The sequence below is a fragment of the Psychrobacillus antarcticus genome (assembly GCF_029533155.1).
In the GTDB taxonomy this organism is placed as follows: domain Bacteria; phylum Bacillota; class Bacilli; order Bacillales_A; family Planococcaceae; genus Psychrobacillus; species Psychrobacillus antarcticus.
In genome coordinates this window covers 1-57671 of sequence record NZ_JAIZDB010000037.1, presented here as the reverse complement: position 1 = coordinate 57671, position 57671 = coordinate 1, and the positions used below count along the sequence as shown (strand labels likewise).

At 36.0% G+C, this 57671-nt stretch carries 56 protein-coding genes and 1 pseudogene (1 of these 57 running past the window's edge); 44 read left to right on the top strand and 13 right to left on the bottom strand.

What is annotated here, in order from left to right:
* On the bottom strand, positions 1 to 115 hold the beginning of the coding sequence (locus LDK52_RS16995; RefSeq protein ID WP_277587129.1) for a hemolysin family protein. It extends 1232 nt beyond the left edge of the window; 115 of the gene's 1347 nt are visible here — the first part of the coding sequence; it begins with the start codon at positions 113 to 115; its stop codon lies beyond the left edge, outside the window.
* A 221-nt stretch (positions 116 to 336) separates the two neighbouring features.
* On the opposite strand from LDK52_RS16995, the gene chrA reads away from it, so the two are divergent.
* The 5 genes from chrA (at position 337) to LDK52_RS16970 (ending at position 8490) form a co-directional block, all read left to right on the top strand.
* Positions 337 to 1494, top strand: coding sequence for a chromate efflux transporter (chrA, locus tag LDK52_RS16990; RefSeq protein WP_277587128.1), 1158 nt, complete (start codon positions 337 to 339; stop codon positions 1492 to 1494).
* Between the two features lie 377 nt (positions 1495 to 1871).
* Complete coding sequence (locus tag LDK52_RS16985) at positions 1872 to 3614, top strand: ABC transporter ATP-binding protein (RefSeq protein WP_277587127.1); 1743 nt, start codon at positions 1872 to 1874, stop codon at positions 3612 to 3614.
* Positions 3611 to 5350, top strand: a complete 1740-nt coding sequence (locus LDK52_RS16980; RefSeq protein ID WP_277587126.1) for an ABC transporter ATP-binding protein — start codon at positions 3611 to 3613, stop codon at positions 5348 to 5350. Before LDK52_RS16985 ends, LDK52_RS16980 begins: the two co-directional genes overlap by 4 nt.
* A 930-nt stretch (positions 5351 to 6280) precedes the next feature.
* Positions 6281 to 7087: a DUF2935 domain-containing protein gene (locus LDK52_RS16975; RefSeq protein ID WP_277587125.1), complete on the top strand. Its 807-nt coding sequence runs from the start codon at positions 6281 to 6283 to the stop codon at positions 7085 to 7087.
* A 146-nt stretch (positions 7088 to 7233) separates the two neighbouring features.
* Entirely contained in the window at positions 7234 to 8490 is a 1257-nt protein-coding gene (locus LDK52_RS16970; protein WP_277587124.1) for an MFS transporter, read from the top strand.
* A 66-nt stretch (positions 8491 to 8556) separates the two neighbouring features.
* Here LDK52_RS16970 and LDK52_RS16965 read toward each other — a convergent pair whose 3' ends face one another.
* Positions 8557 to 8760 carry a YheE family protein gene (locus tag LDK52_RS16965; RefSeq protein ID WP_277587123.1) on the bottom strand — a complete coding sequence of 68 codons (204 nt, stop codon included), beginning with the start codon at positions 8758 to 8760 and terminating at the stop codon, positions 8557 to 8559.
* A 72-nt stretch (positions 8761 to 8832) separates the two neighbouring features.
* Between LDK52_RS16965 and LDK52_RS16960 the strand changes: the two genes are divergently transcribed.
* The 10 genes from LDK52_RS16960 to LDK52_RS16915 all read left to right on the top strand — a co-directional run bounded on the left by LDK52_RS16960 (position 8833) and on the right by LDK52_RS16915 (position 19907).
* Positions 8833 to 9222, top strand: a complete 390-nt coding sequence (locus LDK52_RS16960; RefSeq protein ID WP_277587122.1) for a ferritin-like domain-containing protein — start codon at positions 8833 to 8835, stop codon at positions 9220 to 9222.
* A 66-nt stretch (positions 9223 to 9288) separates the two neighbouring features.
* On the top strand, positions 9289 to 10431 hold the full coding sequence (locus LDK52_RS16955; RefSeq protein WP_320415372.1) for a DUF445 domain-containing protein: 1143 nt from the start codon (positions 9289 to 9291) through the stop codon (positions 10429 to 10431).
* A 19-nt stretch (positions 10432 to 10450) separates the two neighbouring features.
* On the top strand, positions 10451 to 10795 hold the full coding sequence (locus LDK52_RS16950) for a YlbF family regulator (RefSeq protein WP_277587121.1): 345 nt from the start codon (positions 10451 to 10453) through the stop codon (positions 10793 to 10795).
* A 989-nt stretch (positions 10796 to 11784) separates the two neighbouring features.
* Complete coding sequence (locus tag LDK52_RS16945; RefSeq protein WP_407081832.1) at positions 11785 to 12564, top strand: enoyl-CoA hydratase; 780 nt, start codon at positions 11785 to 11787, stop codon at positions 12562 to 12564.
* A 235-nt stretch (positions 12565 to 12799) separates the two neighbouring features.
* Complete coding sequence (locus LDK52_RS16940) at positions 12800 to 13501, top strand: polyphosphate polymerase domain-containing protein (RefSeq protein WP_277587119.1); 702 nt, start codon at positions 12800 to 12802, stop codon at positions 13499 to 13501.
* Positions 13502 to 13517: 16 nt separating this feature from the next.
* Positions 13518 to 14204, top strand: a complete 687-nt coding sequence (locus LDK52_RS16935; protein ID WP_277587118.1) for a DUF4956 domain-containing protein — start codon at positions 13518 to 13520, stop codon at positions 14202 to 14204.
* 51 nt (positions 14205 to 14255) lie between these two features.
* Positions 14256 to 16553 carry a carbohydrate-binding domain-containing protein gene (locus LDK52_RS16930; protein WP_277587117.1) on the top strand — a complete coding sequence of 766 codons (2298 nt, stop codon included), beginning with the start codon at positions 14256 to 14258 and terminating at the stop codon, positions 16551 to 16553.
* A 212-nt stretch (positions 16554 to 16765) separates the two neighbouring features.
* Complete coding sequence (locus LDK52_RS16925; protein WP_277587116.1) at positions 16766 to 17446, top strand: response regulator transcription factor; 681 nt, start codon at positions 16766 to 16768, stop codon at positions 17444 to 17446.
* Positions 17447 to 17582: 136 nt separating this feature from the next.
* Positions 17583 to 18842 (top strand): HAMP domain-containing sensor histidine kinase, encoded by a 1260-nt coding sequence (locus LDK52_RS16920; RefSeq protein WP_277587115.1) that lies wholly within the window; start codon positions 17583 to 17585, stop codon positions 18840 to 18842.
* A 174-nt stretch (positions 18843 to 19016) separates the two neighbouring features.
* The gene (locus LDK52_RS16915; RefSeq protein WP_277587114.1) at positions 19017 to 19907 is read left to right on the top strand and encodes a peptidylprolyl isomerase; all 891 of its coding nucleotides are present in this window, start codon (positions 19017 to 19019) and stop codon (positions 19905 to 19907) included.
* Between the two features lie 1743 nt (positions 19908 to 21650).
* Here LDK52_RS16915 and LDK52_RS16910 read toward each other — a convergent pair.
* Entirely contained in the window at positions 21651 to 21836 is a 186-nt protein-coding gene (locus tag LDK52_RS16910; protein WP_277587113.1) for a YhzD family protein, read from the bottom strand.
* A 139-nt stretch (positions 21837 to 21975) separates the two neighbouring features.
* Between LDK52_RS16910 and LDK52_RS16905 the strand changes: the two genes are divergently transcribed.
* The 5 genes from LDK52_RS16905 (at position 21976) to yhaM (ending at position 27444) form a co-directional block, all read left to right on the top strand.
* Positions 21976 to 22185 (top strand): helix-turn-helix transcriptional regulator, encoded by a 210-nt coding sequence (locus LDK52_RS16905; RefSeq protein ID WP_277587112.1) that lies wholly within the window; start codon positions 21976 to 21978, stop codon positions 22183 to 22185.
* Positions 22178 to 22489 carry a DUF2178 domain-containing protein gene (locus LDK52_RS16900; RefSeq protein WP_277587111.1) on the top strand — a complete coding sequence of 104 codons (312 nt, stop codon included), beginning with the start codon at positions 22178 to 22180 and terminating at the stop codon, positions 22487 to 22489. The genes LDK52_RS16905 and LDK52_RS16900 overlap by 8 nt, the downstream gene beginning before the upstream one ends.
* Before the next feature lie 97 nt (positions 22490 to 22586).
* On the top strand, positions 22587 to 23798 hold the full coding sequence (locus tag LDK52_RS16895) for a metallophosphoesterase family protein (RefSeq protein ID WP_277587110.1): 1212 nt from the start codon (positions 22587 to 22589) through the stop codon (positions 23796 to 23798).
* Complete coding sequence (locus LDK52_RS16890; protein ID WP_277587109.1) at positions 23795 to 26509, top strand: ATP-binding protein; 2715 nt, start codon at positions 23795 to 23797, stop codon at positions 26507 to 26509. Before LDK52_RS16895 ends, LDK52_RS16890 begins: the two co-directional genes overlap by 4 nt.
* Positions 26506 to 27444 carry a 3'-5' exoribonuclease YhaM gene (gene yhaM / locus LDK52_RS16885; protein WP_277587108.1) on the top strand — a complete coding sequence of 313 codons (939 nt, stop codon included), beginning with the start codon at positions 26506 to 26508 and terminating at the stop codon, positions 27442 to 27444. Before LDK52_RS16890 ends, yhaM begins: the two co-directional genes overlap by 4 nt.
* A gap of 115 nt (positions 27445 to 27559) precedes the next feature.
* Here the strand turns inward: yhaM and LDK52_RS16880 are convergent, their stop codons facing one another.
* Entirely contained in the window at positions 27560 to 28507 is a 948-nt protein-coding gene (locus tag LDK52_RS16880) for a peptidylprolyl isomerase (protein WP_277587107.1), read from the bottom strand.
* A gap of 139 nt (positions 28508 to 28646) precedes the next feature.
* On the opposite strand from LDK52_RS16880, the gene LDK52_RS16875 reads away from it, so the two are divergent.
* Positions 28647 to 28757: a YjcZ family sporulation protein gene (locus tag LDK52_RS16875; protein WP_277587106.1), complete on the top strand. Its 111-nt coding sequence runs from the start codon at positions 28647 to 28649 to the stop codon at positions 28755 to 28757.
* Positions 28758 to 28871: 114 nt separating this feature from the next.
* Here LDK52_RS16875 and LDK52_RS16870 read toward each other — a convergent pair whose 3' ends face one another.
* From LDK52_RS16870 to LDK52_RS16845, 6 genes are all read right to left on the bottom strand, one after another.
* The gene (locus LDK52_RS16870) at positions 28872 to 29057 is read right to left on the bottom strand and encodes a hypothetical protein (RefSeq protein WP_277587105.1); all 186 of its coding nucleotides are present in this window, start codon (positions 29055 to 29057) and stop codon (positions 28872 to 28874) included.
* Positions 29058 to 29127: 70 nt separating this feature from the next.
* Entirely contained in the window at positions 29128 to 29673 is a 546-nt protein-coding gene (locus LDK52_RS16865) for a DUF3267 domain-containing protein (RefSeq protein ID WP_277587104.1), read from the bottom strand.
* Positions 29674 to 29779: 106 nt separating this feature from the next.
* Complete coding sequence (locus tag LDK52_RS16860; protein ID WP_277587103.1) at positions 29780 to 30322, bottom strand: HTH-type transcriptional regulator Hpr; 543 nt, start codon at positions 30320 to 30322, stop codon at positions 29780 to 29782.
* 180 nt (positions 30323 to 30502) lie between these two features.
* The gene (locus tag LDK52_RS16855) at positions 30503 to 30874 is read right to left on the bottom strand and encodes a YtxH domain-containing protein (RefSeq protein ID WP_277587102.1); all 372 of its coding nucleotides are present in this window, start codon (positions 30872 to 30874) and stop codon (positions 30503 to 30505) included.
* Between the two features lie 112 nt (positions 30875 to 30986).
* Positions 30987 to 31511 carry a tryptophan transporter gene (locus LDK52_RS16850; RefSeq protein WP_277587101.1) on the bottom strand — a complete coding sequence of 175 codons (525 nt, stop codon included), beginning with the start codon at positions 31509 to 31511 and terminating at the stop codon, positions 30987 to 30989.
* Positions 31512 to 31631: 120 nt separating this feature from the next.
* The gene (locus tag LDK52_RS16845) at positions 31632 to 32057 is read right to left on the bottom strand and encodes an HIT family protein (protein WP_277587100.1); all 426 of its coding nucleotides are present in this window, start codon (positions 32055 to 32057) and stop codon (positions 31632 to 31634) included.
* A 121-nt stretch (positions 32058 to 32178) separates the two neighbouring features.
* On the opposite strand from LDK52_RS16845, the gene LDK52_RS16840 reads away from it, so the two are divergent.
* The 4 genes from LDK52_RS16840 to LDK52_RS16825 all read left to right on the top strand — a co-directional run bounded on the left by LDK52_RS16840 (position 32179) and on the right by LDK52_RS16825 (position 35805).
* Positions 32179 to 32928: an ABC transporter ATP-binding protein gene (locus LDK52_RS16840; protein WP_277587099.1), complete on the top strand. Its 750-nt coding sequence runs from the start codon at positions 32179 to 32181 to the stop codon at positions 32926 to 32928.
* Positions 32912 to 34108 (top strand): ABC transporter permease, encoded by a 1197-nt coding sequence (locus LDK52_RS16835; protein WP_277587098.1) that lies wholly within the window; start codon positions 32912 to 32914, stop codon positions 34106 to 34108. The genes LDK52_RS16840 and LDK52_RS16835 overlap by 17 nt, the downstream gene beginning before the upstream one ends.
* 656 nt (positions 34109 to 34764) lie before the next feature.
* Positions 34765 to 35304: a GNAT family N-acetyltransferase gene (locus LDK52_RS16830; RefSeq protein WP_277587097.1), complete on the top strand. Its 540-nt coding sequence runs from the start codon at positions 34765 to 34767 to the stop codon at positions 35302 to 35304.
* 105 nt (positions 35305 to 35409) lie between these two features.
* Complete coding sequence (locus tag LDK52_RS16825; protein WP_277587096.1) at positions 35410 to 35805, top strand: VOC family protein; 396 nt, start codon at positions 35410 to 35412, stop codon at positions 35803 to 35805.
* Positions 35806 to 36769: 964 nt separating this feature from the next.
* On the opposite strand, the gene LDK52_RS16820 is transcribed toward LDK52_RS16825, so the two are convergent.
* The gene (locus tag LDK52_RS16820) at positions 36770 to 37132 is read right to left on the bottom strand and encodes a VOC family protein (RefSeq protein WP_277587095.1); all 363 of its coding nucleotides are present in this window, start codon (positions 37130 to 37132) and stop codon (positions 36770 to 36772) included.
* Positions 37133 to 38266: 1134 nt separating this feature from the next.
* On the opposite strand from LDK52_RS16820, the gene LDK52_RS16815 reads away from it, so the two are divergent.
* The 4 genes from LDK52_RS16815 (at position 38267) to LDK52_RS16800 (ending at position 40940) form a co-directional block, all read left to right on the top strand.
* On the top strand, positions 38267 to 38869 hold the full coding sequence (locus tag LDK52_RS16815) for a hypothetical protein (protein ID WP_277587094.1): 603 nt from the start codon (positions 38267 to 38269) through the stop codon (positions 38867 to 38869).
* Between the two features lie 205 nt (positions 38870 to 39074).
* The gene (locus tag LDK52_RS16810; protein ID WP_277587093.1) at positions 39075 to 39311 is read left to right on the top strand and encodes a DUF3953 domain-containing protein; all 237 of its coding nucleotides are present in this window, start codon (positions 39075 to 39077) and stop codon (positions 39309 to 39311) included.
* 161 nt (positions 39312 to 39472) lie between these two features.
* Positions 39473 to 39997 (top strand): RNA polymerase sigma factor, encoded by a 525-nt coding sequence (locus LDK52_RS16805; RefSeq protein ID WP_277587092.1) that lies wholly within the window; start codon positions 39473 to 39475, stop codon positions 39995 to 39997.
* Positions 39990 to 40940 (top strand): hypothetical protein, encoded by a 951-nt coding sequence (locus LDK52_RS16800; RefSeq protein ID WP_277587091.1) that lies wholly within the window; start codon positions 39990 to 39992, stop codon positions 40938 to 40940. The genes LDK52_RS16805 and LDK52_RS16800 overlap by 8 nt, the downstream gene beginning before the upstream one ends.
* Positions 40941 to 41797: 857 nt before the next feature.
* Here the strand turns inward: LDK52_RS16800 and LDK52_RS16795 are convergent.
* Positions 41798 to 42292 (bottom strand): antibiotic biosynthesis monooxygenase family protein, encoded by a 495-nt coding sequence (locus LDK52_RS16795; RefSeq protein ID WP_277587090.1) that lies wholly within the window; start codon positions 42290 to 42292, stop codon positions 41798 to 41800.
* A 202-nt stretch (positions 42293 to 42494) separates the two neighbouring features.
* On the opposite strand from LDK52_RS16795, the gene hemE reads away from it, so the two are divergent.
* The 12 genes and pseudogenes from hemE (at position 42495) to LDK52_RS16735 (ending at position 53389) form a co-directional block, all read left to right on the top strand.
* Positions 42495 to 43547 carry a uroporphyrinogen decarboxylase gene (hemE, locus tag LDK52_RS16790; protein WP_277587089.1) on the top strand — a complete coding sequence of 351 codons (1053 nt, stop codon included), beginning with the start codon at positions 42495 to 42497 and terminating at the stop codon, positions 43545 to 43547.
* Between the two features lie 15 nt (positions 43548 to 43562).
* On the top strand, positions 43563 to 44492 hold the full coding sequence (gene hemH / locus LDK52_RS16785; protein ID WP_277587088.1) for a ferrochelatase: 930 nt from the start codon (positions 43563 to 43565) through the stop codon (positions 44490 to 44492).
* A gap of 345 nt (positions 44493 to 44837) precedes the next feature.
* Positions 44838 to 45773 (top strand): YncE family protein, encoded by a 936-nt coding sequence (locus LDK52_RS16780; RefSeq protein ID WP_277587087.1) that lies wholly within the window; start codon positions 44838 to 44840, stop codon positions 45771 to 45773.
* Positions 45773 to 46447: a response regulator transcription factor gene (locus LDK52_RS16775; RefSeq protein WP_277587086.1), complete on the top strand. Its 675-nt coding sequence runs from the start codon at positions 45773 to 45775 to the stop codon at positions 46445 to 46447. The genes LDK52_RS16780 and LDK52_RS16775 overlap by 1 nt, the downstream gene beginning before the upstream one ends.
* The gene (locus tag LDK52_RS16770; protein ID WP_277587085.1) at positions 46444 to 47829 is read left to right on the top strand and encodes a sensor histidine kinase; all 1386 of its coding nucleotides are present in this window, start codon (positions 46444 to 46446) and stop codon (positions 47827 to 47829) included. The genes LDK52_RS16775 and LDK52_RS16770 overlap by 4 nt, the downstream gene beginning before the upstream one ends.
* Before the next feature lie 5 nt (positions 47830 to 47834).
* Positions 47835 to 48296 (top strand): FixH family protein, encoded by a 462-nt coding sequence (locus tag LDK52_RS16765; RefSeq protein WP_277587084.1) that lies wholly within the window; start codon positions 47835 to 47837, stop codon positions 48294 to 48296.
* A 90-nt stretch (positions 48297 to 48386) separates the two neighbouring features.
* The gene (locus LDK52_RS16760; protein ID WP_277587083.1) at positions 48387 to 48956 is read left to right on the top strand and encodes a TetR/AcrR family transcriptional regulator; all 570 of its coding nucleotides are present in this window, start codon (positions 48387 to 48389) and stop codon (positions 48954 to 48956) included.
* Positions 48957 to 49023: 67 nt separating this feature from the next.
* Positions 49024 to 51213: a YhgE/Pip family protein gene (locus LDK52_RS16755; RefSeq protein ID WP_277587082.1), complete on the top strand. Its 2190-nt coding sequence runs from the start codon at positions 49024 to 49026 to the stop codon at positions 51211 to 51213.
* A 38-nt stretch (positions 51214 to 51251) separates the two neighbouring features.
* A pseudogene (locus LDK52_RS16750) lies at positions 51252 to 51437 on the top strand (VWA domain-containing protein); the annotation flags it as partial.
* 327 nt (positions 51438 to 51764) lie between these two features.
* Positions 51765 to 52403, top strand: a complete 639-nt coding sequence (locus tag LDK52_RS16745) for a nitroreductase family protein (protein WP_277587081.1) — start codon at positions 51765 to 51767, stop codon at positions 52401 to 52403.
* A 180-nt stretch (positions 52404 to 52583) separates the two neighbouring features.
* Complete coding sequence (locus tag LDK52_RS16740) at positions 52584 to 53012, top strand: MarR family winged helix-turn-helix transcriptional regulator (protein WP_277587080.1); 429 nt, start codon at positions 52584 to 52586, stop codon at positions 53010 to 53012.
* A gap of 80 nt (positions 53013 to 53092) precedes the next feature.
* On the top strand, positions 53093 to 53389 hold the full coding sequence (locus LDK52_RS16735; protein ID WP_277587079.1) for a putative quinol monooxygenase: 297 nt from the start codon (positions 53093 to 53095) through the stop codon (positions 53387 to 53389).
* A 125-nt stretch (positions 53390 to 53514) separates the two neighbouring features.
* On the opposite strand, the gene yhfH is transcribed toward LDK52_RS16735, so the two are convergent.
* Positions 53515 to 53640, bottom strand: coding sequence for a protein YhfH (gene yhfH / locus LDK52_RS16730; protein ID WP_277587166.1), 126 nt, complete (start codon positions 53638 to 53640; stop codon positions 53515 to 53517).
* Between the two features lie 123 nt (positions 53641 to 53763).
* Here yhfH and LDK52_RS16725 point away from each other — a divergent pair, with 123 nt between their 5' ends.
* The 3 genes from LDK52_RS16725 to LDK52_RS16715 all read left to right on the top strand — a co-directional run bounded on the left by LDK52_RS16725 (position 53764) and on the right by LDK52_RS16715 (position 57514).
* A complete protein-coding gene (locus LDK52_RS16725) occupies positions 53764 to 54756 on the top strand; it encodes a lipoate--protein ligase (protein WP_277587078.1) in 993 nt (330 codons plus the stop codon).
* A 177-nt stretch (positions 54757 to 54933) separates the two neighbouring features.
* The gene (locus LDK52_RS16720; RefSeq protein ID WP_277587077.1) at positions 54934 to 55881 is read left to right on the top strand and encodes a tyrosine-type recombinase/integrase; all 948 of its coding nucleotides are present in this window, start codon (positions 54934 to 54936) and stop codon (positions 55879 to 55881) included.
* A 547-nt stretch (positions 55882 to 56428) separates the two neighbouring features.
* Positions 56429 to 57514 (top strand): hypothetical protein, encoded by a 1086-nt coding sequence (locus LDK52_RS16715; RefSeq protein ID WP_277587076.1) that lies wholly within the window; start codon positions 56429 to 56431, stop codon positions 57512 to 57514.
* The last annotated feature ends 157 nt before the right edge of the window (positions 57515 to 57671 follow it).

Here is a 57671-nt window from a genome sequence, read left to right as displayed (position 1 = left end):
TAAGCTGATCAATTCTTGTAGTTCTTACCTTTACTATTGCAAACTCACTCGCAACGAAAAATGCAGTGAATGCGATTAAGACAGCAAACGCTGTCAATCGTATGGCTATGTCCAAATAATTACTTTGTCCCAAACCCAAATGAGGGGGAAGACAAAGTGTACACCTCCTGTTTTCTTAAAAATAGTTTATACGTTTAATAATAAAAGATAAAAATAGAAATTACAAATCTTTCTACTTTAAATAAAGATATTCTATTATCAATATTTACAAAAGCTTAATATCTTTACACTTAGGAATATTAGATAATAGAGATTAATAAAGTTGGGAGGTACTCGATGAAAAACAAATACATAGAAATACTTAAGACATCCACTAAGCTCGGTTTAACCTCATTTGGAGGTCCAGCTGCTCATATAGGTTATTTTAGAGACGAGTATGTGGAAAAAAGAAAATGGCTTGATGACAAATTGTATGCAGATATCGTTGCGTTATGTCAGTTTTTACCTGGACCTGCTTCCTCTCAAGTAGGAATCTCTATTGGAATATTAAGAGGCGGATTATTAGGAGGTATTATTTCATGGCTAGGTTTTACGATGCCATCAGTAATCCTTTTAATGTTATTTGCTGCATTTATCTCGAGTTCAGGTTCTTTTGATAGTGGATGGATCCAAGGGTTAAAAATAGTGGCGGTCGCGGTTGTAGCACATGCCTTAATTGGAATGCAAAAATCATTAGCTCCAGATCGTATTAGAATCTCTATTGCAATAGCATGCGCAATACTCACGTTGCTTATTCCTACTGCAGTTGGACAAATAGTGATTATTCTTATTGCAGGCATTTTTGGTTATTTTTATTATAAAAATGAATCAATAGAATCTGCTCCTGAGATGAAGCTAAGCTTTGGGAAAAAAACTGGAATCATTAGCTGGATATTATTTTTCACATTGCTTGTTTTACTACCTTTACTAAAGCCCTTTGTACAATCTGTCTATTATGCTATTTTTGATACTTATTATCGTGTTGGATCGATTGTATTTGGTGGTGGTCATGTTGTATTACCGATGCTACAAAGGGAGGTAGATGTATCTGCCGACGTGTTCCTTACTGGATATGGTGCTGCACAAGCAGTACCTGGTCCATTATTTACAATCGCTGGCTTTTTAGGACAAATAACAGCTGGTACAGGCGGAGCATTGATCGCGGTTTTTGCAATGTTTCTACCTTCATTTTTGTTGGTCGTTGGAACATTGCCATTTTGGTCAATTATTCGTTCTAAAAAAGGGATTCAAGCTGCATTAAAGGGAGTCAATGCTGCTGTTGTAGGAATTCTGCTTGCAGCACTTTATGATCCAGTATTCATGAGTGCGGTGAATGGTCCGATTGATTTTGTTATTGTATTAATCACTTTTACAATGCTAGTAGTGTATAAATTAGCACCATACAAGGTCGTACTCGTTAGTGTTGTGCTAGGTGTAATTGTGCATGGATTATAAAAATTCAAAAAGTATTGACAATTAAAATTACAGTATGCTACTGTTAATCTACATAAAAAATGGAAATGGAGGTATGACAAAATGAAATGTTTAAAGGATAAAGTTGTAGACTTGACTAATTGTTCATACCTACCATTAGACCGGAAATGATTTAATAACAGGCATTTTACGTATTCGTATTGTCTACTATTAAAGCGCATTACCTGTATAAGGGTAATGCGCTTTTCTATGTCTATTTATTTCCGATTTTTGGTGAATAAAACGTAAAGGAGTGTTGGATATGACTATTCAACGGACAAAGCAAATTTTATTAAAGGAATCTCTTGAAGGTGGATAGCTATTAAGTTTTGTGTAGAAAGAAGAAAAGAGGGTTATAAATGTTTTCTGTATTATTTAAATTGAAATGGTTTTTTAAAGATCATTGGAAGCGTTATACAATAGCGGTTAGTTTGCTAATAATTGCTAGTGCATTTGAGGTTTTACCACCATGGTTAGTTGGTGGAGCGATTGATACCATAACTATGGGGGAAATGACAAAAGAGTCATTAATGCAATATGTCCTCTACTTTGTTGGAATAATTATTATAGGCTATGTACTTAACTTCGTTTGGCAATATCAATTATTTGGTGGTTCGATTACGATTGAGCGTATTTTACGATCGAAGTTAAACTTAAAGTTTTTGAATATGACACCAACATTTTACGAAAAAAATCGTACGGGTGATTTAATGGCTCGTGCAACAAATGATTTGAATGCAGTAGCCACAACAGCGGGGTTTGGGATCATGACATTAATTGATTCTACCATGTATATGGCTGCACTTATACTTGCAATGGGCTTTTTAATTTCGTGGAAACTTACATTTTTTGCGATTTTACCAATACCTATTTTAGCATTTATCATGCAATATCTTGGGAAAAAAATTCATGAAAAGTATATGGTTGCCCAGGATGCATTTGGTGATTTAAATGACCGTGTATTAGAATCGGTTGCTGGGGTTCGAGTTATTCGCGCTTATGTCCAGGAAAGAGCTGATGAACAGAACTTTGCTGATATGAGTGAAGAAGTCTATGAGAAAAATATGGTTGTAGAACGAATTGATGCACTTTTCGGACCTATTACAAAGGTTGGAACTGGTATCAGTTATGTAGTTGCCCTAGGGTATGGTGCTTATTTAGTATCAAAAGGTGAAATGACAGTTGGTAATCTAATCACCTTTAACGTTTACTTAGGGATGGCCATATGGCCGATGTTTGCAATTGGTGAACTAATCAATGTGATGCAGCGTGGGAATGCCTCGCTTGATCGAGTGCAAGAAACATTAGAATATGACCAAGATGTAAAAGATCCTACTACACCGGTTCAGTTAAATGGTGTGGATTCAATTGGATTTCAAGATGTTGGTTTCCAATACCCATTGTCACAAGTAAAAAATCTACAAAATATTCAAGTTAACATTCAGAAAGGTCAAACACTTGGAATTGTAGGAAAAACTGGTTCCGGAAAAACTACCTTTATGAAGCAATTATTAAAGGAATATCCGATTGGAGCAGGTCAGTTAACAATAGGAGAAACTGCAATTTCAGCACAAACGAAAGATCAAGTTCTGGAATGGATTGGATATGTACCACAAGATCATGTTTTGTTTTCTAGAACAATTCGTCAAAACATTCTTTTTGGTAAAGAAGATGCGACGGAAGATGAACTTGAAGAAGCAATTCGTTTAGCACACTTTCAACAGGATCTAATGAGCTTACCAATGGGCTTAGAAACGTTAGTTGGAGAAAAAGGGGTATCATTATCCGGCGGACAAAAACAACGGGTATCTATTGCTCGTGCGCTTATTAAAAATCCGGAAATTTTGCTGTTAGATGATTCTCTTTCTGCAGTAGATGCTAAAACAGAAGCTAAAATTATTGAAAATATACAAAATGAACGTAGTGGAAAGACAACAATTATTACGACGCATCGTTTGTCAGGTATCCAACATGCTGATCATATTATCGTTTTAGATGAAGGTCTTATTGTGGAAGAGGGATCTCATCAAGAACTTCTTACACAAAATGGTTGGTATAAAGAACAATATGATCGTCAACAGCTTGAGGGGGTGTCGTCATGAGTACAGGAAAACGACTCTACCATTATGCGTTATTTTATAAAAAACCAATTATTCTTGGCCTAATCTTTTTAACTATTGCGGTGTTTGCAGATTTAACTGGTCCATTCATTGCAAAGAAAATTATCGACGACCATATTACGGAGGGAGCTATTAATCTTCCACCTATATTAATGCTATTGGCTGTCTACTTTGGGTTAGCAATTGTAACAGCGGTTTTTAGATACTTTATGTTCATCAATTTACAGATTGGTGCAAACCGAGTTGTGCAAAAGCTCAGAAATGATGTTTTTCAACATATTCAAACGTTGCCAATACAGTATTTTGATAACTTGCCTGCAGGAAAAGTTGTCGCACGTGTGACAAACGATACAGAAGCAATTCGTAATTTGTATGTGCAAGTATTATCTCAGTTTGCAACGAGTATCATATCCATTGTAGGGGTTTATGTTGCTATGTTCATCTTAAACGTACAAATGGCTGCAATGGCACTATTTGTTGTTCCTATTGTGTATGTTTGGATGATTGCTTATCGAAAATATGCATCTAAATATAATCATGTAGTTCGCACAAAAATTGCTGATTTAAATGCAATGATAAATGAATCAATCCAAGGGATGTCCATTATTCAAGCATTCAAACGTGAAAAGCAAATGGAACGTGAATTTGAAGAAATGAATGAAGAACATTATCGCTATCAGAAGAAGCTACTTACTCTAGACTCAGCAACTTCATTTAACTTAGTAAGTGTGCTCCGTATGATTATGTTTGTTATGTTCATCTGGTATTTTGGAAGCTTGTCCCTGGAGCCAAATACAATCATTTCAGCTGGTATGCTCTATGCATTTGTAGACTATACGACTCGTTTATTTAATCCAATCACAGGGATTGTTAACCAATTTGCGCAATTAGAGAGATCATTGGTTGCTGGACATCGAGTATTCCAATTACTTGATGAAACAGGAGAAGAAGTAAAAGACGAACGTATGAAACGATATGAAGGAAATGTAGAGTTTCAAGATGTATCTTTTGCGTATAAAGCAGAGGATTATGTATTGAAAAATTTGAACTTTGTAGCGAATAAAGGGGAGACTGTAGCGCTTGTAGGTCATACTGGATCTGGTAAAAGTTCTATTATGAACTTATTGTTCCGCTTTTATGATCCTTCAAAAGGGAAGATTTTAATAGATGGAACAGACATAACAACATTACCGAGACAAACAATTCGTAATCATATGGGTATTGTTTTACAGGATCCTTATTTGTTCTCAGGAACGATTGAGTCAAACGTCAGTTTAAACGATCCGCGTATTTCTCGAGAGAGAGTGGAGGCAGCTTTAGAAGCTGTCGGCGGAGAACGAGTGTTGAAAAATCTTGAAAAAGGCTTGGATGAACCTGTTATTGAAAAGGGGAGCACTTTATCGTCTGGGCAGCGACAGCTAGTTTCATTCGCTAGAGCACTTGCTTTTGATCCCGCTATATTAATATTGGATGAAGCGACATCCAATATTGATACAGAGACAGAAGAAATTATTCAACATGCGATGGATGTACTGAAAAAAGGTCGAACCACTTTTATCATTGCACATCGACTTTCTACTATTAAAAATGCGGATCGCATATTAGTGTTAGACCATGGTGAAATCGTCGAAAGTGGAACTCATGACGAATTACTTCAACTACAAGGTCGCTATGAACAAATGTATAAATTACAAGCAGGAGTATCTCAGCATGTATAACACATGCGGGGATACTCCCTTTTTAAAAGAAAAGAAAGTATATAAAAATACAGCATGAACACCAGTTTTACAGGGCTTTTAAGAATGATTGATACTACTGATTTGCGTTTCAGTGGACGCTTTCCGTGGGCACGGCTTCAATCTCCTCGTCACTACGAAAACATATGCTCCTGCGGTTACTCGTCGCAAAGACGTTGGTCAAATAAAGTTTGACCAACGTCTTTCCTGCGGGGCTTTCAGCTCGTGCACCTGTCGCTTCGCTATCGGTGCAGAAAACATTTGCTGTTCCCACAGGAGTCGCCACTTTCACTCCAATCAATTAAATGAGTAGTACTAAACTAGGGGATATTGCATAGACTCTCGCTTAGATAAGAAGAGTAGTCCGAGTTAATGTGGGGATAAAACCGTCTGTTGAATGTAGGAATGAAATTGTGTAAGGAAAGATGAATATAGTAGATTTTCTTTTTTACTAGTGGAAATAATGAAAAATAGTAAGTGTCTACCCAATAAAGAAGCGAAATAGCGAACGAAATTGCATCTTCGTGAGCCTCCTCAATTATTAGGATAGTATCTTTTCTCTAGTTACCACAAAAATGTACTTATCTGTTTCTAAGAGTTGTAGGAGGGCGACGGACAGTTAATAGCCATAAGATTACCGAGAAAAAAAGATGCTGGTCGTGACTTCAGTCACGACCAGCATCTTTAAAAAATCAAATGGTAATTATATCGCAATAAATCTGTACAAAGCCCTTCGAAAACAGTAGAAACAGGTTTAGACCCTAGAGGACCGGGCGTTTTTTTGCCCGGTTTTTCTTATTTTGATTCAGGATTAGTCAACTAAAAGAAGACTCATTTGAAAAGAAACGTTTGGAAATTATTTTATGAAATGAATCATACAATGCTAGGAAGAAAAAATCTGGAGGTGGAAGGTTGTCAAATGAGTTTGTTGGAAGGTCGTTAAATGAGATTAAATTTTGGTCCAGAATTATGAAGGAACATGCATTATTTTTAAGCTTGGGTTTTACCTTTAATGAGCAAAAGTTAATAGAAGAAGCACAAAAGTACATTGCAATCTTCGAAAAAATCGAAGAGCAGTTAGCGGGCTACTCTGTGAATACTGATCCCCGTCAGATTCAGGCTTTCAATTCACAAGTATATCAAGCAGCAGTATCGATTTGGGGATACAAACGGAAAGTTTTAGGACTAATACTACGTTGCGAAATCACAACGAACAATTACCCACTATTAGTTGATCATATTAGCAGAGAGGCAGCTTATTTTGCTAAAAGGTTAAAAGAATTAAATGAAGGGAAACTGCAACCTTTACCAGAAGCAATCATTAAAGAAAATGTATTCTTCCTGAAAATTATGGCAGACCATGCTAAATTTATTGGTCATCTTTTAGATCCAAGTGAACGAAAATTAGTTGAACAGGCAAGAGAATTTAGCCATGATTTTGATAAGTTATTATATCAGGCTCTTGACTTGGAACATATGAGACCACAATCAGAGACTCCCCCACTGCTTCATCAATTTTTAGATCAAAACCGTGTATCTGTCGTTTCATTAAGAGACTTTAAGAAAACGGCACGTGATTTAATTGAGGCTTGTCGAATTAAAAGTAACATTCATCCCCTATTAGCAGACCACACGTTTAGAGAAGCTGAACGATTTATAGAGATTATTGATCTATTTGAGGAAAATCTAACTAACGGAACCCCTGTAGTAGGTCAATAATTCTGTTTTTTTATTACCCCCAACAGACTATAAGGTAGGGTGTAAGTTAGAATTTCATGTAAAAATAAGTAATAAAATATTTTAGATTGAAATTTTCTAACGATAATCGTATATTTAGTGTACCGAAATAAAAAAAGAGGTACTCTATGTATATTTTATTTGCTGATTGGAAAAAGAAGTTATCTTCCTTTAATAGAAATGTGAAAATGTTTATGCTTGCAAATATACTTATTCAAATTGGAATGGGTATATTTGCAGTTATGTACAACCTATATATAAAAGAGCTTGGTTATCCTGAAACACTGAATGGCAAGATTATATCCATGACATCTCTTGCTTCTGCCCTTATGTTAGTGCCAGCAGGATATTTAAGTGACCGATTAGGTAGGAAAAAAATCATCATTGCAGGTGCTGTGGTTGCCGCAAGTACTCTATTTTATAGAAGTTTAGTTACGGGCGAACAAGCACTGATTTATGCTGCATTTTTTACAGGATTATTTATGGCATTAGTTCAAGTATCTGGCGTGCCTTTCTTAGCTGAAAATACAGACTCAAGTCAGCGTATGCATCTTTTTAGTATTCACTTTTCTTTAATGACCATTGCTAGTGTAGTGGGGAGTTTAGGGGGAGGGGTTTTAGCTGATGCCCTTCACGTAATTGGGAATATTCCTACGGTAGATTCGATTAAGTATGTGCTAATAGTAGGAGCAATCATTTTCACATTCGGCTTGCTTCCTTTATTCCAGTTAAGAGCCGTAAAAGTTAAAGAAGATAAACACAGCAAAGGTGAAGGATTTGAAACAAATGCACCGAATGGTTTCCGTAAGAACTTGAATGTTATTATATTATTTGGTTTTGCAAATCTATTAATAGGAACTGGTTCAGGCCTTGTTATTCCTTACTTAAATTTATATTTTTCTAATCGTTTTGATGCATCAAATACGTATATTGGTCTCATATTGTCACTTGGCTCTGCAATGACCGCTGTAGCTATGCTGCTCGGACCTGCTTTGGTAAAAAGGGTTGGTAAAGTGAGGGCATTAGTTATTTTTCAGTTGCTATCGATTCCATTTTTATTCATCACTGGTTATACGAATTCCTTACTCATTGCCTCCATTGCGTTTTTAATGCGCCAGGCTTTGATGAATGCTGGGAATCCAATTCAAAGTGCAATTGCAATGGACCTCGTTCAAGATAAATATAAGGGGCTTGCCAATTCGGTAAACCAAATGGTATTCAATGTTGGCTGGGCAAGTACTGGAGCTATTTCTACAGGTCTTGTAGTAACATTTGGCTTCTATTGGGGATATGCCTATACCTTTACGATTACAGGAATTCTTTATATTATTGCCTCTACCTATTTTTATTTTATGTTTGGGCGAAAGAAGCTTAGCAATAACTAAATAAAAAAATGTATGGAAGTAAATAACAATCATTTCCATACATTTTGGCGTTTGGCTATTAATTTTTCAATCATACACATGAAATAACATTAGTTCATGTATCATTTTTTTCACTGTTTCTTCATCAGCTGGGGCTTCTCCTAGCCATTTTATCGTCCCATCTGATCCATATTCAGCAGCATATCGCTGTTGTTTATAAAAGAAAGAGATGGACCAACCAGGGAGTTGTTTGTTTTCATAAAGTGATTTGAAGCTAAAGTGTTGTAGCAAGACTATCAACCTTTCATGTGAGTTAATTTGTTTGCATACACTAGTATAAATGACTAGTGAAGGAGCATCGAATTGTTTAATGAGCAATTAAGGCAAGCCATACTTAATGAATATCATGATTATCATTTTTATCGTTCTATGTATAAATTGACGGATGATCCCTATTTGCAAGGTTTTATCGAACATATTTATGAGGATGAAAAAAGCCATTACGAAATGTTCCAACAACTCTATTATATGCTGACTGGTACGTTTGTACAAAACTTTCCGGAACATGTTTTATGTACAGACTTAGATGAATGCATTAAATATGCGATAAGAGATGAATTAGAAGCTGCGGAGCTTTATAAAGAAATGTTGCTGTTAATACCAATCCAGCAAGCATATGCACCGCTATTTGTTGCCATGCATGATGAAACGGAGCATGCAATCCGTTTGTCTACTATGCTTCATTATTTGTAAATTCTTTTAGTGTTTGCCTAACCTCTGCTATAATAATCTAGAAGCTAGAGGAAAAAGGTGAAATTGATGAATTTTATATGGACAATCACATTCATGGCAGTGGTCGGAGCAGCAATTGGAGCGGTAACTAATCACTTGGCTATTCAAATGCTATTCAGACCTCATGAGGCAAAATATATAGGGTCGTGGCGCATCCCGTTCACACCAGGCTTAATCCCTAAAAGACGTGATGAACTGGCAAAGCAATTAGGAAATACTGTTATCCAACATCTGTTGACGCCTGATATTTTCAAGAAAAAATATTTCAACGAAGAAATGAAAAATAAAGCAAATCACTTCTTAACAGAGCAACTGAATGAAAAAGTCTTTCAATCGGACAAAACGATAAAAGATTGGTTGCAACTTGCTGGACTAGAAAACGTGCCAACTATTGTAAATCATAAGATAGAAGAACAGGTAGATGTTCAATTTAGTCAATTAAAAACTAGATTCGAACAAGAAAGTATACGTCAGCTTGCGCCAATTGATTGGCAACAAAAAGCGGATACCAAAGTTGGAGAAATTGTTTCGTACATTTTACTAAAGGGTGAAGATTTCTTCGAATCGGAAGAAGGCAAGATGACCGTGAAAAATCTTATTGATGACTTCCTTTCTACAAAAGGGACGCTCGGCAATATGATTCAAATGTTCATGGGTGAATCATCATCACTTGCTGGAAAAGTTCAACCCGAAATATTAAAATTCCTAAGAGCACCAGGAACAAAAGGTATGCTTGAGAAAATTGTTCGAAATGAATGGGAGAAATTAAAGGATCGCCCGCTCAATGAAATGATGGACGGTTTTGACTTTGACCCGATTATTAAAAATGTAAAAGTATATTTGACAGAACAATTAGCAATTGAAGAAAAATTAAATTATAGCTTCACACATTATTTTCCAGAAGCATCTAGTTGGACAGAGTCATATCTTATACCAAAAGTGACGACATTTGCATTCCAGGAAGCAGAAACAAAGCTGGAAGAAGTCTTGCGTAAAATGAAATTAGAAGATATGGTAAAAGAGCAAGTAGATAGTTTCCCAGTATCTCGCTTAGAGGAGATTGTCCTTGGTATTTCGAAAAGAGAGTTCAAAATGATTACCATTCTAGGTGGGGTTCTTGGTGGACTTATCGGTATTATTCAAGGGTTGATCGTATTCTTTACTACTTAAACTAAAGGAGCTTACAAACATGATTAACATTTATGATGACATTAACAAACTAGAAAAAACACTACGTCAAACAGACGAGTTCTCCAATGTACAGACAGCAGTCGAATCTGTAAAAGCTGATGAACAAGCTCTAGCTTTATTTCAAAGTTTCCGTAAAGTTCAAATGTCTCTTCAAGAGAAGCAAATGAATGGAGAAGAAATTTCTGGAGAAGAAATCGAGTATGCACAAAAAACGGCTCAGCTTGCGCAAGGAAACGAAAAGATATTCCATATGCTTCAAGCAGAAATGGCTCTAAGCCAACTAATTGAAGAAGTAAATCGCGTGCTTATTAAGCCAGTTCAAGAACTTTATGAAGGTATCTAATAAATAAATGAAAAGAACTTTTCCTATTTTAGGAGAGGTTCTTTTTTGAAAGATAAGAAAGTATACAAAAATGTACCGTGTACACTGGATTCATGGGACTTGAAAGAATGAATAATACTGCTGATTTCCGTTTCAGGTGGACGCGTTCCGTGGGCACGGCTTCAATCTCCTCGTCACTACGTTCCTGCGGGGCTTTCAGCTCGTGCTGTTCCCACAGGAGTCGCCACCCTGCACTCCAATCAATTAAGTGAGTAGTACTCAACTAGGAGATATTGCATAGACTCTCGCTTATATTAGAAGAGTAGTCCGAGTTAATGTAGGGATAAAACCGTCTGTTGAATTTGAGAATGAAATTGTGTAAGGAAGAATGAAGATAGTAGATTTCCTTTTTTACTAGTGGAAAAAAAGAAAAATAGTAAGTGTCTGCCCAATAAAGAAGCGAAATAGCGAACGAAATTGCATCTTCGTGAGCTTCCTCTATTATTAGGATAGTATCTTTTCTCTAGTTACCCAAAAAATGAACTAACCCGTTTCTAGAAGTTGTAGAAGGGCGACGGACAGTCAATAGCCATAAGATTACCGAGAAAAAAAGATGCTGGTCGTGACTTCAGTCACGACCAGCATCTTTAAAAAATCAAACGGTAATTATATAGCAATAAGTCTGTCCAAAGCCCTTCGAAAACAGTAGAAACGGGTTTAGATCCTAAAGTACCGGGCGTATTTTGCCCGGTTTTTCTTAGTTAATTTAAATGGATAAATATCCCGTTTCGCAAGTAATTGACCATTAGGCGCAAGTAAACAGAGAAGCAGAGCGAGTAAACAGCCCGGTACCGCAAGTAAAAACTCTACACAGGGTCCCATTCTTCCCACTATAAAGGATATAATAGCTTAAAAAGTTTAACAAAAACACTTTTAAAGAAGGATTTTAAAACGTTATGACGAATGTAATAAAAGAATGAATGACTATTCACTTATAAAGGGGAATGTATATGTATAATACTTTATTGTTAGAAAAAGAAGGTCGTATTGCGACTTTAACATTGAATCGTCCAGAAGCGATGAACTCGATGAATGGAGTAATGATGAGAGAACTGGCTGAAAGTCTAGAATCTCTGCAAACAGACAAATCAGTTCAAGTGTTAGTTATAAAAGGGGAAGGGCGAGCATTTTCCGCTGGTGGAGACATTAAAGCAATGCTAGATAAAGAGAATCCTTTAGACATTGACGAGGCGATGACGTATCTTACAAGAATTGCTACAACTTTATATAAGTTACCGCAGATTACGATTGCATCAGTTCACGGTGCTGCTGCTGGATTAGGTTTTAGTATAGTGTTAGGGTGCGATATTATCATAGCTGAGGAAAATAGCAAGCTCGCTATGAATTTTATCGGAATTGGGCTAGTTCCAGACGGTGGAGGCCATTTCTTCTTAAAAGAAAGAGTAGGGATTCCAAAAGCGAAACAGCTTATGTGGAGCGGGCAGCTTTTCTCCGGAAAAGAAGCACAGAAAATCGGACTTGTGGATGAAGTTACTTCCGATGGTTTAGGTTCAGCAACTGCGGCATCTTATGCACAAAAACTAATTCAATCACCAATTGCTGCAATGATTGCATCAAAAGAAATCTTACACGCAACCAAACTAAATGAATTACAAACTGTGTTAGAAAAAGAAGCTGTTACGCAATCCGCAATGCGAAGAACCGAAGATCATTTAGAGGGCATTAAAGCATTTGTTGAAAAAAGAAAACCTGAGTTTAAGGGTAGATAAATTTAAAAGGAGGATCATTTAGTTGATCCTCCTTTTTATATGATTACATATTTTATTAACAACAAAAGAGGATGGAAGCGACATTAGTCACTTCCATCCTCTTTTTATACTTATAACAAAAATTCAAATTTATTTGCTTGACGTATTGCTGACTTATTTAAAAGTTAAAGTAGATTTATCAGCAAGTTAGTTGATATTTTTGCGAAGCACATTAAATATAAAAAGGAGTGTAATAATGCCTATTCAAACATCATTTAATCCGAAGGGGCGACAAGAACTGAAATATGGCATCACATATATAGATTATATGTTACTAAAAAATAAAATGAAATATGTGATGCATTTAGATACACATGCTGGTCCCACTGGAAAATATACCATTCGTTCGTGCTACTTTGATAACTTTGAAAACAAAGTCATGAACGAGAAAAAGGAAGGGTATTTAACTAGAGATAAATATCGTGTCCGTATTTATGGGAACAACGAAGAGATTATAAATCTTGAACGGAAAAGTAAGCGTAATAATTTAACTTTTAAATCTAAGTGTAATATGACACGTTTAGAATTTGAAAAAATTCGTGTCGGGGATATTTTATGGATGGAAAAAGACAATCGATCATTAATTTGTGACTTGTACTTAGAAATGAAAATGAACTTAATTAAGCCCATGTCAGTAGTGGATTATGAGAGAGAGGCTTATGTTTATTTGTACGGAAATGTCAGAGTAACATTTGATAGCAAAGTGCAGTCAAGCTTGCGCAATACAGATATGTTCAACAAAAATCTACCCATGGTTGATGTACTCGAGCCGACAGAGGTCATCTTAGAAGTGAAGTATGACGAGTACTTACCAGACATGGTGAAAATGATGCTACAAGGTATTAATACAACACATGAAGCGTATTCCAAATATCAATTAAGTCGAATGTATATATAATTAGGAGGATTTAGAAATGGCAACTTCAACAACTTTTACAGATATTTTCAAATCAAGTTTTATAGAAAAAACAGCTTCATTTTCTTTAACAGATTCACTAATAGGTCTTATTTCAGCATTCCTGTTAGGGGTAGTTATTTATATAGTTTATAAGAAAACGTTTAATGGTGTAATTTACTCACATACATTTAATATTTCATTAATGATTATGACAATGGCGACAGCGCTAGTTATAATGGGTATCAGTCAAAATGTTCTATTATCACTCGGTATGGTAGGGGCGTTATCTATCGTTCGTTTCCGTACGCCGATTAAGGATCCGATGGATTTAGTCTACTTATTTTGGTCAGTAATTGTAGGGATTTTATGTGGGGCAGGTTTTGTCGTGTTGGGAATAGTTGGCACAGTCTTAATAAGTTTAGTTATTATCGTATTTGCCAATAAAATTGTAATAGAAAATCCATACTTATTAGTTGTGAAATTTGCTAACGGTGAAGCAGCAGATGCTATTGACCAATTATTAAAAAGTTCAACGAAGAAATATGCATTAAAATCGAAGTCCCATATTTTAGATTATGAAACGGAAGTAACATATGAAATACGTGTGAAAGAAAATGATACAAAAATTGTTTCCGATATTTCACATGTAAAAGGTGTGTCTTCGGCAGTAATGCTAAGTTATGATGGAAACTTTACAGCATAAGGAGAAAAGGTCTGTAAATTTACAGACCTTTCTTTTATAGGAGGTAGTAGTATGAGGAAAAAAGGAACAATATCATTAGCTTTTTCGGCAATTTTAATTGTTGGCGGTTGTAGTGAAAAGAGTAGTACAGAGACAACAATGGATACGGAAGCATTAATATCTTCATATGTAGATTATGATTCAGAAGATTATTATACTGCCTGGGAAGGAGATGCTTTTACAAAAATAACATTAGATGATGAGGCAACGACTTTTGACGGCTCCGGTGGTGTTATTATTAATGGACAAAATGTAGAGATTCATTCATCAGGTACTTATGTACTGGAAGGAGCACTCTCTGCTGGCCAGATTAAAGTAAATACGGAGGATACGGGAAATGTACGCTTAATATTGAATGGTGTAGAGATTACCTCATCTACTAACGCAGCAATTAATATAGAGCAATCAAATAAAACGATTATCTCGCTTGAAGAAGGAACCGAAAATAACTTTACAGACGCAACTGCTTATGTCTATGAGAACGATGCAAATCAGGAAGTTGGAGCAGCTATTTTTAGTAAGGATGATTTAGTCATTAATGGTACTGGTATGTTGACTGTTAATGGTCAGTACAAAGACGGAATAACAAGCCGTGATGACTTGATCGTTACAGGTGGGACTATTAATGTAACAGCAATTGATGATGGTGTTGTCGGTCGCGATGTGTTTGCTTTGTCTAATGCTACAGTTAATATAACTGCGGGTGGCGATGGTGTAAAATCATCAAATGATGGGGATGCAGCTCGAGGCAATATAGTTCTCGAAAGCGGCTATTTAAATGTGAAAGCGCAAGGCGATGGTTTACAAGCTGAAAAAGAAATTATCGTAGTTGATGGTGAATTCTCCATAAAAACTGGAGATGGTAGTCCAGAAACCGTCACTTCTTCTGAGTCAGACATGGGAATGGGCGGAGGAAATGGCCCAGGCGAAATGCCAGAAATGGGTGCAGGAATGAGTATGGATTTCAGTTCAATGACAGATGAGGAAGTAGAAGCATTTGTTGAGAATATGGAGAATATGAATTTCCCAATTGATATTTCTACTGAAATCGAGGGCATGACAACAACTGAAATTCGAGCATATTTAACAACAACTTTTGAATCCATGACGCCACCAGGTGGTGGAGGTATGGACCGTCAACCGAAAGACGGACAAATGCCAGGGGAAAGTACAGGACAAAAGACTCCGCCAGAAGAACAGCAAAATAAAGAACAAAAAGCTCCAGTAGAAAAAGATACAGAGAATAATACCGCCAATGCTTCTGTTGATGAGACTACAAGTCAAAAAGGAATAAAAGCAGGAAAAAATTTAAATATCGTAGGTGGTACTGTTACGGTCGATGCAGTGGATGATGCACTGCATAGTAATGGAGATTTAACTATTCAGGGTGGAGAAGAAACTCTTTCAACGGGTGATGATGGTATACATGCAGATGGTAATGTATTTATTGCCGGTGGTGATATTACAATCTTAAAAAGCCTAGAGGGTATTGAAGGGACTAATATAGAGATTTCTGACGGGACCGTTCATCTAAAAGCAGCAGACGATGGAGTCAATGTAAGCGGTGGAAGTAGTATGAATGAAATGTTTGGGGCCTTTGATCAAGCCTCCACAACTACGGAAACTGAGGAATTAGAAGAAGACGATACGGCAACCGAGGATGGTCAGCTTACGATTTCTGGGGGCTATCTATATGTCGATGCAGATGGTGATGGATTAGACTCTAATACGAATATTACAATGACGGGTGGTACTGCTATCGTTTATGGTCCAACGGAGATGATGAATGGTACATTAGATTATGATGGAACATTTAAAATGGAAGGTGGAACATTAATAGCTTCTGGTAGTGCAGGAATGCCTTTAGGTGTATCTGATGAATCTACACAAAACACGATAATGATGACATTTGATGAGACACTTGAAGCTAATACACCAGTTACTGTGACAAATGCGGATGGTGAGCAAATTATCACAGTAGCACCGGAAAAAATGTATCAAATGATCGTTATTAGTTCTCCAGATTTAGAGCTAAATGTAGAGTCAACTATCAGTCATGGGGGAACTATAACTGGTGAAGTTATAGACGGGGTCTATACAAATGCAAAGACAACAGCTCCAACAGATAGTGTGACCTATTCACCTACAACAGTCATGACTTACTTAAATAGTAGTGGAGTGACAGAAGCCAGCTCATCAATGATGGGTGGAGGAATGGGAGGTAATATGCCAGGTGGAGGCGGAGGTGGCTTTGGAAGACCTCAAGAGCAGCAACAACCAGAAAACAATGAAGATACTTCCAACGAATAGTTCAATATATTATTAAATATGATAAGTTGTTATTAACAAAATAAGTTTCCATTAGAAAACAGCCTACAAAATCGAAAATATCGGTTTTAGGGCTGTTTTTTAAACATTTAAGCTATAAAATTCAGCAAGATTCCAGTCGACATTTATCTGACATAAAACGGTGGTATAATGTAAGAAATTAAGTAATATCAGTTAAAGGGTGTGATGGACAGATGAAAAAAATATTAATAGTAGAAGATGAATTTGCCATTAGCCAAGTATTGAAAGCATATTTAACTAAGCAAAATTATGAAGTTGTGCAGTGCTACACTGGTGATGAAGCAATAGAGGTATTTGAAAAGGCAGGCCCTGACCTAGTACTTTTAGATATAATGCTTCCTGGAAAAAACGGTTGGGCAATTTTAAAAGAAATTCGTTTGCTTGGTAGTTGCCCAGTCATCATGCTAACTGCATTAGGAGACGTAAACTATCGCTTAGAAGGATTTGACGAAGGTGCAGATGACTATATTGCTAAACCCTTTATTGCAGATGAAGTTGTCGCAAGAGTGAAGGCAGTATTGAGAAGAGTATCTAATGAAAAATCATCAACCCTCACTTTTGGTAAGCTTCATATAGATTTTAAAGGTCATTCAGTAAAATTAGATGAAAATGAAATATTACTAACTCCTAGAGATTTGTCGGTATTACTTTTTTTAGCCAAGAAACCAAACCAAACATTTACTAGAGATCAGTTAATAGAACATGTATGGGGATGGGATTACGACGGCAGTGATCGAGCAGTTGATTTATCTATAAAACGGCTGAGAAAAGCGCTCACTAATTGGTCAGAAGACGAAGGTGAAATTCGGACGTTACGTGGATTGGGGTATCAATTTAATGTTCATCAAAAATAAAAGAGTCACCCTGTTATCGTATTGGACGAGTCGATATTTATTTACCTTACTCATAGGTCTGCTAATAATCTCTTTCTTTTCGGCATTATGGATAAGACATTCAACTCTCGAAAATCGTCTACAGCTGATGGAGTTTATGGCTGAAGAGATGGTGAATCGGATTACGGATGTTAGTATTCCAGGAGTCCCACCAAGTGAAAGAGTACCTAATTTTGCTGAAGATCGTTTCCGGGTTCAACATATAAACCCAACAATGTATATCCTCAATACCGATGGAGAAGTAATATCAAGCAATTTACCACTGGAACAAGAAAATGGAAATGCATATAGTCAATTAGTAAATGGAAAAGAAGAAGTTGAAACATTCACTTCCGCAGTTAATAACAAAAAGTATTATGCAGTAAAAAAGAAAATTGAGATAGATGATGAGCTTGTGGGTTGGGTAATGATGGTTGAGTCAAAAGATAAATTAACTACGGTAAAACAAGAATATAGTCAGCTAGCAATATTAATAGTTGGACTAGCCATATTCGGCTGGGGGGCTATATATTTTTTGTCGAGAAGATTAGCTCTTCCGATAAAACAAGTAGCTGAAGCAGCTAAGCAAGTACAAAGTGGTAACTATGAAATCAGTTTATCGGATCATATTAAGGAAAAAGAATTGTATGAACTTGTTTCTTCATTTAAACAGATGGCTGGCAGGTTGGAGCAATTAGAAAAAACAAGAACTGAATTATTAGCAGGTGTTACCCATGAACTGAAAACACCAGTAACATCGATTAGTGGATTGTTGCAAGCCGTAAATGATGATGTTGTTACTGGGCAAGAAGCGGAGCAATTTATCCGAATGGCCCTCGTTGAAACAACCAAGATGAAAACAATGGTCGGTGATTTACTAGCATTCAACTCCTTTGCGGTAGATGCAGTACCAGTGAATATCTCTCAGCTAGATATTGATAACTTTATGAAGGATTTAATTGCACAGTGGAAAGCCGTACAGGAGCAACCAGACATAGTGACCAAAATAAATTTACTTCATAAAAAAGTAATAATTTCTGCAGATTTAGTTCGTTTACAACAAATAATGACCAATTTACTAACAAACGCCGAACAAGCAATTTCAGGAATTGGTGAAATAACTATATCGCTTTCAGAAAAGGGAGCGTACGTGTCTGTAATCGTAAAAGATTCGGGCTCAGGTATACCACCTGAAGAGCAAGCTTTCATATTCGAACGGTTCTTTAGAGGAGAAAAGAAAAAGTACGGTATTCGGGGACTTGGATTAGGATTACCCCTCAGTAAAATGATGGCACAATCGATAAAAGGGAATTTGAATTTAATAGAGAGCACAGAAGAGGGTACATGTTTTGAATTGCTAATACGAAAAGAAGGTTAACCAAATTCGGTTACCTTCTTTTTTTGTTGCATACTTACTTTTCCAAGAATCTGCGTTGCCTAGGCTCTGTGGCAGAAAAGTACCTCTACTAAACAAACTTTGACATCTAACTGACACATTGAAAGATTAAAGTGTAACTAAAGGTAAAAGTATGATAATGAGAGGAAGATACAGATGAATCTACTTTTTTATAAATCAATAAAGATATTTGCGTTACCGATTGCTTTGACAGTAATACTAGCTGGTTGTTCTGCGGAGGACAAAACTATTAAAGAAACTGTAGCAACTGTAAATGGGGTAGAAATCTCTCAAGAAGAATTAACAGAAACTCTCATGACACAATATGGTACAGATGCCTTAGACACTTTAATCACTAATAAAATTTTCGAAATGGAAGCTAAAAGTGAAGGGATAACTATTACAGAGAAAGATATTCAAGCAGAGTTGACGGAGCTAATAGAATCTTATGGTGGTCAAGAGGAATACGAGGGTGTCCTAGAAGCAAATAATGTAGAAGAAGAAGCGCTGATAAAAGATATTTCTACTCATCAATTACAGACGAAAGTAATGGAAAAAGTAGTGGATATTTCAGACGAAGAATTAACCACTTATTTCGAAGAAAACAAGACAACCTTTGCACAAACAGAACAAGTGGAAGCGAGCCATATATTAGTTGCAGATGAGGCTACGGCAAAAGAAGTGAAAACTAAATTGAATGACGGTGGTGATTTTGCAGAACTTGCCAAAGAGTATTCAACAGATACATCATCAAGTACTGATGGAGGGAGTTTAGGATACTTTGGAACAGGTGAAATGGTAGAGGAGTTTGAAAATGTAGCCTTTAAAATGAATATAGATGAAGTGAGTGAGCCCGTTGAATCAGAATATGGATTCCATATCATAAAAGTAACTGGTAAAAAGGATGCAAAAGAAGCAGTGTTTGAAGATGTGAAAGAAGAAGTATATAATAATTTACTAGAAATTCGCATTAATGAAGAATATTCTAGCTGGCTTACTGAAAAGTTTACAGAATATGAAATAGATAACAGCTTATCGAAAAAATGAGCACTATTGAAGCCTATCGGACCTAGGATGAAAAATAACAAAAAAGGACTTAGCCACTAACTGGCTAAGTCCTTTTTAAAAGATAAGAAAGTATATAAAAATACAGCATGAACACCAGTTTTACAGGGCTTTTAAGAATGATTGATACTACTGATTTGCGTTTCAGTGGAGGACAAAGGATAGGAACGCCACGTCGTAAAAGGAAGGCAATCTAAGTTTGCCGCGTCCTGCGGCAACGATTGCATAACCCACCTCCTGTGGGCCTCAACGCCTTTGTGACCAACATCCTGTTGGCCTCCGTGGCACGGCTTCAATCTCCTCGTCACTACGAAAACATATGCTCCTGCGGTTACTCGTCGCAAAGACGTTGGTCAAATAAAGTTTGACCAACGTCTTTCCTGCGGGGCTTTCAGCTCGTGCACCTGTCGCTTCGCTATCGGTGCAGAAAACATTTGCTGTTCCCACAGGAGTCGCCACTTTCACTCCAATCAATTAAATGAGTAGTACTCAACTAGGAGATATAGCATAGACTCTCGCTTAGATAAGAAGAGTAGTCCGAGTTAATGTGGGGATAAAACCGTCTGTTGAATGTAGGAATGAAATTGTGTAAGGATGGATGAAGATAGTAGATTTTCTTTTTTACTAGTGGAAATTAGGAAAAATAGTAAGTGTCTACCAAATAAAGGAGCGAAATAGCGAACGAAATTGCATCTTCAGGCCCGCACGACGCGGGTCAGGCAGTCGTTGCGACAAGATGTCGCGTACTTAGACTGTCATCATCTATCCTCAATTATTAGGATAGTATCTTTTCTCTAGTTACCCAAAAAATGAACTAACCCGTTTCTAAAAGTTGTAGAAGGGCGACGGACTGTCAATAGCCATATATTAGAGAAAAAAAGATGCTGGTCGTGACTTCAATCACGACCAGCATCTTTAAAAAATCAAACGGTAATTATATAGCAATAAGTCTGTCCAAAGCCCTTCGAAAACAGTTGAAACAGGTTTAGATCCTAAAGGACCTGGCGTTTTCTGTCCGGTTTTTCTTAAAAGATAAGAAAGTATATAAAAATACAGCATGAACTTTGTTTTTACAGGACTTTTAATGCATGAATGATACTACTGATTTGCGTTTCAGGTGGGGTACAAAGGCTAAGTGCGCCACATCGTGTGGCAACGCCTTCGTGACCAACATCCTGTTGGCCTTCGCGGGGTGAGCGATGAGCTATCACCACAGCACACGCGTCGCTGTGATATCTCATCTGTCTCACTCATCCCGCAGAAGTCGCCACCCTTCACTTCAATCAATTAAGTGAGTAGTACTGTACTTAAAGATTTAGCATAGCCTCTCGCTCAGACGATAATAGAAATAAAAGTTAATATAGGGATAAAACAGTCTGATGAATTAGAGATATTATGCTATAACGTAGAATGTAGAAAGTGGATTTTCTTTGATATGAGTCCCTTTCAGCCTTACATATTTTAAGATGAAACATCTATATTGTATATTTAAGTGGTTTTATAGCCAATTATCCGCTTATATAAAGTGGATTTAATTGATTGGAGCGCAGAGCGGCGACTCCAGTGGGAACAGCGCGAGCTGAAGACCCTGGACTGAGCGTAAGCGAGGGAAGCGGCTGAAGCCGTGCCCACGGAACGCGTCCGCTCGGAGCGGAAATCAATTTCATATCTACATTATTCTTTTTAGAAGACCGGGCGTTTTTCTGCCCGGTTTTTCTTATCATTCTATACATGAAATAAAACTAGCTTCCCAGAGCTATTTACCAAACGATGAGTTTTATTGGCAAAGCCTTTTTCTTCAATAACAGCCTCACCTTTTTGCTTTGCTTCTTCGTCATTTTCATACTTCCAAGTTTCCTCTAAAATTAGTTCCCCAGTTGATTCAAATGCAGTAAATCGGTATGGTTTCATGAGTCAAACACCCCTTCATTATTCTACTATATATTATACACAAAAAATTATGAAAACTAAATGTAAAGCTTGCTTGACAATGTGGTATAAAGTAAAGTAAACTTTACGTAAAGCTAACTTTACAAGAAGGAGGGGCAAGTTGAAAAATTACGTTCGAGATAAACGGATGGCATTTGGCATGACACAGGACGAACTTTCAGAAAAACTAGATGTATCCAGACAAACAATAATATCGTTAGAAAAAGGAAAATACAATCCATCGATTAATTTGGCTTTTAAGTTATCCAGACTTTTTACATGTACGATTGAGGATTTATTCATTTACGAGGAGGAAGACAAAGATGTATGAAAAATTTGATTTATTTACATTTTTAATCGGGCTACCACTAGCAATTGTAATAATAGGTATAGTTTTTTTGATCAATCGGAAAATCGGCAAGAAAAAGAGATGGTTTGATGAACGATACAATAGAATTCATGAAAAAGCACGATCCTATTCATGGATAGCGACGACTATTGCAATCTTAGTTGTCTGGATGATTGTCATAATAATGGAGGGACCTGGGCTGACCTTTTTCTTACTAACCGGTCTTTGGGTCGTTCATATGCTTTCCTATACAATCGGAGCATTTGTAGCGAATCAAGATAACTAAGAAGGGGAGTAGAAGACTGTACACATTTAGTTGTATACAGTCTTTTCTTTATGGTAAAATAAGAACAAATATTCTATTTTAGAACGAGGTGTACTGGATGGCAAGAATAAGTTTTCTACATGTGGCAGATTTACATTTGGACAGCCCTTTTAAAGGTATCTCCTCTATTCCTAAAAGTCGTTGGAAAGATATACGGGAGAGTACTTTTCAAGCGTTTCAAAACATGATTAATTACGCAGTTGAAAGTAAACCAGACTTCGTTTTAATAGTTGGTGATATTTATGATGGGGAAAATCGTAGTCTTCGTGCGCAGTATTTATTTCAAAAAGGAATGGAAGCTCTGCATGTAGAAAATATTCCAGTTTTAATATGCCATGGAAATCACGATCATTTAAGCGGTAATTGGGTTCGTTTTCAGCTGCCTGAAAACGTTCATATATTCGGTGACAAAGTAGAAACTAAAACACTCCTTATAAGTGAAGAAAAAGTGAATATAACAGGGTTTAGTTATAAGGAGCGTCATATTTTAGAACCTATGCATAGCCACTATCCCATTGCAAAACACAATGATATACATATTGGGATGCTTCATGGTAGCTTAGAAGGAAACAATGAGCATGATGTGTACGCGCCATTTAGAAAAAATGATTTACTAGAAAAAGGCTATCAATATTGGGCGCTCGGTCATATACATAAGCGCCAAATTCTCCATTCAGACCCGCCAATTGTTTATCCCGGAAATACTCAAAGCAGGCATCGTAACGAAAGAGGCGTAAAAGGATTTTACGAAGTTTCGCTAGTTAACAATAAAGCAGAGCTCCAATTTGTCCCCTCAGCTGCTTTTATTTATGACGAGCTTTTCATAGAGTGTGTTGGTATGATCCATGCGAATGAATTAATCACATATATTGAAAATGAATTGATAAGCTACAGTCAAAAAAATGGAAAAGCGATCATTGTTCTAACAATAAATGCAATAACAGAGGAAACCATTGAACTATTACAGTCGACTAATAAAGATGAATGGCTATTATTGATTCAGGAGAGTCTAGAACAAGCAAACAACTTTTTAATAATAAAAGAATTACATATAGAATTTCCAATTGAGCAGAGCACAGAAACTACTTTGCTGCTATCTGCTTTAAATGATTGGGATACTTCGGAATGGAAGCTCGCTTTAAAGGAACTTTATCAGCATCCTAAGGGGAGTAGATATTTACAGCCCATTAACCAAGACTTTATCGAAGAAGTCCTAAAAGAAGCAAAATTGGTAGTTTCAAATGCCACGCCAAGGGGGAGTATCGATTGAAACTTGTAAAGCTTCATATATATGGCTTTGGAAAGCATGAGAATGTTGAAATCGATTTGAATAACGGTATAAACGTGGTCTTCGGTGAAAACGAAGCAGGAAAGACTACAATCCAACAGTTCATCCTGCATATTTTATTTGGATTTCCGCAAAGAAATGCGCAGTTACTTCGCTATGAGCCTAAAAGTAATGCTACATACGGAGGTAAAATTCACCTTATTGATGACCAAGGTCAGCCCGTAACAATTGAACGAGTTAAAGGAAAAGCAAGTGGAGAAGTTACGGTATATTATTCAGACGGTAGTCGTGGAGGGGAAAGGGAGCTGACGAGTCTACTACACTCGTATTCCCGCGCAGATTTTGAAGCTATTTTCTCTTTTTCATTGCTTCAGCTACAGGGCTTCGAGAAAATGACAGAAGAGGAGCTAACGAGAACGTTATTATCTTCTGGAACGACTGGGATGGATACATTAGCGGTCGTCGAAAATCAATTTATAAAAGATATGGGCGAGCTATTTAAGCCCACTGGTAGGAAGCCTCTTATCAATCAAAAAATAGAAGAGCTACGTGAATTAGAAACTACCTACAAGCATCAGCTAGAGGAAGTAGAGAAATATGAACCATCCATTAGACGTCTTAACGAGCTTGAAACAATTGTGGTGGAACTAGATCAACAAGAGAAAGATATTTCTATACAGTTACAACGTTATTTAGAATGGAAACAACTGAAACCATTAAAAGAAAAAGAATCCACATTAAATCAGGAGCTAGACTTAGTAAAACACCAACTTTTCCCCTCAGATGGCATCCGTCGATTTGAGCTAATAAAAGACAAATTGAATCGTAATCAAATAGAAATGGAACAGTTGAAAAAAGAGTTGGATTCTTTAACAATTGATGCAACTAGCTTAACAACGCAACAACTAGAGGAATTACTATCCTATCTAAATCGAGAAGCGGAATGGCATCAGCTTCGTTCCAAACGAATACAAATAGAAGAGGAACAAAGTAAAACACTACAAAGCCAAATGCAACAGCTAGCTTTAGTTGGAGTAGACTGGGAAAAAAGCTTGTCGCATATAGTCCAAGCTGATGTTTCAATACAACAAGAGGACAAACTAGTTACGATTCTTCAAACAGAAAAAAACTTAGAGCAAGAGCTACAACAGGAAAAACGATTATTACAGATGAAGGAACAGGATCTCCTAGGACAACAGCAAAGACTGACTGAGTCCAAACGAGTAAATAAATCCTCCTCCAGCCAAAAGGCGAATAACATAATGTTCTGCATTATTGCAACAATAGTTCTAGTCGGACTTATCATTGGGATTACTCAATCGAATTGGATGGTTGCCCTTACAGCTATTGTCATTAGTGGAATTGTATATGCAGGTTTTACTCTGATGATGAATACATGGAACCAATCAAATGATGTTCAAACATATGCCGATTTATTGAAAAAGGAACACGAGTCATTACAACAAGCTATTTCTATATTGAAGCAAGAAATAGGTGAGTTAGAAAGTAACAAGACAGCTATTTCAAAACAAGTAAACGACTTTTTAAATAGCTATCATATAAGTGAACAATTATCACCAAGTCTATTGCCTGAACTATTTAAGCGTCTGCGCATTATTCAAGAACAGCAAATTGAGCTGGATCAAATGGAGACAAAGCTCTATGAAGTACGTTTGCGAATACAGGAGTTGTTCAAACAAGCGGCGGAGAAAGCTCCTATAAATCTTTTGGAAGATATGCTATTTCACCAATTAAGAGAGCTCTACTTAAATGAAAAGAAAAAGTCAGAAGACCAACAGTATAAGGAAACGAAGCTATCTGATCTCCAAAATAAACTTCAGGAGCTATCATTACTTCAACAATCTTATACCGAACAAATCCACATTTTGTATCGTGAGGCAAATGTAGATCTGGAAAGCAATTATTATAAGGCATATTCTATCTATGAACAAAAAGTGGAGCTTGAAAAGGAATTACACCACCTTCACTTGCAAATAGCCGGAAAACAAATAAATTTGGACGATTTTGATGATGTATTTGAGGACGAGTGTAAGGACAAGCAACTTCACTTACAACAACAGAGGAATGTATACAATGATGAAAAAGCATCTTTATCCTATCAAACAAAGAAACTAGTAGAAGATGAAGTGCAAAGTGAACAATTGCAATTACTCGAACAGAAAAAAGCAGAACTACATGAACTTGTGAAAAAATGGGCTGCTCAAAAAATAGTCGTGGAATCGATTAAACAGATGATGAAGCAGTTAAAAGAGGAGCGACTTCCAGAAGTACTAGAAAATGCACAGCGGTATTTTCAGCTACTTACAAACAACTCATATGAACAAATGATATTATCACCAGGAGGAAGCTTTGAAGCTGTGAAATCATCTGGACAGCGCTTTAAAATAGCGGAGCTCAGCCAAGCCACTAAAGAGCAGGCATATATTTCCTTGCGTATTGCCCTAGCTGTTTCATTACAGTGCAAAGCACCTTTTCCAATTATCATGGATGATCCATTTGTACATTTCGATCGTGTCAGACTGCAACAAGTGGTACAATTAGTGGCAGAGTTACAAAAAGAACACCAACTACTGTATTTTACATGTCATGACAATATGCGATATGTATGGGAAGATGCATCAGTCATACAAGTAGCAACATTATTACCCAGAAAGGTAGGGATTGGGAAATGAAAGGTATTACACAATTACGAGTAGGCGATCCAGTTGATCATTACTTGCTTATAAAACAATCAACAAAAGGTGTAACGACCGTTGGAAAACCATTTATGTCATTAATATTGCAAGATAAGAGCGGAGATATTGAAGCAAAACTTTGGGATACAAATGATGATCATGAAAAACTTTACGGTGCTAGTCAAATTGTTCGTGTTGGAGGGGAAATACAAGATTATCGTGGAAAGTTCCAATTACGTGTAAAAAGTATTCGCCCAGTAAAAACAGAAGAGCCCATCTCGATACAGGACTTAGTTCCATCTTCAGATAAACCAAAAGAAGAATTGATGGAAGAGCTTTTACAATATTTCTTTGAAATGAAAAATCCATTAATACAGCGCGTTACTAGACATTTAATGAAAAAACATCAGACATCATTTATGACGTTCCCAGCAGCCACTAAAAACCATCATGATTATGCGTCAGGCTTAATAGACCATGTTGTGTCTATGTTAAAGCTAGGAAAAGCTTTGTGCGATCTGTATCCAACGTTAAACAAAGACCTTTTATATGCTGGAATCATCTTACATGACATAGGAAAAGTTATAGAGCTTTCAGGACCTGTAGCAACCACATACACGATAGAAGGTAATTTACTTGGGCATATTACAATAATGGTAAATGAAATTTCTAAAGCTGCAGAAGAGTTAGAAATCGAAGGCGAAGAGGTTATGCTTCTCCAACATATGGTGCTGTCTCATCATGGTAAAGAAGAGTGGGGTAGCCCAAAACGTCCTGCCCTTCGGGAAGCTGAGATGTTGCATTATATCGATAATATTGATGCGAAAATGAATATGTTGAATCGTGCACTAGACAAAACAAACCCAGGTGAATTTTCCGAGCGATTGTTCCCACTGGAAAACCGTTCATTTTATAAGCCAACATTTGAGTAAACGAAAAAGCGTAAAGGCGACGAAACCTTTACGCTTTTTTTATTGTATTGAACCTCATTAACTAAAAAAAGTTGATCATGACCGAAGTCACGACCAACCGTTATGCTTGTCTTACTTATTTTTCATCCTCAGTAGCTTTCGTATCTGCTTCAGTATCTTCAGTTGCCTCAGCGTCTTTAGCTGGTGCTTGTTCTTCAGCTGCTGCTAATAATTGATCTAATGATGTTTTTAAGTCTTTATCTTTAATATCGATTTTAGCATCTTTCATCATTTTAGCTACTTTTGGTAAAAGTTGTGTTTGATCAGCTTTTTCTAACTTCAATTGTTTTTCAATTTCAGCTTTTTTATCTTTATATGATTTTTCCGTTGTACGAGTATCTGTTACCTCAATAACGTGGAAACCAAAGCTAGATTTAACTGGATCCGATATTACATTTTTCTTTAAACCAAAAGCTACTTCTTCGAATTCTGCAACCATTTGGCCTTTACCAAACCAACCTAATTCTCCACCAGTTGTTTGAGCTGCTTCTTCAGTAGAGTATTCTTTTGCAACTTCTGCAAAGTCTTTACCTGACTCTAATTCAGCTTTGACTTTCTTCGCTGTTTCTTCGTCTGCTACCAATACGTGACGAGCATTAATTTCATTTTTCGTATTTTCATATTCAGCTTTAATTTCGTCTTCTGTTACTTTAACATCTTCGATTAAAGCTTTTTCTTGCAATAGGTTTAGTTCTAAGAATTTTTTATATGATTCTTCTGTATAGCCTTGTTGAGCAATCATTGCCTCAAAGCTTTCGCCATACTGCTCTTTATCAGCTGCTAATTGAGTGTTTACTTCCTCTTTAGTCACTTTATACTTATCTGAAAGTACTTTTTCAATCATTAGCAATTGGAATGCTTGATCGCCGATAGATGATTTCATCTCTTCATACAAATCATTCTGTGTAATATCTCCGACTTTAGATGTAGCAATAACTTCGCTGTTTTTCGCTGAATCCTCACTACAAGCTCCTAAAGCAAGAACTGATGCTGCAAGTGTTAATGTTAATAATGTTTTTTTCATGAAATATTCTCTCCTAACTTCTATGTGTTGCAGTAGTTACTATAACATAAACGACATAAAAACAAAAATAGTTCCCTTACATTTGCCTACCGAACATTTAAAATACCGCATAGGATACATGGAAAAGGAGGTGTTTTAAATGAGCGGACAATATAACGGTGGCGGAGGATACAGCAGCGGCTCTGGATTTGCATTGATCGTTGTTTTATTTATTTTATTGATCATTGTAGGCGCAGCGTTTATCTACTAATTTAAAAAGAGAAACTAAGATCGCTTTAAAAACGATCTTAGTTTCCCTTAATTGGTAGTGTGAAAAAAAGAAATGACCCTATCATATATATGATTTGGGTCCACTTTTTTTCTCTTAAACTGTATAAACTAGCTCAACATAAAAGGAAACAAGAAGAATCGTTATCAATATATTGATCGTGCGAAAAATCTTCGGATGTTTCTCTTCCGGAATATCTTTTGACATTATTAAAGCATATGTCATTCGGTTAATTTGTAGCAAATAAAATGCTGAGAATAGAACTAACGTGAATATAATCATGTCTAGACTCCCTTCATATACTAACTAAGCATAACAAACAATGAGGGGGATATACAAGTGTTACATATTGTTAATAGTTTGGTTCCGCTATTAAAATCTCGTAGCCAGCATCAGTTTCCTCGATGAAGGCCGACTTTGGTGATTTACTTAGATGCTTTACGTAGACCAAATCGATTAAGCAAATGCCACAATGATAAGCAAACAAAATAGTGAAGTAGTGAGCAAAACTAGGAATTGCTAAAGCACCTATAACTAGTAATACATTAACGAATATAAAAGGAGCTAATAAAATAAAGAGGAATCTACTCTTTTGAATGGGCTCTATTATACGTAAATGTAAAATAGGGATAAATTTAAATTGGTTAATGACTATGAATTTTATTTTATCTCTATGACTAAACATTGGGATAAAGTGAAATAATTTATGAAGTGGATAAACACCTAAAACCGCAAGCATGAATATCAAAAAGTAATCGTCCGATTTATGAGAATTATTAATAATTCCTAATAAGGCATATGCAAATGAAAACACCATCATCACTACTAAAGTTGATAGTAAAAATAGTCTACCTAAACCATATTGTTTTCTCACATTAATTGTTTTCCAGCAGTGCACGGTATGCATCTCCTATATATTTAAATTTGAATTAGATACATAAGATAATCCATTTAATCATAAAAAGCAACCCTTTATTTGATAAGAATTATTAACGGTTTTCAACCTATCCATTATTCCCTTTAAAAATGAATGAATCCTCAAGATCTTTTAAAGATCTTTCGAAGATATCCATGAAATCATCTCCATAAATATTGCGAATAACAGCCGTTACATCCATGAAATCTGGAAATTTCCCATATAACTCTTTAATAGGAAGAGACCCTTCCAACACTGCATGCGGAGTATCGTAGTAAGTTTCATACATCTCTTCTAATAGTACCTTCCCCTTATTTGTCACATCGACATACGTATTACGCTTATCTGTATCCCTTTTAGAGAAAGAAAGTAATCCACGTTCTTCCAATTTTTTAGAAAAATTAAATGCAGTTGAGACATGCATTACTCCGAATTTTGCTATATCAGAAATAGTTGCTCCTTGTAGGTGATATGATATCCATAAAATATGATGTTCATTAATATTTAAGTCATAAGGTTTTATCCATGATTGCCAATCTTTTTCTACTGCTTTCCAAAGTGCTTTAGATAGTTGTGCAATCCGCTGGCTGTATAGCATTGCTTCTTTCCTCGTATAAAATTGATCTCTCATATTAACCCCTTCTTTCCTCAAATTATATCTTTCGAATATTATAGCAAGAAAGTATGTATGTGAATATAGGTTATAAAAATATTATTCTATTTATAGTAAAAAAGCCTTAAAGTGATTCATAATTTGTCTATTAAGAAAAAAGAGGATATACCCCTAATTGGGATATATCCTCCTCTATAATTAGACTGCTACTTCTTTTTTCTTTGGTAATTTTTTTTCTAATTCTGCCATTGCTTCTTGAATAGATGAAATTTCTGCTTGAAGCAGGGCTTGTATAGGCGCAGTTTCATTTTTCCATTGTGCAAGACTAGACTTAATATCTTCAATTGCACTTGGAATTACTTCTTTTGAGGAATTTGTTAAGTTGTTTATTGAACTTTTTACATCTGCTAACTGAAGCTTTATGTCTAAGAGCTTGTCTCGAAAATCGTTGGAGGAAGACTTTAAGGAAGATCGAACTTCCATACCAGATTTTGGAGTGGTCATAAGTACAGTAGAAGCCCCAACTAGTAGACCTGTTGTAATTCCGTAAAATAATGGTGCTAGTTTCATCATAAATCACTCCTTTGCTTATAATGTATTATTCCTTACCTTATGACTATTAAAACATATTATTTTATACAAAAAAAGCTTTCCTTCGAAAAGGAAAGCAAATAGTTTATATTTATGCCGAAAGTGCTGTGTCAAAACTAGTACGTTTGATCAATTTTCCGATAATCGGATAGATGATAAAGAATGCTATTGCATTGATAGCAATTGCTGGTAGAACTACAAGTACGAATAATTCCTGGAAAATTGCACCTGCACCGAATACAAAAATAGCAGATGATAGGAAAACTGTACCTGATACTAATGTTCCTATTGCCGTCAGAACTACTCCAACAGCCACTTTATTGGCTAATTTATTTAACAATAAAACAAGTCCTAAGAAAACAAATGCTGTTACTGCTTTATCAATGATATTTGGAACGAAACCTCCTGGAAAAGTAGAAAACAATCCAGAAATAACTCCTGTTGAAATACCAAGCAAGAAACTGCTTTTTACATTAGGGAATAATAGGATACCTATGAACATCATCGTAAGCATGAAGTCTGGCTTCATCCCACCATTTATGCCTGGAATAATAATGTAAAGTACTGCTCCAACACCTACCAATAGGGACATTAAAACTAAATTCTTCGTATTCATTTTCTCATCTCTCCTCAACTATTCTACGCTCTGTTTGTTGTTTTCCTCTAACGTATCCTCTTGATCGTTAGCAAGAAACTTAAATATGATTTTACTTGTTGTTCGTAAAAAAAGCAAGAGTTACTTCTTTAATTTCTCATATAATTCTTGTGCTAAGTTTTGTATGATCTCTGGGGTAAATGTTTTCTCTTTTGTCATCCAAGTTGGGCGGAAGCCGTCCGTTTGATCGTAGCGTGGGATAAAGTGTAAATGGAAATGGAACACGCTTTGCCCTGCAGGAGCACCATTATTATTTAATAGGTTCATGCCCACTGGACCAAAGCTTTCTTTCAGTGCGCTAGCGATTTTCGGAACAACCTTAAATAAGTTACTAGCTTCATCTTCTGTTAAATCATAGACGTCCTCTTTGTGATTTTTTGGAATGATTAGCGTGTGCCCTTTTGTTAGTGGCATTATATCCATGAAAGCATATACATGCTCATCTTCATAGATTTTCGCGCTTGGGATAGAACCATCAATTATTTTACAAAAAATACAATCACTCATAATTTCCCCTCCATATTCATCGTTATGAAAAGTTTAACATATAATAGGACAGGCGTGGTATGATAGAGGATTTTTTGAAACTATTTTGGTAAACTTATGAATAAGAAGTGAGGTGCGAAAAATGACTGTATTAGAAGTAAAAGATGTAACAGGAGGCTATACTAGAAAACCAGTATTGCATGATTTAAACTTTTCGATTGAAAAGGGAGAACTAGTAGGGTTAATCGGGTTGAATGGTGCTGGTAAAAGTACAACCATCAAACATATTATTGGGACAATGAATGCACTGAAGGGCGAAATCCTAATTAATGGTAAAACGTTAAAAGAGGATCCAGCACAATATCGTACATCCTTTTCCTATATACCTGAAACGCCTGTGCTCTATGATGAGTTAACTTTAAAAGAACATCTGCAGCTAACAGCTATGGCCTACAATCTAGATGAATCTGTATTTGAAGCGAGAAAAGAAGCGCTATTAAAAGAATTTCGTATGGAAAAAAGGTTAAATTGGTTTCCGGCTCATTTTTCTAAAGGAATGAGACAAAAAGTAATGATTATGTGTGCATTTTTAGTGAATCCAGCACTATTCATTATCGATGAACCATTTGTAGGACTGGATCCTTTAGGTATCCAATCATTACTTGATCAGATGAAATCAAGAAAAGATGAGGGAGCATCCGTATTAATGTCCACTCATATATTGACGACAGCAGAGAAATACTGTGATCGTATCCTTCTATTGCATAATGGGAAAATTCGTGCACAAGGGACAATGGATGATTTGCGAGCAGCCTTCCAAATGCCAAATGCAACTTTAGATGATCTTTATATCGAAATGACAAAGGAACAGCAAAATGAACAATTTGAGTGATGTATGGAGTAAACGGTTTGTATTTTATATAAACGAATTGCAAAAATACTTAAAGTATATATTTTCTGGGCATATTGCAATAGTCATAGTATTCGTAATAGGTGCAGCAGGATATACGTATAGTGAATGGTTAAATACAGCTCCAAAGGATTTTCCCGCCTATTTAGTTGTTGCCTTCATTGTGAGTATATTAATAGCGTTAAGTACGCCGGTTACGCTAATGAAAAAAGCAGATAGTGTTTACTTTCTTCCATTAGAAACAAAACTAGGTGAATATTTAAAACACGCCCTTACATGGACATTCTTTTCTTCCATTATTGTCCCGTTAGCAGCGCTAGTTGTATCGATACCACTGTTAACAAGAATAACAGGTTCTACCAAGGGGGAAATTTTGACTTTTCTCGGTGCAATCCTTATATGGAAGTATTGGAGTATACAAACGGAGTTCCAATATCGTTGGGCATCCAATGGTAAAGATGTTTGGGTAGATTACTTTATGCGAATGATATTATTGTTTGCAGGTTTATATTTCTTACTAAGTGGTAACTATCTATTTTTACTTGCAGTCATTATTATTCAAGTACTGTATTTAATAGCATGGAAGAAGAAAAAAGCAGAAGTCCCTTTTCCTTTTGATCATTTTATTGAAGTAGAACAGGCTCGTATGATGCGTTTTTATCGTTTTGCAAATTATTTTACGGATGTTCCACATATACAGGGTATGACGAAGCGAAGAAGATGGCTTGATATGGTTTACAAACTTGCACCGTACGAGCAAAAGCACACACAATTCTATTTAGTTTTACGTACGTTTATCCGTACGAATGATTACTTTTATTTGTGGGTTCGCCTAACTACCCTCGCAATCGGTGGAGCTATTTTCATCCCGTTTCCAATTGTTGCGATCATCTTTACTAGTGCACTTTCATTTGCTACAGTCATTCAGCTGCGTCAGTCCCTAACTTCGGGAGATGAATTCCGAATGGACTTATTGTTTCCTATTAATGAAGGAACGAGAAAAAAGGCAGTGGATAAATTGATAAGGATTATCCAACTAAAACAAGCAATTTTAGTTTTGATCGTCATTATAGTACAAGCAGATTTCAACATGGAGTTAATGCTTATTCCAGTTGTGATGTTAGTTATTTCAGAACTGACACTTCGTGTAAGTAAAATATAAAAAAAGAGGAAGCTTAAAAAGCTAACGGGTTCCGTTACCTATCGCAAAAATAGAATTTACACACAATAATGCAAATAAAAATGTATAGCTAATTGCACCGCATTGCGGTGCTTTTTGTATAAAAGCCTAGTTCATTGAACTGGGCTATAACTTGTATTTATTTTCAACGCTAATAAAACTAACGCACCCGATAGTTTAAGTACCTTCTCTTCCTTATCACGATGGCTTTCCAGTTGAAGAGATTTGTGAAGAAGATGAAGGGGTAGAAGAAGAAAACAATAACCCCTTAAAATTTTTCTTATGCAAAATAAATAGATAATTCTTATTTAGCTAACGGGTGCGCGCGACAAATTCTGTTATAAGCACCTTCTGGCATGAAAATACAGGAGATTTATATAAAAAAATTTCAACTTTACATCGGAGGATAGGAATGACGGAGCCATGTTTCCTGAAACTATCCCATCAATACTCCTGCATGCGTCGCGATTGACTGGTCATGGGATGTGAAACACAGGTAGATTCGGTTGAACTAGGCTGAAGCCATTCTTATGGAGAAGGTATGCCGAAGGATAGACCGCATGACTGAAAAACTAAATATGGGTGAGAATAGTTCCTAGTTTATAATGATAAAGATTATTAATATTTTTGGGGGTGAAATGAAATTGGAAATAGAAACAGCGAGATTAATAATAAGACCTCCAAGTATAGAGGATTTTGACGAGTATTGGGAGATGAATAACGACCCAGAGGCAAAGAAATATACAGGTGGCGTTATTAAATTAAGTTACGATGAAACATTAGCTATTCGTAAAAAGGTGTGCGATAGGTTTGAATTGAGTGATAGTAAGTTCTTTTCCGTCATTGAGAAATCAACAGGGATGTATATTGGATATTGTGGATTTAAGTATTGTGAGTTACTGAACGGTACTGAAATATGTTACGGATATAATCGAAGTGCGTGGGGAAAGGGTTTTGGGCAAGAAGCAGCAATGGCTACTTTACCATATGCCTTTGAGACACTGAAACTTAAAATACTTGTTTCTGCGGTAAATCCCAAGAATATTGCATCCGAAAGAATTTTACAAAAAATCGATATGCAATACGATGGGCAAATTGAATGGAAAGAACAAGGTTTGGTAAACAAATATAGTTTGACATCAGATAAATACTTCAGCATGGCTGCCGACGCGAATTAGCAGCAAGAGTCCAATAAAAGAAGATTGCTGCAGGATAGTTTTTCTTGTTCAACTTGTGTTCACCTATCGGGTTATTTGATTGAGTAAAGAAAGGAGGGCTATTTCTTGTCAAAGGGATTGCTTCACCACATTGAGATATATGTTTCTGATATAAAAAGGTCAATTGATTTTTGGGGGTGGTTTCTTGAAGAATTGGGATACAGTTCCTTTCAAGAATGGGAAAGTGGACAAAGTTGGAAGATAGAGGATACCTATATCGTTTTTGTTCAAGCAGAAGAAAGATTTATGGATGTCCAATATCATAGATGTCGAGTAGGTTTAAATCATTTAGCATTTCATGCTGATTCACGCCAACAAGTTGATGAAATGACTAAGAAATTAATAAATAAAGGAGTTACCATACTTTATACAAAGCAGAATCCATTCGTTGGAGGAGCTGACCATTACGCTGTTTACTTTGAGGATCCAGACAGAATAAAAGTGGAACTTGTAGCACCTTAACTGTTGAACAATCGGGCACGATTGTTCAATTAGCGTCGCTGTTCTTATTAAACTAACGGGTGCGCGAGACAAGTTCTGTTATAAGCACCTTCTGGCGTGAAAATACAGGAGATTTATTAAAATAAATTTTAACTTTACAACGGAGGATAGGAATGATGGAGCCAAGTTTCCTGAAACTATCCCATCAATACTCCTGCATGCGTCCTGATTGACTGGTCATGGGGTGTGAAGCACAGGTAGATTCGGTTGAACTAGGCTGAAGCCATCCTTGTGGAAAAGGTATGCCGAAGGATAGACCGCATGGCTGAAAAACTAGATATGGTGAGAATAGTTCTTACATAAAGGAACTGACGAACTTCCTAAGGTACGGGTCTAAAGTTAGAACACGAGGAAACTTGTGTACCATCCTACGATGGGGTGAATGGTGTAAAGTTAAAATGCACCCTCTGAAATACACTATACCGAACAATGGCGGTATCCAGTTCACAGGCTTAAAGGAAGCACCTACGTTTAGCATGTATAGCTACGTTGTAAGGTACTTGGAAAGTAAGGAACGTTGATTCAAGGGCTGTCACCCGAAACGGTTGCTATAAAGCTTTATGGCAAAATGCATTTGTAGGGGTACGACCAGTGAAACCTCTATAATCAAGGTGGAGGAACAGCCCCAAGTCTAGCGATAGGTAATAATTATTTTTCAGCTGTGCATTGCACCGGTCGGGTAAGAACGTGGGAACATCATTTCATAGCAAAATGATGCCATAGTGCAAGCTCTTCGAGGAAGAGTAACTTGAAACTTATAATGACTAAAACCATCGCTAGATGGAACGCGGAATGAAGGGAAACTGTCACGTTCCGTGCGGAGTAGGGGAAAAGCTAGAGATAACTTCAAACGCTTACCTATTACTAACGGTTAGTTGAAGAAGACAAAAAAAATCCAACAATTATGTTGGATTTTCTATACTTGTTATAAATTTTCAAATTGGAGGTATTCTAAAATATTTCCGAAGGGGTCTCTAAAACTAATATATTTTCCTGGAGGACAATTAGTTGGTTCGTCTATAATAAAATTCACTTCTTTCTCTTTTAAGAATTTAACTTTTTCATAAATATCTTCGGTTTGCAATCCTAATACAACTCCTGAAATATCTTGATTATAGGTTGCATTATCCTTCTCTTCTAAAACAAGTGGTAACTCTCCGTGTACAAGTGACACAATCTTAGGGCCATACTGTTCGTTTATTTCAAAACCTAAAATATTAGTATAAAAGTCGATTGCTTTGTTTAAATTTGGCACGTAAATACTTATAACACAAACTTCACTTTTCATATTAGTCCCCCTATTTTTGGTATTATTATATATATTCTACACTCTATAACAATCTTCCTTCTAAAAATAAAATTTTCACTTAATTTTCTTATTCAACTAACGGATGCGCGCGACAAGTTCTGTTATAAGCGCCTTCTGGCGTGAAAATACAGGAGATTTATTAAAAAAAATTTTAACTTTACAACGGAGGATAGGAATGATGGGGCCATGTTTCCTGAAACTATCCCATCAATACTCCTGCATGCGTCCTGATTGACTGGTCATGGGGTGTGAAGCACAGACCGCATGGCTGAAAAACTAAATATGGTGAGAATAGTTCCTACATAAAGGAACGGACGAACTTCCGAAGGTAGGGGTCTAAAGTTAGAACAGGAGGAAACTTGTGTACCATCCTACGATGGGGTGAATGGTGTAAAGTAAAAATGCACCCTCTGAAATACACTATACCGAACAATGGCGGTATCCAGTTCACATGCTTAAAGGAAGCACCTACGTTTAGCATGTATAGCTACGTTGTAAGGTACTTGGAAAGTAAGGAACGTTGATTCAAGGGCTGTCACCCGAAACGGTTGCTATAAGCCTTATGGCAAAATGCATTTGTAGGGGTACGACCAGTGAAACCTCTATAATCAAGGTGGAGGAACAGCCCCAAGTCTAGCGATAGGTAATAATTATTTTTCAGCTGTGCATTGCACCGGTCGGGTAAGAACGTGGGAACATCATTTCATAGCAAAATGATGCCATAGTGCAAGCTCTTCGAGGAAGAGTAACTTGAAACTTATAATGACTAAAACCATCGCTAGAAGGAACGCGGAATGACGGGAAACTGTCACGTTCCGTGTGGAGCAGGGGAAAAGCTGGAGATAACTTCAAATGCTTACCTATTACTAACGGTTAGTTCAATAAGGAATCGTTTATAGTGATAATTTTTTCTGGAAAGCAAATACCTTCCCACTTGTCAATTATGGTAAACTTGTGATATAATACCTTAATTTGTGTATTTGGCGATGACTCGCCCGACATCTCAAATTTTATCAAAAATCGAGAAAGTTTAATCCCGTATATTGGACAGTTTTGGCTTCTGCTGCAATTATTTTTCTCATATTAAGCTTATCTTTTCTAAAAGGTCCAATTGTGGGTCCAGAAACAGAGCATGCTGCAAAGGATCCTGGTAATGAAAAAGTTACCTTACCTGAGGGTGAAGAATTAGCGGTAGACATGTCTGACATTGAACAAATGAATATTGGTGCCGAAATGCCCCAACTTTTATATGCCGATAACAACATAGTGGTTATGCAGGGGACATTTGGAGTATTCGTATATAATATCCAAGATTTAATAGTTACTAATCGAATTTCATATGAGCATATTAAGTCATATGGCATCACAATGATGATGGCATCTGTATCGCAAGATGGTACAACAATCTTTATTGGAAATGATGATATGTCTATGTCGTCTAATGAATTTATATATACTCATCAATACGATATTAGTACTAGAGTAATCAAAAAAACTACTCAACAACCATCAAATTTGTATAGTCCTAAAACCATTGAAGTACCTGGTTATCATGAGCAATACGACGATTTACAATATGATACGAGTCACAATATTGTAGAATTGGATAATTCATTTATATATTTACGCTCCTCATACTGGGAAATGAAATACCTACAAATTGTTAATTGCCCGTATGAAGATGGTGAAAGTAAAGTTTTTGATGTGTTCAAATGAGAATTATAGCCTGTTGTCATAAATTGAGTGGGAACTTCAACAATCGGGTGCGATTGTTGAATAAGCGTCTCTGTTCTTATTAAACTAACGTCGTGCTTTACTTCAAGAAGGAGTAAAGCCTTTTTCTTATTGACCTAACGCAGCATTTGGTGAAAGGAACTTCGAATATATATGGAGAAGTAACAACCAGAGGCGGTGGTATTATTTGTTGAAAATTTTGATGGCTATTTTTGGGGGAATTGTATTCAGTTTATCTGTGTACTCACTCATAACTGGTGATAACCAGGTAATGCCCTATATAATGTTTTTCTTTGGTGCAATGGCATTGGTTGCAGGGATATCTGAACTAAAAGAAAAACGAAAGACAACTGCAGTAATATCTTTTCTTGTATCTGCTATCATCCTTTTTGTTTTCATCGATACTTTTAATGTTTTTCACTAACGGGTTCTTTACTTCAAAAAGAAGTAAAGCCTTTTTTATTGAACTAAAGAAGCAGTTTTGTGGAGATGACATATATTTTTTTAGAAAAAATAAAAAAACTAAAGCCAAAAGAATAAATTATCCGTCTAATAGGTGAAAGGGAATAAGGAGGTGGTTATTGATTGCTAAATTTAGTAAAGAAAGCTCAAAAAGGTGACGATAAAGCGTTTTTGGCATTATTTCAGAAATATGAACAAGATATTTATAGAATGGCTTTTGTGTATGTGAAAAATCAAAGCGATGCACTTGATGTGGTTCAAGAAACAGCATATCGTTCATTCAAAACAATAAAAAATCTAAAAGAACCTAAATATTTTAAAACTTGGTTAATTAGAATAGCGGTTAACTGTTCACTAGACTTAGTTCGAAAACAGACAAAAGTGGTTCAATTAAAGCCGGAACTCGAGGGAAATTTATCGGATGATGTAAACGAAGAAGATATAATTTTAGAAATTACGGTTCGTGATTTAATCGAACAATTAAATGAAGGAGAAAAGAGTGTTGTTATTTTAAGATTTTACGAAGACCTAACTTTCAAAGAGATATCAGAAACATTGGATATTCCATTAGGTACTACAAAAACAATTTTATATAGAGCTTTAGACAAACTCCGTAAAAATTTGAAAGGAGATGATTTATATGAGTAATAGGATTAAACAAGAAATGAATAAAATTGAAATACCAAAAGAACTGAGTGAAAGAAGTGAAATGGGTGTTTCTCAAGTAAAGCAAGAAATGAAAAACGATAGAAAAAGATTTAATGTAAAAGGAATCGGTATTGCAGCTACTTTACTTGTGTCTGTTGGAGCATTCACCTTATTTAATAACGTTACCCCAGATGGTATAACAGGCAATCAAGATGTACTCGTTGTTAATAAAGATGGAAGTGTGGAAATCCCAGCTATTCAATTACCCGAAGACACTTCAAGTGCAGATATGATTGGCTTAATTATATATAACGGGAAAATTTATACCCAAACAAGGACGGAGATAGATGCAGAAGATGCAAAAGCTATTATAGGCGATAAACTCGGAACTACTAAAGGAACAATTGATGAATGGAGTAAGCAAGAAGCCTATGATGAAGAGTTTGCTTCTACAATTGGAAAAATAGATGTTTATTCTGTAAAAGGCTACGATAAAGACTTTAGGATAATGACTTACGAAGAACAGGATAGTAAGCAATACGCAGAGTTTTATGAAAATCTTAACGGATTAACAATAAGTAGTGGTGAGGATGTGTTTAGTAAATTAAATATGGTTGGTAATGTATCCTCTGCACAGTGGAGAATCTTCAGTGATTGGGATAACGAAATTGAAAATTATAAGCCTCTTTCAGATATGGTAGTATTGAATACCTTTCTAGAAGAACTGAAAAAGGTAAAGCCTCTTCTTCGTGAACAAAACTCAGACCCAATAAGTAATTCTCGAAACAACGAGGACTTCAGGGAACTAACTATTAACTTAAATGACGGTTCAAGGGTTAGACTCACTCTTCTCAAAGATGGGTATATCTATTATGGATTTATGGGTGTGTATTTTGAAATGAATGAGGGCGTGTTTTCAAAAATGTGGAGCCAACTTAAGTGAAAATAATAATAAACAAATGGCTGTTTTAGTTCAATAAGCGTTCAAAATAAATACAAGGTATAGCTCAGTTCAATGAACTGGGCTTTTTATTTTTTATATATAAAAATCACCGCAATTGCGGTGCAATTAGTTATTCATTTTCATTAGTATTTTTGTGTGTAAATTCTAAGTTTGGTATAGGTAACGGATCCCGTTACTCGTAGAATAGCTTTTTTTATGAGTAAATAACTCGCAAAAATATTTCGTCAACAAATTTTTTTAAAAAAACGCCATAAAGGCGTTTTTTTGTTTTAATTTGTTACACTGATATTATTTGGTTCATCTGCATCTGGAAGACGTAATATATCTCTTTCGATAATACATCGCCTGGAGATAAAATGCTTTCGTGATATTCAGGCTACTACTATTTCATGCATGTAGGAGTATCAGATAACTCGTTTCAGCCCAACATGACGGCTTTCATTCCGAGTTTCAATTAATCAGTTATTATTGCGTTTTAGCAATTCTCCTATTTCGTACTTTGGCACTTATAAGGAAACTTTTCGCACAGTAAACACTTTCACAATCACTGTATTTATTTTAATACAAGTATTCGGAATACTTTATAAAATCAAGAGAAAGGTTTCATATTTCATAATTCTTCGTCTAACAATTTGCATACAAATAAGCACATTAAAATAACCATACACCAGCTGTTGTTAGCTAATAGTTTAGGGCAAAATTTACCCTGCAAATTCAAACTTTAAACGTACGAAAGTCGCTTTATATCAATAAAAAAACGACTACAAATTGCTATGCAATTTAATAGTCATTTTAACTTACATTTTAATGTTTGCGATAGGTAACGGAACCCGTTATTAAAAATCTTCCTCTTCTTTTATGGATTGATAGGTAGAAATATATGGTGCACTTGTAAATAGGTTTTGTTTATCAGCAACCAAACTGAAATCTAAGTTGACCGATTTTTCCCACACCTCGTAGCTACTTGGACCAGACCATTCCGACAAAATAATATAGGTATCGGATTTAATCGGTTTAAGTACTCGTAATGCGATAAATCCTGGTTCACTTTGCGCAGTAGGAGTTAGGTTTGTGTATTTGTGCTCGAAAATGGATTTTCCTTCATCTGACATGGGGATATGCTGTAAAACGAAGTAACCATTATTTGAAAATTGTCCTGCTGATTCTAAAATTTCATATTTCCTAGGTACTTGAAAAACTGTTTTATTGGTAGACTCGTGTATTAGGACTGAATTTCCGGTTCCATGTAATAGAAATAATCCATCGTTAGGGTATTTCTTTTTTATAGATTCCATAAATTCCGGTGTTCCGGATGTCATATATAAATTCATGAAAAACACCTCCCTTTTTCTCTTATATTATATCTTTCCCACAATACAGTCTTTAAAAACATAATACACAAGTATCTTATAAGTAATACGGACAAATTTATGACAAATACACTGTTTGGCTATACTTTAGAAAAAAGAACGTCTATAGTTGTAACGTAAAGAAAAAACAGAACGTTTATATAATGAGAGGCAGGTACCTTTAATGACTAAATTTAACGATACACTTCTTCGTGCGGCCCGTGGAGAGCAAGTTGACCACACACCAGTTTGGTTTATGAGGCAAGCTGGAAGATCACAACCAGAATATAGAAAAATAAAAGAAAAATACTCTTTAGAACAAATTACACAAGAACCCGAATTATGTGCATACGTTACACGTTTACCAGTAGAAAATTATAACGTCGATGCAGCCATCCTATATAAGGATATCGTTACACCGCTTGTTGGTATTGGGGTTGATGTGAAGATTAAATCAGGAGTGGGTCCTGTTATTTCCAATCCAATTCGAACAGTACAAGATGTGGCTAACTTAGGCGAATTATCGCCAGAAGACGATGTGCCATTTGTTTTGGACACGATAAAACTATTAACGACAGAGCAGCTCAATGTACCCTTAATCGGCTTTGCGGGGGCACCATTTACTTTGGCTAGTTATATGATAGAAGGGGGCCCTTCTAAAAGCTACAACAAAACGAAAGCATTTATGGTATCCGAACCTCAAGCTTGGTTTGCACTAATGGACAAGCTTGCGGATATGATTATTGTATACATCAAAGCACAGGTAAAAGCTGGTGCAAAAGCTATTCAAATATTTGATTCGTGGGTTGGAGCATTAAATGTAGCGGATTACCGTATCTTCATCAAACCGGTAATGACACGTATTTTCACGGAGCTTCGTGAAACAGGCGTGCCGCTTATTACATTCGGTGTTGGTGCTAGCCACTTAGCAATGGAATGGCATGATCTTCCTGTAGATGTGGTTGGGATTGACTGGCGTTTATCTATAGAAGAAGCTCGTGCAAAAGGACTAACGAAGCCATTGATGGGGAATTTAGATCCATCTTATCTACTTGGCGGCTGGGAAGAGATTGAAAAACGTGCGAAAATTATTGTAGAGCAAGGTGTAGCACAACCTGGACATATTTTTAACCTAGGACATGGTGTGTTCCCAGAGGTAGACCCAGATACATTGAAGCGTTTAACTTCCTTTGTACATGATTATAGTAAAGAACTAATCGCAGCAAAATCAAATTAAACTTTTGAGGTGAGCATGATGAAAAAAACAATGGGTTTATTAGTAATGGCTTATGGAACTCCATATTCAGAAGCGGATATTGAACGATACTATACCCATATTAGACGTGGCCGTAAACCAAGTGATGAGCAACTAGCGGATCTTACTGGTCGTTATGAAGCAATTGGTGGGATTTCCCCACTTGCTAAAATCACGGAAAGCCAAGCAAAAGGATTGTGTAACCGTTTAAATGAATTACAAGATGAAATTGAATTCAAGCTATATATTGGTTTAAAGCATATCGAGCCTTTCTTAGAGGATGCTGTTTCAGAAATGCATAAAGATGGCATAACAGAAGCAGTATCGATGGTTTTAGCACCGCATTTCTCAACATTCTCTATTAAATCATATAATGGCCGTATTAAAGAGGAAGCAGAAAAACTTGGTAACCTGAAGATTACTTCTGTTGAAAGTTGGTATGATGAACCAAAATTCATCCAATATTGGAGTGATAAAGTAAGTGAAGCGTTCACAGCAATGACTGAAGAGCAACGTGAAAAAGCATGTTTAATCGTTTCTGCTCATTCCTTACCAGAGAAAATTAAAGAATTAGGCGATCCATATCCAGACCAATTGCAAGAAACAGCGGATTTAGTCGCACAAGCAGCAGGTGTGAAAAATTACGCAGTAGGCTGGCAAAGTGCTGGACAAACTCCTGAGCCTTGGATTGGTCCAGACGTACAAGATTTAACTCGTGAATTACATGAACAAAAAGGATATACTACATTTGTTTACACTCCAGTAGGATTCGTAGCAGAGCATTTAGAAGTTCTTTACGATAATGATTATGAATGTAAAGTAGTATGCGACGATATCGGAGCAACATATGTGCGTCCCGAAATGCCAAATGCACAACCTCAATTTATCGATGCAATGGCAGATGTCGTTTTGAAACACTTGAAATAAGAGTTAAGTTAAATGCCCTAAACATCTCACGGATGTTTAGGGCATTTTTTTAAAAGACCACTATTAATCGATACTGCTGATTTCCGTTAAAGTTGGACGCTTTCCGCGGACGAGGCCGAGCCAGGAAGAAGCAAATAGATTTCCTTTTATACTAGTGGAAGTAAAGAGAAATAGTAAGTAGTAATTAAATAAAGGAGGGGGCTTCTTTATGTTTGTGGTTTTCCTTCTGGATCTATATTGACTTTTTGTGAAACACGGACCTCATTGGGTGAAACTCCAAAAATGAAATCTATTTCAAACTTTTTTCACAGGTTCTCGTTATAATGAAAGAAATGGGGTGGATAGGTGAAGAAATTATATATTCTCTTGGTACTTTGTTTTATAGGGGGTTGTTCAGAGTCAAGCTTTCCAGCCATCCCCTCGGATACTGATTTTGTTGCTAGTTTGAATACATTAGGCAGAAGCGTCGATTTTGTTTCAAATGAGGCTGAAATAATAGAGTCGTGGGAGCTTGAAGAGACCTATACTGGGTTTACTTTAGTGACAGATGATTTACTTCTAGTTTACGGGTATACCGTTGAAAAAGCAGTGCTCATTAAACTGTCTACAGGCAAACAGGTAGCTTCGATTGACGTAGGTGAAGGTACAACCAACTCGTACGTATATGAAGAAAAAATCTATATGGCAAATGCATTAGATAATACAGTTTCCAGCTATAATACAAACGGGAAGAAACTGCAGACTCATTCTACTGGAAATTATCCAATGGCGATGACTTCTGATGGCAATCATTTGTTTGTCGTCAATTTTAAGGATGAATTCCTATCTGTATTATCTCTGGACTTGGAACAGAGGGATGAGTGGGCGATTCCTACATCTTCTCATGGATTAATCATACAGGACAATGAACTGTGGCTTGGCGGTCACGGTGCAGGAAGTAGTCCCAATCGCTCTATTAAAAGAATTAATATAAAAAATGGTGAGCTTATAGGTGAGATTGAAGTTCCGATAATGCCTATTAATATGGCTAGAGCAGCAAATGGGCATATTTTCACCGTGAGTCATGGAAGTAGTACAGTATATGAAATATCAGAATCAGGTGAAGTTTTAAACTCTATAAAAGCAGGAGCAAATCCGTTTTGGATAAGTTCCTTTGGTGATAGTATGGTACTCGCTGGTTATGATGATCATCAATTATATTTTATACAATCGGATGAAATTACTAAAAAACTGCAGGTCGGGAAAGGTCCATTCCAGTTAATCGTAAGGGAGGTTGAATGATGACTACTGTATTAGTCGTGGATGATGAAATAGAAATGCGTAAGTTAGTTGAACTTCATTTACATCAGGCGGGTCATCATGTACTCCATGCGGATAATGGAGAAGATGCAATTGAACTAGTACAATCCTCCGAAGTGGATTTAATCCTACTAGATGTGATGATGCCTGGCATGAGTGGATTTGAGGTTTGTAGGGAAATACGTACGTTTTCTCCGATACCGATTATCTTTCTAACAGCCTTGGATGCAAAAACAGATTTAGTTAAAGGATTAAAACTTGGGGGGGACGACTATGTCATTAAACCGTTCACAACTATCGAATTAATAGCACGTATAGATGCTATATTTCGTAGAGTTGGCATTAATTCTTCGAATGAAAATCATAGAGTAGGAATTATTGAACATGATTTAGTAGGTAGACAAACTTTGGTTAACAATGAAAAAATTCAACTGACTTTAAAGGAATATGAGCTACTTCATATATTTATAAATAATGAAGGAAAAGCATTTTCCAGAGAACAGTTACTAGAAAGAATTTGGGGTATAGATTATGAAGGTGGGACCCGTACCGTTGATACGCATATTAAAACACTGCGCTTAAAGCTAGGAGAACAAGCTGGGAAATATATTGAGACCGTTTGGGGAATAGGATATCGCTTTGAGGTAATGGAATGAAAAAGCTTTCGGTAAAAATTTGGATGTTGCTTCTCTTATTCATTGCTATTACGATTGTCTTCCTGGTCATATTCACTAATTTTTTATATGAAGAGCTATATGTCGAGGATACGGCAACTTCGATGACGGAGGTTGCCGAAAACTTACAAAGTACATATAAGGGTGGAGCCGTTACAAATGAGTTCATCAAACAAACAGAAGATTTCAATCGTTTTTCTGACGTAGAGGTTTTTACAGTTCGAAATCCGAAAGAACTAAGTGCCTGCCTACCATTCGAGATAGACTATGAGTCACTGATCGGACCTGAGGAGCGTGCTCAGCTTATTGAAGGTGATGCAGTTATTAAAAGAGGTTATGAAAAGAGATTTAACCGAGAAGTTGTATCCGTTATTTATCCTTTAGTTGATGAAAATAGACTGGAAGGCATTATTTACGTATATGTACCACTAACGAAGATAACGGAAATGGCTTCAAAGGATGTCATTTTTTTATTGATAACGGTATCACTTTTACTTCTCTTAATGGGATGGATCAGTTTAAAGACAGTGCAAAAGGTTCTCGTTCCGTTAGATAAGCTTAAAGGAGCAGCCAATGAAATGGCAACTGGGAATTATGAAACGCGAGTAGATATAAGATCCTCCGATGAAATCGGAGAACTCGCAAAAACCTTTAACCAAATGGCAACGTCTATACAAGAAGAGGACGAGAAAAAAAGAGATTTCTTATCTATTGTTTCTCACGAGCTACGTACGCCGATTAGTTATATAAAAGGATACGGAGAAGCATTTGAACAAGAACTCGTACCGGAGGAAAAGAAAAAAGAGATCTACACACTTATTGTGCAAGAGGCCAATCGAATGCAAAAACTGACAAATGATTTGCTTACATTAGCACGCTCTGAACAGCACTCAGAAGTTGATATATCACCATTAGTATTATCGGAGGTTATCCGTGAGGTACTGCAACTCGTAAAAAAATTGGCAGACAAGAAGCAAGTCTTGTTTACTGTTACAATAGATGAAGGAACAATTATAAAAGCAAATGAGCAGATGACCAAACAAATATTGATCAATATTTTAGAAAACGCTATTCACTATTCGTCTGTTTCTTCCATTATCACTATAGGAAATGAGCTAGCCAAAAAAGAAACAACTATTTCTATTAAAGATGAAGGCTGTGGAATTGCACCCGAGCATTTAGCACATATTACCGAAAGATTTTATCGTGTGAATAAGGCCCGAAGTCGTATAGACGGAGGAACTGGGCTTGGATTATCCATCGCTTCTCAACTTATTGAAATGCAAAATGGAAAGCTAAAATTTACAAGTGAAGTAGAAAGAGGAACAACTGCTTATATAACATTACCAATTTGGGAGGAATGATTTTTATGAAAAAGGCATTAGCAGTTCTTGTAATCGCAATGATGACACTAGCAGGTTGTGGAGAGAAAGAAGCAACTGGGACATCAACAAGCAACAACGAAGGAACACTTGAAGAGGTAGTAGTAGACATCCAAACGGCTGAAACACAATCTGTAGATGACGTTGTATTATCTGCAAAAGTAACACAATCAGACGAAGCAGTGGATGATGCTACCGTGGAATTTGAGGTGTGGGAATCCGGTCTGCGTGACGAAGGTCATATGGTAGAAGGGAATTTAACGGAAGATGGCGTGTATGAAGCAAATTATTCATTCGATCATGATGGTGTTTATTATATGTTTGCCCATACGAATGCAAGAGGACTCCATGTTATGCCGAAGCAGAAACTGATTGTTGGAGAACCAGATATGAGTACAGTATTGCCGGATGAAAGTGATGATTCAATGAGTCATATGGATCACAAATAAATACTTGCCAAATAAATAAGATGGGTGTATTATAATGACTAGATGACCGTAATGGTTTTCTAGTCATTTCTTTCGATTGGAGTGAATTGAATGGATCGTAGGCAGGAAATATTAGAAGCTGCAACCAAATCTTTTTCCTTGTTTGGCTTTAAAGCTACAACTATGGAGCAAATAGCTAAAATTGCCAATGTAGGAAAAGGAACAATCTATACTTTCTTTGATAATAAAGAAGTACTTTTTCAAGAAATTGTACTACGTGTAATTACGGAGATGAAACAGGAAGCGACTAAAGTGATTAAAAAGGAAGCTTCTTTCCAAGAAAATGCATATGCCGCTTTGATGAAAATGCTAGAATTCCGGGACACTCATCAACTGTTTGCTAAAATCATTGCAGAGGAACAGGAATGGAGAACTCCAGCAGTCATACAGGTGAAGGCGCAAATTGAGCAAGCAATTGTTTCCTTCATTAAACAGAAGATTGATAAATATATAAATGCAGGAGAAGTACGTCAAGTAAATAGTGAACTTGTAGCATACTTACTACTAAAAGGATATTTGGCGTTTGTTAACGACTGGAATTTAACACATGAAAAACCGTTAACAGAAAAGGAAATAACAGACTTTTTTCAAGATACTATTTTTCATAGTCTCATTCTTTGAGACTTATTTTTTGGATTAAATTGACTGTTTGGACAGATTGGTCATACAGTACTAGGAGGAAATTTTAATGATTAAATCAGAATGGAAAAATATTTTCACAAATAGAAAGCTACTCCTTCCCATAATAGCAGTATTGTTTATACCTGTTATGTACGCAGGCATGTTTTTATGGGCGTTTTGGGATCCCTACGCAAATTTAAGTGATCTACCTGTAGCAGTAGTTAATGCAGATGAGGGTGCAACGTATAACGATACTACTTTAACGTTGGGAGATGACCTATCCGACAAATTGAAGGAAAGTGGACAATTTAAGTTTATTTCTGTGACAGAGGAAGAAGCGGATAAAGGTTTAGAAAATGAGGATTATTATTTACTAATCGAGATTCCCGAAAACTTTTCCCAACATGCAACAACATTATTAGATGATGAACCTCAAAAAATGGTCATTACTTACAAAGCAAATGAGGGATATAACTTTCTATCCTCTCAAATTGGTGAAACAGCAATGGACCGAATTCGTGCGGAGGTAAATAAACAAGTATCTGAAACCTATGCAGAACAGTTATTTGATTCGATTACGAAATTGGGTGACGGATTTGCTGAGGCATCGGATGGAGCAGGAGAATTGAAAGATGGTGCGGTAGAAATTAATTCAGGCGCATCTGATTTAAAAGGCTATTTAGAACAATTGGCAAGTAGTTCTGTCGTACTTCGTGATGGTACTAGTGTAGTTGTGGATGGTATTCAGAAAGCAGCAACTGGTTCCACTGACTTAAATAGTGGGTTATCTACCCTTACAGATGGGTCAAAACAATTAGCAGACGGCGTCAACAAAACTGCTACAGGTGCAAACCAATTAAAAGATGGCATCCAAACGTATACAAGTGGAGTAGCTAAACTAAACGAAAGCTACCAATTATTAAGTGAAAAAGAAAAAGAATTACTAAAGTCTTTAGCAACATTACAATCTAGCAGTGCAACTATTAATAGTAGTACAAATCAGTTATCTGAAGGTTCTACGCAGGTTACTGCAGGTATTCAAGCACTATCGCAACAGTTAAGTCAGTTATCAGAATCATTACCAGCTGAACAAGCAGCAGCTTTAACCGAAACAGTAAAACAATTAGAAACCGGCAGCTCTACAGTATCGGCTGGTTTAGAAAAACTGGCGAATGGTACAGCTGCTCTATCAACGGGCACTGCGCAAGTGAGCAGCGGAGCAAATCAGCTTAGTGCAGGTTATACACAAGCACAACAAGGGGTTTCTAAATTGAATGGCTCCTCAAGTGCATTAATAGAAGGTTCAGTAAGCTTAGCAACTGGAACTAATACACTAGCCTCAAAAATGGGCAAACTAACAACAGGTATGGAGCAAGCATATGATGGTTCTGCTAGTTTAGTAGCCGGACTAAATGAGTTAGCTTCTGGTTCAAGTCAGTTAAAAACAGGAACAGGAACACTAGCTGAGAAATCTGGAGAATTAGCAGTTGGCTCAACGAAATTAACAGAGGGAACAGAAAAATTAGCAGCAGGAACAGAAACACTCCAATCCAGCTTAATGGATGCAAGTGAACAATCTAAAGAGGTATCAGCTAGTGACTCAACCTACGAGATGGTAGCTTCCCCAGTAGATGTGGAAGTCGAAGGAGTAAATGAGGTTCCGAACTATGGTACAGGATTTACACCATACTTCTTATCTCTTGGATTATTTGTAGGGGCATTACTAATATCGATCGTATTTCCGTTCGTGCAGTCTGCGATTAAGCCTACAAGCGGAGTATCATGGTTTGTAAGTAAAATCTCCGTTTTAGGAGTAGTAGGGATTATTCAATCTTTAGTAGTTGTTGCAATCGCTTTGTTTGCTTTAAAATTAGAAACACAAAATGTAGGTTTGTTCATATTATCGACAATCATTACTAGCTTTACCTACTTAGCTATTGTCCAATTACTTGTAACAGTATTAGGTGACCCGGGTCGCTTTGTTGCCATTGTTATCTTAATACTTCAATTGACAACTAGTGCAGGTACGTTCCCATTGGAGCTAATACCGCATCCGTTACAAATCTTTAATAAATTCTTACCGATGACTTATTCAGTACAAAGCTTTAAAGCTTCTATTTCAACAGGAAGCATAAGTAATTTCTGGTCAACTAATGGTGTATTATTAGGATTTATGGTAGTAAGTCTTGGCTTAACTTTTGGTTATTTCATGCTAGTATTCAAAAAACGTTTTTCAAAAGAAACAGTCGAAGCTTAAGCCTTTAAAACCATCTCGTAAAAGAGATGGTTTTTGTATTGAATAAAGCAAAATTTGATGTTTTAAGAAAGTTAGATACGATGGAAGGTAGAATTGTTGATAATGCGAAATTCTTTCAGCTAGATGACTTAAAGAAAGTGTCAGACGAAGTGTTATACAATCAATTATTGGATGAATTTCCAATGTGGCTGAAAGAAGCGAAGGAAAAAGGGATACTATGCTAGGATATAAGGATTTAAACGATACGTTAAAAAAGTCCTTGTGCACTTGAACTGCACCGCAATTGTTAGACACAATCTAACAATTGCGGTGCATTGTTTTTATGAACAAAATTACTTTTTAAAGAGAAATTGGCAGACTGGAGTATAACAGGATTCTTTTAAAAAGTTAGCTAATTCACTGCACTCTTTGAAGGCTAAGCCAATGTTTTTTAATTTAATTTGGGTTATAAAGCTTATGTATTGCAAATTTCTCCGATTTATATTATATTAGTTGATGTATCAATGATTGACGAGTCAATCAATATAATATAAGAAAAAGGAGTCTACAACATGCTTAAATATCAAAAAACTAATGATTTCAATGAAATTGTATACGGTCGTCGTTCTATTAAGGTATATGACCCTACTGTTAAAATCAGCCGTGAAGAAATGAGCGAAATTATAGATCAAGCTTCAAAAGCACCATCTTCTCTTAATTTCCAACCTTGGAGATTTGTTGTCATTGACAGTGAAGAAGGAAAAGAAAAACTTGCAACGCTTGCTCAATTCAATACGGACAAAGTATTGAGCTCATCAGCTGTTATTGCTGTTTTCGGCGATCTAAACAATTATGAATATGCTGAAGAAATATATAGCCAAGCAGTTAAACACGGATATATGCCTCAAGAAGTTAAAGAGGCTCAGTTAAATTATTTTAAACCGCTATATGAAAATATGTCCGATGAGAAAATGAAAGATATTGTTATGTTAGATGCAGGTCTTGTTTCCATGCAACTTATGTTAGTGGCCCGTGCTTACGGATATGATACAAATCCTATCGGTGGTTATGAGAAAGACAAGATTGCCGAAGCATTTGGTCTAGAAAAAGATCGTTATGTTCCAGTTATGCTAATCACTATTGGTAAAGCGACTAATGAAGGTTATCAGTCGTATCGCTTACCAGCCGATAAAACGACAACATGGAAATAAGATAGAAGGTATTGTATTAATATATAGATTTATCAAAATTAGGCTTGGTTCAGTTCTTACTTGGGTTGAAGTTTAAATAAATTTGTATTATATTTATTGACAGGTCAATGATTGAGCGTTCAATAAAGTAGTAGACACTCGTATATATTGGCCTCATAAATTATTTTAGGAGGTCAATTGATGAATTGTCCAATTTCGAATCATGAACAAATCTTATATCTGCTTAAAGGGCTTAATAACCAAATCAGTCCTAAATTTGAGCGGTGTACGGGCATTAGCTCATCACGCTATGAATTGCTACACCAACTTTATGAAACAGATGAAATCAATCAGTCCACCCTGCAACGAGCTGTTAATATAGACAGTGCTGCAATTACTCGTCACCTAAAACAGCTTGAGACAAAAGGTATGGTGACAAGACGAAGAAACCCTAACGATAATCGGGTGATATTTGTTCGTCTTACAGAAGAAGGCCGCAAGCAAATTGTCGGTTATAAAAAAGAAAAGATTAATTTTGTGGACCAAATGCTTCATGATTTTAAAACAGAAGAATTAGAAACCCTATCTGACATGCTTACTCGTATGCAAAATAATATAAGTGAATACTAAAATTTTCAACAAATCAATTGAATAGGATCTTATTAAGAGTAAGTATTTATTCAATAAATCTAATTTAAAGGATGATAACTATGATTATAATTCATGCACAACTACAGGTAAAAAAAGATCAGGAACAAGCATTCTTGAAAGAAGCTAAAATATTGCTTTCAGAAACAAGAGCCGAAAAAGGGAACATTAGCTACGATTTGATGAAATCTACTGAACAAGATTGCCATTATACAATGGTAGAACTTTGGGAAGATGTAGAAGCTACTAAAGCACATAATACGAGTGAACACTTCACAGCTTTCGTTCAAAAAGCTCAAACTTTCATGGCTGCACCAATGGCTCTTAAAATATTTGATGGTGAACCTGTAAAAGCATAAATTTTATATTTAATAGCAAACACCCCAAGGATTTCATTCTTGGGGTGTTTGCTTGTGTTCATTTTTTATGCAATTAAAACTACCCACTAGAAAGGGAAGGATCTAGTGGGTAGTTATTCCCGTTATTAAAGTGTAGTGCATTTATCACAGTGGTTCCCGTAGCATTCATGTTGTTCTTCAATTGTGTTACCACATGTAGCGCATTTCTTAGCGGGCAGCTTACGGAAAAATTCAATTACGTTTTCTAACATATATTGTTCCACCTCCATCTGTTATATAACTCTTTTTGTTATTATTATTGTATTATAACACAGTTCAATTTGTCAACATCTTATCTGAAAATTTGTTAAAATAATCTTAAAGGAGAGATGAACATGTATTTTATTGATAATAAAGGAATTACAGATCCACGTATTAACTTAGCAATAGAGGAGTATGCGTTAAACACAATGGACGTTGAAAAGGATTCTTTTCTTCTGTTTTACATAAATAAGCCTTCCATTATTATTGGGAGGAACCAAAATACAGTGGAAGAAATAAATACTGACTTTGTAGAAGCAAATGGGATTATCCCAGTTCGCAGACTTTCTGGTGGTGGTGCTGTGTACCACGATTTAGGAAACTTGAACTATAGCTTTTTAACAAAGGACGATGGAGAAAGCTTCCGTAACTTTAAAAAGTTCACTCAGCCTGTTATAGATGCGCTTGCAAAAATGGGTGTAAGTGCGGAATTATCCGGCAGAAATGATATTTTGGCTGGAGGGAAAAAAATATCTGGCAATGCTCAATATTCTACTCGTGGGCGTATGTTTAGCCATGGAACATTGATGTTTGATGCTGAAATAGATGCTGTTGTATCAGCCTTAAAGGTAAGTAAAGAAAAAATTGAATCTAAAGGCATTAAATCGATACGTAGTCGCGTGACTAACATTAGCGAACTGTTAGAAAATCCAATGACAGTGGAACAATTCCGTTTAGAACTTCTTGCTTCTATTTTTGAAGGAGAAGAGAATGTTCAATACTGGGAGCTGACAGATCAGGATTGGGATAATATCCACAAGCTTTCGGAAAAACGTTATCAACAATGGGATTGGAACTTCGGTAAATCCCCTAAATTCAATATGAAGCATTCGCATCGCTTCCCAGTTGGTGGAGTGGATGTTCGTTTAGACGTGAACAAAGGCATGATGGAAGAAGTGAAAATCTTCGGAGACTTCTTTGGCGTAGGTGATATGGCGGAAGTAGAACAGCTACTAACCGGCAAACCTTATAGCAAAGAAGGTATTGAAGCAGCACTAGAAAACGTAGACGTACCAAAATACTTCGGTGGTATTACAAAAGAAGAGCTTGTTCAATTAATTTATTGATAAATGGGAGGGAGTCTGACGTATGTTGGGCTTGAGCATTAAACTTAGTTGAAAGCCCTATATATCAACGTTTTTTGAAAATGAGAGTTCTAACAAGAGACTAGCCAAGGGGAAATCTCCCTTGTACAATTCGGTTTGAAAATTGCCTTCTAATATTATATTTTGGGAGGTATTTTAATGACACAGGTTAATTTAAGGAATTTAGTACAAATAGAAGAAACGGCTAGATTTATGAAGCAAGGAATGACTATTGAGAAAGCACTTACGATACTCAATAGACAGATGAAGGTAAGTGGGTTAAGGGAAAGAACTATAAAGGATTACAACCTGTATACCAAGGATTTTTGTTTAGTTACAGGAGCTACCCATCTTTCTGACGTTTCTTTGGAAAAGATATATGACTGGCTAGATACAATGAACATATCTAATACAAGTAAACTCATCAAGTTGAAAAGCTTGAAGTCAATACTAGGGAAATGTTTTGATAACGGGTGGATTGAAACGAAGTTTTGGACGGTCATTAAAATTAAAATTGATAAAAATGTAAAAAAGGGTGCTAAGAGGGATGAAATTAATATTCTATTATCCCTGTTAGATTTAGACACATTCGTTGGTCTACGTGATGCTGTAGCGGTTTTAACAATGTATACAACTGGTGTACGTATTAATACGTTGGAGCAGATAGAAGAGAAACATATAGACATAGGTAATCGTATGTTTACATTAGATGGCTCAATTCTTAAGAATCATAAGCTACTCCATTTGCCTATTAATGAAAATCTGATTCAATTACTACAAGTGTTAATGCAACAAAATGATAATATAAGAAAGAAGCATAAACAATATAATAACTTTTTATTCATAACGCAACAAGGAACAAAGTTAAAATCCAAATCAAACAACAATACTGTCAGCAAACAATTGCATAAGTATTCTCGTGAATTCGGGTTGGAAAATATCAATGCTCATGCAATTAGACGTGGATATGCAAAGAATCTATTGGAACGTGGTGCAAACGTCGCCTTAATCTCTAAGGCACTAGGTCATTCAAATTTGGCTATAACTACACAGTATTTGGACTTAGATGTGGAAGAGGTAGCATCTAGCTTGAGGGACTACCTTTGATTGAATCAAATAACATCTTATTGGATGATGAACCTGAACGGTGGAACTAATAGAGAATAATGAGCACGACGTATACTTGTAAATTTTAAGAATCCAGTCTTTCATTAGATTGGGTTCTTTTTATTTCTATATGCTTAAAAAGGCTTGTTGAAGCAGTATACGGCAATGTAAGGCAAGTCTGTCTGGTATTGAATAACATTGTGATAAGTACAGGGGCATGGTTTACAGGAATAGCGCTTACCCACATCTGTATATCGCTTAGAACAGTTACAGTCACTAAAGAGGCTGAATATATATTTACGATACGACTGGGATTTTTAGCAGACGCAAAAAAGTGATAACAAATCATTCGCAAAACACTCTTGGAATTACAACGACGAGCTGAAGATGATGAAGTTGAATGAATAACAGTTTATTTTTAAAGTGTTCTTTTCAATGAAAAGCCAAAACAATAGAATTTCATTACGTAAAAGCTCTTTTAAATTTGAGTGGCTATTTTCAGTTGAGTTTACTGAAACATTTAAATTAAAACTAAAGGAGCAGTATAATGAGAGATTTATTTTTGGATAAAGGGAATTTTACAGAAGAAGAAGCAATTGAAATTACTATTCAACATGGTTATGATGGAGCAGAATTTAAAACAGCGGTTTGGAAAACAAGAGGGTGTTTGTCACCTAATAGAACATTAGAGGCACTTACTCGAAAACTAAAAACCATTTACGATATTGTTGAAGTTGAAGGGAAAGGAAAAAAGCGTAAATACATCCTTAATGATAAAAAGGAAATAGTTACCGAAAGAGAATACAATTATAAAGGTACTGTTCCAACTGTAGATGACTATTCAATGAAAGAATATATTTTTAACTATCTAATAAAGAATGGAGTAATGGGTCCTAAAACATATAATAGGTGGGGAGATGAGTTTGGATTACTACAACAAAAGATGGTTTCAGTTGATTTGTTAACTGATGCTATGAAGGAGCTACATAGCGGGGTGTTTTTTAATCCCAACGAAATCATTAGTGAGTTTATAAATGCTATTAAGAATCATAATATTGCTATAGTGCGTAATTCTTTTAATCGCCTTGAAAAGGAAGGAAGAATTAGTCAGTCATCTGTCTATGTTTTTAAAACAATCATGGGTCATCATAAAGAGGTTAGTAAAGATGAATATGAATACGCTATTGAATATAAAAAGGAGTTAGTTGAATCATTAGGAGTTGACTATAAACATTTTATATTATCTTATCGTAGCGGTCATAAAAATAATGAAATGAAAGAGATTATCAAAAAAGTAGATAGTCAAATGTCGAAAAAATTTAATATCCACTACATGTATGAAATGATAAATATTTCCATTATAGATAAGCAGGTGAAAGAAGACATCAAAAGAGTTGATTTTGACGAAGCATATTTTAATAAATTTATTAAATTGGCTATGAACAGACAGAAGAGGAATGATTATAAAATCACTAAATCTTTTTGGAGAAGTACATATTTGATGAACACATTGAAGATATTGTCACTAATTATTAAGGATAAATCGGAGTTAGAGCAAATAAATAAATTAATGTTTGAAGAAATAAAAAGAGTATCAAAAGATGGATTTAAGGATTATACAGTAGAATATTAGTATTAGGCTGTGTAATGCATAATGAAAGTACAGAACTTTGCAATGAATTTGTACAGAGTTCTGCATGAGAAAATCATGTAAATAAAAAAGGACTTGCCAGCCACCCAAGTCAACCTCTACTGTTAAAGTGCGAACTCAAAACAGATGGAGGTTAGGA

Bases quoted from the DNA above. Each gene is read 5' to 3' on its own strand.
- LDK52_RS16835 (WP_277587098.1), top strand. From the start codon at position 32,912: ATGAACAATTTGAGTGATGTATGGAGTAAACGGTTTGTATTTTATATA.
- LDK52_RS16895 (WP_277587110.1), top strand. From the start codon at position 22,587: ATGGCAAGAATAAGTTTTCTACATGTGGCAGATTTACATTTGGACAGC.
- LDK52_RS16830 (WP_277587097.1), top strand. From the start codon at position 34,765: ATGAAATTGGAAATAGAAACAGCGAGATTAATAATAAGACCTCCAAGT.
- LDK52_RS16760 (WP_277587083.1), top strand. From the start codon at position 48,387: ATGGATCGTAGGCAGGAAATATTAGAAGCTGCAACCAAATCTTTTTCC.
- LDK52_RS16935 (WP_277587118.1), top strand. From the start codon at position 13,518: ATGGCAACTTCAACAACTTTTACAGATATTTTCAAATCAAGTTTTATA.
- LDK52_RS16940 (WP_277587119.1), top strand. From the start codon at position 12,800: ATGCCTATTCAAACATCATTTAATCCGAAGGGGCGACAAGAACTGAAA.
- LDK52_RS16900 (WP_277587111.1), top strand. From the start codon at position 22,178: ATGTATGAAAAATTTGATTTATTTACATTTTTAATCGGGCTACCACTA.
- LDK52_RS16870 (WP_277587105.1), bottom strand. From the start codon at position 29,057: ATGATTATATTCACGTTAGTTCTATTCTCAGCATTTTATTTGCTACAA.
- LDK52_RS16745 (WP_277587081.1), top strand. From the start codon at position 51,765: ATGCTTAAATATCAAAAAACTAATGATTTCAATGAAATTGTATACGGT.
- LDK52_RS16915 (WP_277587114.1), top strand. From the start codon at position 19,017: ATGAATCTACTTTTTTATAAATCAATAAAGATATTTGCGTTACCGATT.
- LDK52_RS16930 (WP_277587117.1), top strand. From the start codon at position 14,256: ATGAGGAAAAAAGGAACAATATCATTAGCTTTTTCGGCAATTTTAATT.
- LDK52_RS16725 (WP_277587078.1), top strand. From the start codon at position 53,764: ATGTATTTTATTGATAATAAAGGAATTACAGATCCACGTATTAACTTA.
- LDK52_RS16910 (WP_277587113.1), bottom strand. From the start codon at position 21,836: ATGAAACCATACCGATTTACTGCATTTGAATCAACTGGGGAACTAATT.
- LDK52_RS16875 (WP_277587106.1), top strand. From the start codon at position 28,647: ATGAGCGGACAATATAACGGTGGCGGAGGATACAGCAGCGGCTCTGGA.
- hemH (WP_277587088.1), top strand. From the start codon at position 43,563: ATGATGAAAAAAACAATGGGTTTATTAGTAATGGCTTATGGAACTCCA.
- LDK52_RS16845 (WP_277587100.1), bottom strand. From the start codon at position 32,057: ATGAGTGATTGTATTTTTTGTAAAATAATTGATGGTTCTATCCCAAGC.
- LDK52_RS16950 (WP_277587121.1), top strand. From the start codon at position 10,451: ATGATTAACATTTATGATGACATTAACAAACTAGAAAAAACACTACGT.
- LDK52_RS16970 (WP_277587124.1), top strand. From the start codon at position 7,234: ATGTATATTTTATTTGCTGATTGGAAAAAGAAGTTATCTTCCTTTAAT.
- LDK52_RS16770 (WP_277587085.1), top strand. From the start codon at position 46,444: ATGAAAAAGCTTTCGGTAAAAATTTGGATGTTGCTTCTCTTATTCATT.
- LDK52_RS16980 (WP_277587126.1), top strand. From the start codon at position 3,611: ATGAGTACAGGAAAACGACTCTACCATTATGCGTTATTTTATAAAAAA.
- LDK52_RS16880 (WP_277587107.1), bottom strand. From the start codon at position 28,507: ATGAAAAAAACATTATTAACATTAACACTTGCAGCATCAGTTCTTGCT.
- yhfH (WP_277587166.1), bottom strand. From the start codon at position 53,640: ATGTTAGAAAACGTAATTGAATTTTTCCGTAAGCTGCCCGCTAAGAAA.
- LDK52_RS16850 (WP_277587101.1), bottom strand. From the start codon at position 31,511: ATGAATACGAAGAATTTAGTTTTAATGTCCCTATTGGTAGGTGTTGGA.
- LDK52_RS16945 (WP_407081832.1), top strand. From the start codon at position 11,785: ATGTATAATACTTTATTGTTAGAAAAAGAAGGTCGTATTGCGACTTTA.
- LDK52_RS16920 (WP_277587115.1), top strand. From the start codon at position 17,583: ATGGCTGAAGAGATGGTGAATCGGATTACGGATGTTAGTATTCCAGGA.
- chrA (WP_277587128.1), top strand. From the start codon at position 337: ATGAAAAACAAATACATAGAAATACTTAAGACATCCACTAAGCTCGGT.
- LDK52_RS16860 (WP_277587103.1), bottom strand. From the start codon at position 30,322: ATGAGAGATCAATTTTATACGAGGAAAGAAGCAATGCTATACAGCCAG.
- LDK52_RS16985 (WP_277587127.1), top strand. From the start codon at position 1,872: ATGTTTTCTGTATTATTTAAATTGAAATGGTTTTTTAAAGATCATTGG.
- LDK52_RS16840 (WP_277587099.1), top strand. From the start codon at position 32,179: ATGACTGTATTAGAAGTAAAAGATGTAACAGGAGGCTATACTAGAAAA.
- LDK52_RS16765 (WP_277587084.1), top strand. From the start codon at position 47,835: ATGAAAAAGGCATTAGCAGTTCTTGTAATCGCAATGATGACACTAGCA.
- LDK52_RS16775 (WP_277587086.1), top strand. From the start codon at position 45,773: ATGACTACTGTATTAGTCGTGGATGATGAAATAGAAATGCGTAAGTTA.
- LDK52_RS16755 (WP_277587082.1), top strand. From the start codon at position 49,024: ATGATTAAATCAGAATGGAAAAATATTTTCACAAATAGAAAGCTACTC.
- LDK52_RS16800 (WP_277587091.1), top strand. From the start codon at position 39,990: ATGAGTAATAGGATTAAACAAGAAATGAATAAAATTGAAATACCAAAA.
- LDK52_RS16955 (WP_320415372.1), top strand. From the start codon at position 9,289: ATGAATTTTATATGGACAATCACATTCATGGCAGTGGTCGGAGCAGCA.
- LDK52_RS16720 (WP_277587077.1), top strand. From the start codon at position 54,934: ATGACACAGGTTAATTTAAGGAATTTAGTACAAATAGAAGAAACGGCT.
- LDK52_RS16855 (WP_277587102.1), bottom strand. From the start codon at position 30,874: ATGAAACTAGCACCATTATTTTACGGAATTACAACAGGTCTACTAGTT.
- hemE (WP_277587089.1), top strand. From the start codon at position 42,495: ATGACTAAATTTAACGATACACTTCTTCGTGCGGCCCGTGGAGAGCAA.
- LDK52_RS16715 (WP_277587076.1), top strand. From the start codon at position 56,429: ATGAGAGATTTATTTTTGGATAAAGGGAATTTTACAGAAGAAGAAGCA.
- LDK52_RS16740 (WP_277587080.1), top strand. From the start codon at position 52,584: ATGAATTGTCCAATTTCGAATCATGAACAAATCTTATATCTGCTTAAA.
- LDK52_RS16925 (WP_277587116.1), top strand. From the start codon at position 16,766: ATGAAAAAAATATTAATAGTAGAAGATGAATTTGCCATTAGCCAAGTA.
- LDK52_RS16820 (WP_277587095.1), bottom strand. From the start codon at position 37,132: ATGAAAAGTGAAGTTTGTGTTATAAGTATTTACGTGCCAAATTTAAAC.
- yhaM (WP_277587108.1), top strand. From the start codon at position 26,506: ATGAAAGGTATTACACAATTACGAGTAGGCGATCCAGTTGATCATTAC.
- LDK52_RS16735 (WP_277587079.1), top strand. From the start codon at position 53,093: ATGATTATAATTCATGCACAACTACAGGTAAAAAAAGATCAGGAACAA.
- LDK52_RS16795 (WP_277587090.1), bottom strand. From the start codon at position 42,292: ATGAATTTATATATGACATCCGGAACACCGGAATTTATGGAATCTATA.